Below are 55,855 nucleotides of genomic sequence, written 5' to 3'. Positions count from 1 at the left end.
CTGCATAGCCGTCGAGCGATTCGGTGGCGATGCCGATCTCGGCGATCTCGTCGATCACCATGCGCGCCACCTGGTCGGGCGAGCCCTGGTGCAGGCTCACGTTGACCTTGGGGTAGGCCTCGCGCAGGTTGGCCACGGGCACCGGCAGCACATAGCGCGCCTGGGTGTGGGTGGTGGCGATGGAGAGGGTGCCGCTGTCCTGCGCGCTGAACTGCTCGCCGATGCGCTTGAGGTTGCCCACCTCGCGCATGATGAGTTCGATGCTGGCGATGACATGCTGCCCCGGCTCGGTGACGCGCTTGAGGCGCTTGCCGTGGCGCGCGAAGATCTCGACGCCCAGTTCTTCCTCAAGTTCGATGATGGCCTTGGAAACACCTGGCTGGGAGGTGTGAAGCGCCTTGGCCGCCTCGGTGAGGTTCAGGTTACGGCGCACTGCCTCCTGAACAAACTTGAACTGATGCAGATTCATATCAAATTCCGTCTTATTGCGGAATTCATTATGCCTTCGCAATCTATCGAAATGCGCAACTGTTCGGATTTGTTCAGCTTTGGGTGGTGCTTTCAGCGTCGTCCCGAGTGGCGACCTGGGCAAGCAGTCCGATCAGCTCGGGCTCTTCGCCCACGATGCGCGCCAGCGTGAAGACGGTCTGGGGCCAGGCCTGACGCAGCGCCTCGACTTGGCGCGGCAGGTCCTCGCGGGCGTGCTTGCCCATGCCCAGGAACAGCGGAACCACCCGAATGGCAGTGGCGCCGGCGTTGATCAGTGCCGCTGTGGCCATCGACAGGTCGGGCGCGGCCAGTTCGAGATACGCGCAGGTGACGAGGGCATCGGGCACGCGCGCCGTCGTCTGCGCCGCCACCGCCTCGATCGGCTCGCGCCAGCGCGGGTCGCGCGACCCATGCGCCAGCAGCACGATGCCCTGGACCTGCCGCCGTGCGGCCGTGTCTGTCGCAGCGGCGGTCATCGTCGCAGCACCAGCCAGCTGAAGGCCGTGAGCGACATCACCGAATAGATCATCCCTGGCGCTGCCGCCGTGAGCCATGGAGACCAGTTGCTCAGGTTGCCCAGGTAGCCGAACACGTTGTTGAGCAGGAAGAAGCTGATGCCGATCATCACGCCGCCGAACACGTAGGTCGTGATGCCCGCCTGGCGGAAGTGCAGGTAGGCGAAGGGCAGGGCGAGCACCACCATCACGAGACACGAGAGCGGGTAGAACACCTTGCGCCAGAACTCGATCTCGTAGCGCTGCGCGGTCTGGCCGTTGGCGTCGAGGTGGCGGATGTAGTCGAACAGGTCGATCGTGCTCATGCGGTCGGGACGCAGCAACGCAACCGACACCATCTCGCCGGTCAGCGAGGTCGGCCAGTTCAGTTGAGGGATCTTGGTCGTGGTGATATGCGCCTGGTCGGCACCGCTGCGCGTGTCGTACTTCTGCTCGTCGACGTCGGTCAGCATCCAGTGACCGTCGCTGCCGATGGTGGCCGTGGCCGCCACGATCTGGGTCTTGATGTAGCCGTTGTCGTCGAACTCGAAGATGCGCGGGCTCTTCAGCGCGCCCTTGCGGTCGACGGCCAGCACGTTCACCGCGTAGGACGTGTCGCCGCGCTTTTCCTTGAGCCATGCGCCGGTGTTGCCCGCCAGCGAGTAGGTGCCCTGGTACCTGGCCTTGAGCAGCTGGCCAGTGCGTTCCGACGTCGGCGCCAGGTAGTCGCCGATGGCGAAGGTCAGCACCACGAAAGCGATGCCCAGCAGCAGCAGGGTACGCAGCGCGCGCCATGGGCCCAGGCCGCTGGTGCGCAGGATGGTGTATTCGGAGCTCTGCGCAAGCCGGGCCATCACGAAAATGGAGCCGATCAGCACCGTGATGGGCAGCAGTTCGTACAGATGGCTCGGAATCAGCAGCGCCACGTAGATCAGCGCCTGCATCGGACCGTAGTTGAGGCTGTCCGGCTTGCCGATGGACTGCAGTTCGTCGACGAAGTCGAAGAAGAAGAAGAGGCTCAGAAAGCCGAGCGTCACGAACGCAACGGCCTTCAGCACCTCGACGTAGATCAGGCGGCGTATCGTTTTCACGTCGTGGGTTCGATCTTGAGTGCGGGCGCGGCGGCGGCGCGGCTGCGCCGGGTGCGGCGGCCCCAGTTGTTCTGTCGCGCGCTCAGCCATGCAAGGTTGATCAGCAGCACGCCGCCGTGCAGCGCAAGCATGAAGCCGCCCATGCTGAAGCGGCCCGAGCTGATCCAGCTCTGGCCGATGTTCAGCATGTTGTAGTAGATGACGAAGGCGAACAGCGCCAGCAGCAGGTTGCCGCTGCGCCCCACGCGCGGGTTGGCGCTCGAGACATTGAGCGCGAGCAGCACGAAGTTGACGGCGGTCAGGAGCATGCCGATGCGCCAGGCGAGCTCGCCTCGGCTTGGCGCACTGGCATCGCCCAGCAGCGACATCGTGGTGCGCGCGCGCGGCGGCGTGGCGTTGTTGACCAGTCCGTTGTTGCCGCCGGCGCGGGTGCCGTAGGTCTTGAACTCGCTGATCTTCAGCCCGGTATTGGCCATCGGCTGCTCCAGCCTCTGGCCGTTGTTGAGCAGCAGGTAGCGCGATTCACCGATGTTCTCGATGCTGCCGCTGCGCGCCGAGGTGGTGATCTGCATGTTGCGCTCGATCGACCAGATGAAGACGTTGGTGGCCTTGGAGTTGTCGGGCGTGTCCTTGTCGATGAAGAACACCCGCACGCGGCCTGCGGATTCGCGGAATTCGCCCGGCGACACGCGCTCGATGTCGCTGCGCTGCTCGTACTGCTGGCGCATGCCGATGGTCTGGGAGTTGGCCCAGGGCCAGCCCACCAGCGCCATCACGGCGATCAGGATCAGCACCGGCCACGCGAAGCGGAACATGGGCTTGACGAAATCCATCAGGCCGCGGCCGCTGGAAAACCAGATCACCATCTCGCTGTCGCGGTACATGCGCGACAGGGTCCCGACGATGGCGATGAACAGGCTCAGGCTCAGGATGGTCGGCATGTAGCCGAGCACCGTGTAGGCCATCACCAGGAACACCTCCTGCGGATTCACACTGCCCTTGGAGGCCAGCCCCAGGGTGCGGATGAGCATCATGGTCATCACGATCGTGACGAGGACCACGAGGGTTGCTCCGAAGCTGCGGGACAGCTCCTTGCGTAAGGAAGAATGGAATAACATCGTTCGAGGAAAAAAAGGATTATGGACTTTCAACTCAAGACCCTCACCGTCGCCCAGGCCGCAGCCGAGAAATCCGATGTCCTGATCGTGCTCGTCGGCAGCGCACCTCTCACCGGAAAAGACCCGCTTTCCGTGCTCGCGGCGAGCGCCCGCAAGGCCGGCGACCTGCCCGACAAGGCCGGCAAGCTGCTGTCGCTCTATCGTCCCGAGGACACCGTTGCCGCGCGCGTCGTGCTCGCTGCCATCGGCGACGGCAAGCCCGCAGCAGTGCGCAGCGGCGTGGCGGCTGCCATCGGCGCCGCGAAGGCCCAGACGCCCAGGCGCGTGGTGATGGTCTTCGCACAACCCGCAGATGCCGCCGCCGTGGCCGCCGCGGTGAATGCCGCGGCCGATGCCAGCTACGTGTACACGACCACCAAGTCGAAAGCCGAGCCACGCAGCATCCGCAACCTGGTGCTCGGCGTGGCCGACGCGGCTGCCGTCTCCGGCGCGTTCGACACCGCCCGCGCCACCGTGCAGGGCATCGAGCTGGCCAAGGAGTGGGGCAACCGGCCCGCCAATCACGCCACGCCCACGCTGCTGGCCGAGGCCGCGAAGGGCCTGGGCAAGCTGCCCAACATCAAGTGCGAGGTGCTGGGGCCGAAGGAAGTCGAGAAACTGGGCATGGGCGCCTTCGCCGCCGTTGCCCAGGGCTCGGCGGAGCCGCTGCGCTTCATCGTGCTGCGCTACAACGGCGGGCCCAAGGAGCAGGCGCCGGTGGTGCTGGTCGGCAAGGGCATCACCTTCGACACCGGCGGCGTCTCGCTCAAGCCGGCCGCCGAGATGGACGAGATGAAGTTCGACATGTGCGGCGCGGCCAGCGTGCTCGGTACCTTCCGCGCGCTGGGCGACATCCAGCCGGCGATCAACGTCATCGGCCTGATTCCCTCGTGCGAGAACATGAACGACGGCCGCGCGGTGAAGCCGGGCGACGTGGTGACCAGCATGAGCGGCCAGACCATCGAGGTGCTCAACACCGACGCCGAGGGCCGCCTGATCCTGTGCGATGCGCTGACCTATGCAAAGCGCTTCGACCCCGCGGCCGTCATCGACATCGCCACGCTGACGGGTGCTTGCGTCGTGGCCCTGGGCGGCGTGCGCAGCGGGCTCTTTTCCAGCGACGAAACGCTGGCCGCCGCGCTGCAATCGGCGGGCGAGGCGTCGCAGGACCGCTGCTGGCGCCTGCCGCTGGACGACGACTATGCCGAAGGCCTGAAAAGCAACTTCGCCGATGTGGCCAACATCGCTGGCCGCGCCGGTGGTGCCATCACCGCGGCCAAGTTCCTGCAGCGTTTCACGAGCGACTTCGCGTGGGCGCACCTCGACATCGCCGGTACCGCGTGGAAGAGCGGGGCGGCGAAGGGGTCCACAGGGCGCCCGGTAGGGCTGCTGGTGTCCTACCTGATGACCCGCGCCGGCAGCGCCGAACCATCGGCCAAGGTCAAGGAGCCCAAGGGCGCCAAGGCACCGAAGGCGGCGAAGGATCCCAACACGTCGAAGGCGCGGACCGCGAAGTGACCGAGATCGGCTTTCACTACAACGCCCCGGACAAGCTGACCTACGCCTGCCGGCTGGTTCGCAAGGCCGTGAACGCGCGTGGGCTGCGCGTGGTGGTCGTGGGCGATGCGCAGACGCTCGACGTGGTGGACGCCGCGCTCTGGCAACTTTCGCCGGCGGACTTCGTCGCGCACTGCCGCGGTGACGCGCCGTCGCATGTGGTGGCGCGCTCGGCCGTCGTGCTGTCGGCGGAGGGCGCCGACGCGGCCTCGCTCCCGCACCGCGAGATGCTGGTGAACCTCGGCCTCGAGGTTCCTGCGGGATTCGAGCGCTACGAGCGCATGATCGACATCGTGAGCGACGAAGCCAACGACCGCCAGATCGGGCGCTCGCGCTGGCGGCACTATGCCGACCGCGGCTACTCCATCCAGCCCCACGACTTCGCAAAGAGTTCCTGACATGGCCAGCACGTTGCGCACGCCGCCGCGGTTCGTCCCCACGCTGACGACCGTGCTCGAGATCCCGGCGGAGCCGGTGCCCGCCGAGCCCGAGGCCGCGCCTGCGCTCCCGGACGACCCCGCAAGCACGATGGCGCTGCCGCCTGCGGTGCAACTGTCGCAGGCCGAGATCGTGAGCCTCGAGGAGCAGTTGCTGCACCGCGTTCTGCAGCGCGTCGACCTCTCGCTCGAAGAGCGCCTGAGCGACACCGTGTCAGCTGCAGTTCAGGATCAGCTCGACGCCATGGTGCCGCGTTTGCGCAATGAAATCGAAGCTGTCTTGCGCGCTTTGGTGATCGAAGCGATGGCCGCCGAACTGTCCGAGAACACAGGGTCTACGCCAGCTTCCGGCGCATAAATCCTCGGCTAAACTGCGCCGCAGGTCGGAAGGGCGTGAGGGTGCCGCTGGTCCGCGGCGCGAAACTTGCGAGGTCTGCGCGCCCGGATCACACGACCGGTTTTTATTGTTTTCATCCAAGTTCTGGAGGTTCCCATGCAATTGAAATGGACTGCGGTCGCACTGGCTGCAATCACGCTTGTGGCTTGCGGCAAGAAGGAAGAAGCTGCTGCTCCCGCTGCAGCGCCCGCGCCAACGGCTGCGGCCCCGGCTGCTGCCCCTGCACCCGCACCTGCCGGAGACACGCTGGTCGTCAAGATCGGCCATGTGGCACCCACCAGCGGCCCGATCGCCCACCTCGGCAAGGACAACGAGTTCGGCGCCAAGATGGCCATCGAAGACCTGAACGCCAAGGGCCTGAAGATCGGCGACAAGGTTGCCAAGTTCGAACTGGTTCCCGAAGACGATGCCGGCGATCCGAAGCAAGGCACCGCAGTGGCCCAGAAGCTCGTCGACGAAAAGGTCAACGGCGTGGTCGGCCACCTGAACTCGGGCACCACCATTCCCGCCTCGAAGCTGTACAGCGACGCCGGCATTCCCCAGATCTCGCCTTCGGCCACGAACCCGAAGTACACGCGCCAGGGTTTCAAGACCACCTTCCGCGTGGTGGCTGACGACACGCAGCTCGGCGGTACGCTGGGCAAGTACGCGGTCGAAACGCTTAAGGGCAAGAACATTGCCGTGATCGACGACCGTACCGCCTACGGCCAAGGTGTTGCCGAAGAGTTCGAGAAGTCGGCCAAGGCTGCCGGCGCCACCATCGTGGGCCACGAGTTCACCACCGACAAGTCGACCGACTTCAACGCCATCCTGACCAAGCTGAAGGCTTCCAAGCCCGACGTGCTGTTCTTCGGCGGCATGGACGCCGTCGGCGGCCCGATGCTCAAGCAGGTCAAGCAGCTCGGCATGAATGTCAAGTTCATGGGTGGCGACGGCCTGTGCACCGGCGAACTGCCGAAGCTGGCTGGCGACGCCATCGGCGAAGACATGGTGGTGTGCGCGGAAGCCGGCGGCGTGGACGGCGACTTCAAGCAACCGCTGGAAGACTTCAAGGCGAAGTTCAAGACCAAGAACGGCGTGGACGTGCAGATCTATGCACCGTATGTGTACGACGCGGTCAACGTGCTGGCCGAAGCCATGGTCAAGGCTGGTTCGTCCGACCCCGAAAAGTACCTGCCTGAAGTGGGCAAGGTGCAATACAAGGGCGTGACCGGCCCGATCGCCTTCGACGAAAAGGGCGACATCAAGAACGGCGCCCTGACGCTGTACACCTACAAGGGTGGTGCACGCACGCAGATCGCCGTGGTGCGCTGATTCGCTTCAGCAAAGAAAAAAGGGCCTTCGGGCCCTTTTTTCATTTCCGCGTCGGCTTGGCTTCAGAGCGGCGCAAGGCCTGATGGTCGGTCGGTGTTGCAGTACTCGATGAAGGCGTCGAGGTCACGCGACTTGTCGAACACCGCATCGGCGCCCAGTGCGGCACAGCGTGCACGGATGTCGACTGTCACGTAGTTGCTCAACACCACCACGCGCTGCCCCGGTTTGCGCGCCTTGCAGCCCGCCAGCACACCGAGGCCGGAGCCTTCCTTGAGAAACAGGTCGACGATCAGCAACTGCCAGCTGTCGGGGTGTGCGGTGAGCCATTCGAGTGCGTCAGTCTCGGTTTCTGCGAAGCCGACCACATGACCGTTGACGAGGTCCTCGAGTGCCGGGACCAGGTTATCCCTGATGGTCTTGTTGTCCTCGACGAGGAACGTGATGAGGGCCATGCCTTGGTTTCGCTGTGAGAACCAATAGCGTAGCGCGACTGATGACGACTCTGCGTAGGAGAAGGGATACGGACGAAGGAGCAGGGCGCGTTGCGTTGCTCGACTGGGCTCAGTTTTGTCCGTCGGCGCGAATCTGGGCCTTGAGCTTTTCGGCCAGCGCCTTGCTTTCGTCGCGCTCGGCCGTGGCCTCGAGACGCTTCTCGATCTCTTCGCTCAGGGCTGCGTTGACCTCCGCAAGCTTCTCCGCTGACCTTGCGAGCTTCTGTTCGAGCTGGCTGGTGTGCTCGATGGCCTGCGCCACTTCGCCAACCTGCACTTCCTCGGGCAATTCCTGCTCGAGCACGGTGTTCACGACAGCGAGGTTGTCCGAGGCGCGCTGCACATCGGCAGCTACCTGTTCGCTCTTCTTCAGCGTATGGTCCAGGGATGTCGTGCCACGCGGCGAGGTTGAAGCTTGTCCGGCCATCGGGGGTCCTTTTTGCGGGCTAGAAACTAAAACGTTTGGATCGTACCGCCAGAGCTGGTCGCCCGGTGGTGTCATCCAGTTGTTGCAAAGCAACGCACAGCACTGCATGGCAGATGACAACAAAAAAGCCCAAGCGCTTTTGGCGACTTGGGCTTCTTGCTGTCAGCATGTTCGCGATCGGTTACGAACAATCAATCTCTGGCGGAGCAGGCGGGATTCGAACCCGCGGAGGGCTATTAACCCTCACACGCTTTCCAGGCGTGCGACTTAAACCGCTCATCCACCGCTCCTGAGCCCACGAGTATAGCAGTGGCTTCAGCTCGGATTCGACGGTTTTCCTGCCTGGACCATGCGCATCGCCGAAGCGATGAGTGCGGCGGTTTCGCCCATGTTGCTCGGAACGATCAACGTGGTCTTTGAATCGGCCGCCACCTTGCCGTAAGCATCCACGGCGCGTTCGGCCACCTTGAGTTGCACGGCCTGCTCGCCGCCGGGCTGGCGGATGGCCGCAGCAACGCGCTCGATCGCGTCTGCCGTGGCCGTGGCCACTGCGGTGATGGCTGCAGCTTCGCCCTGCGCATTGTTGATCTGTGCCTGCTTCTCGCCTTCGGAGCGGGCAATGAAGGCCTCGCGCTCGCCGGTGGCGATGTTGATCTGCTCCTGCCGGCGGCCTTCCGAGGCCGCAATCAGCGCCCGCTTGCCGCGCTCGGCGGTGATCTGCGCCTGCATGGCCAGCAGGATTTCCTTCGGCGGCGTCAGGTCCTTGATTTCGTAGCGCAGCACCTTCACGCCCCAGTTGAGCGCCGCTTCGTCGATGGCCGCCACCACCTGCGCGTTGATCACGTCGCGCTCTTCGAAGGTCTTGTCGAGTTCGAGCTTGCCGATCACGCTGCGCAGCGAGGTCTGGGCGAGTTGCGTCACCGCCACGATGTAGTTCGACGAGCCGTAGCTCGCACGCATCGGGTCCGTCACCTGGAAGTAGAGGATGCCGTCGACCTGCAACTGCGTGTTGTCCCGCGTGATGCAGATCTGGCTCGGCACGTCGAGCGGGATTTCCTTCAGGCTGTGCTTGTAGGCCACCCGGTCGATGAACGGAATCAGGAAGTTCGGCCCCGGGGTCATGGTGCCGTGGTATTTGCCCAGGCGCTCGCGCACCCAGGCGTTCTGCTGCGGCACGAACTTCACCGACTGGCTGATGAAGATGATCGCGATGACCAGGATGATGAGGGGGACCGAAAATTCCATGGTGTGCTTCCTTCTCTAAGTTCTGTGTTCTTCGGACTGACTAAACCTTGTCGACCACCAGCCGGCTGCCGATCACCTCGACCACGCGATGCTCGCCGGTCGACGGCGTGCGGCCCGCGCGCTGGATCACGGTCCATTGCGCTCCCCTGTAGCGCACGGTGGCCGTGCCGTCGGGGTTCCAGGCGTCGACTTGCACCGACTCGCCGATGTCGAGGTTCACGTCGCGATTGGCCTCGATGGGTGGCGCTGGCGGGCGCTTGCGCTGGATCGAGTACCAGACCAGCACCGCCCCCACGCCGATGACGGCGGCCACGATGAGTTGCGTGACGGTGCCGAAGCCTAGGTGCGCGGAGATCGCAGCGGCCGCGAAGCCGGCGGCGAGCAGCAGCAGATAGACCGTGCCCGACAACAACTCGATGACGATGGCTCCCCCCGCAATTAGCCACCAAACAGTGGAATTTGCCATGACAACTCCTCTTTTCTTTGTTCGATGCGCGTCATTCTGATGCATGCACGCCAAGCGCTTGTCCTGCGTAGGGATACTGGCGTCAGCGCAGGGTCCTTGCCCGACCCGCTCGAATGTCTTGCGCGAAGCTGACCGAATCCGTCATCCGAATTCCGTACACTTCGCGCCTCGCTCATTGCCCCTGTCTTCCTGCCAGCCTGTTCGGAGCCTGCTCATGAAATTCCGTTTTCCCATCGTCATCATCGACGAGGACTTCCGCTCCGAGAACACTTCGGGCCTCGGCATCCGCGCGCTTGCGCAGGCCATCGAGACGGAGGGCTTCGAGGTGCTGGGCGTCACCAGCTACGGCGACCTGAGCCAGTTCGCCCAGCAGCAAAGCCGCGCCAGCGCCTTCATCCTGTCGATCGACGACGAGGAGTTCTCCATCGGCCCCGACCTCGATCCGGCGGTGCTGAACCTGCGCAACTTCATCGGCGAGGTGCGTCGCAAGAACGCAGACGTGCCGATCTACATCTACGGCGAGACCAAGACCTCGCGCCACATCCCGAACGACATCCTGCGCGAGCTGCACGGGTTCATCCACATGTTCGAGGACACCCCCGAATTCGTGGCGCGCCACATCATCCGCGAAGCCAAGAGCTACCTTGAAAGCGTGCAGCCGCCGTTCTTCAAGGCGCTGATCGACTACGCCGAAGACGGTTCGTACTCATGGCACTGCCCGGGTCACTCGGGAGGCGTGGCGTTCCTGAAGAGTCCGGTTGGCCAGATGTTCCACCAGTTCTTCGGGGAGAACATGCTGCGCGCCGACGTCTGCAACGCCGTCGAAGAGCTCGGACAGCTGCTCGACCACACCGGCCCCGTCGCCGCCAGCGAGCGCAACGCGGCGCGCATCTTCAACGCCGACCACTGCTTCTTCGTGACGAACGGCACCAGCACCAGCAACAAGATGGTGTGGCACCACACGGTTGCGCCCGGCGACGTGGTGGTGGTCGACCGCAACTGCCACAAGTCGATCCTGCACGCGATCATCATGACCGGCGCGATTCCGGTGTTCATGAAGCCCACGCGCAACCACTTTGGCATCATCGGCCCGATTCCCAAGAGCGAATTCGAGCAGAGCGCCATCAAGGCCAAGATCAAGGCCAACCCGCTGCTGGCCGATGTCGATGCCGACAAGGTCAAGCCGCGGGTGATGACGCTCACGCAGTCGACCTACGACGGCGTGATCTACAACACCGAGACCATCAAGAACATGCTCGACGGCTACGTCGACACGCTGCATTTCGACGAGGCATGGCTGCCGCACGCGGCCTTCCACCCGTTCTACGGTGCCTACCACGCGATGGGCAAGCGTCGCGTGCGTCCGAAGGAGTCGCTGGTGTTCGCCACGCAGTCCACGCACAAGCTGCTCGCAGGCATCAGCCAGGCCAGCCACGTGCTGGTGCAGGACTCGCAGAACCGCCAGCTCGACCGGGACCTCTTCAACGAGGCCTACCTGATGCACTCGTCGACCAGCCCGCAGTACGCGATCATCGCCAGTTGCGACGTGGCTGCCGCGATGATGGAGCCGCCCGGCGGCACTGCGCTGGTGGAGGAGAGCATCCTCGAAGCGCTCGACTTCCGCCGCGCCATGCGCAAGGTCGAGGAGGAGTTCGGCAAGGACGAGTGGTGGTTCAAGGTCTGGGGTCCGGAGAAGCTCGTCGACGAGGGCATTGGCCGAGCCGAAGACTGGATCATGCACGGCGAGAAGAACGGCCAGTCCAAGGCGGGCAAGGGCGGCAAGAAGTCGCCGCGCAACTGGCATGGCTTCGGCGAGCTGGCCGATGGCTTCAACATGCTCGACCCGATCAAGTCGACCATCGTCACGCCGGGCCTCGACCTCGAGGGCAACTTCGCCGAGACCGGCATCCCGGCCAGCGTGGTGACCAAGTTTCTCGCCGAGCATGGCGTCATCGTGGAGAAGACCGGCCTGTACAGCTTCTTCATCATGTTCACCATCGGCATCACCAAGGGCCGCTGGAACACGCTGCTGACGGCGCTGCAGCAGTTCAAGGACGACTACGCGCGCAACCAGCCGATGTGGCGCATCCTGCCCGAGTTTTGCCAGCAGCACCCCGGCTACGAACGCCTCGGCCTGCGCGACCTGTGCCAGCACATCCACCAGCTGTATGCGCGCTACGACGTGGCCCGCCTCACGACCGAGATGTACCTGAGCGATCTGACGCCGGCCATGAAGCCCAGCGACGCGTTCGCCCACATCGCGCACCGCAAGACCGAGCGCGTGGAGATCGACGAGCTCGAAGGCCGCATCACCACCAGCCTGATCACGCCGTACCCGCCGGGCATTCCGTTGCTGATCCCGGGCGAGGTCTTCAACAAGAAAATCGTCGACTACCTGAAGTTCTCCCGTGAGTTCAACACGCAGTGCCCGGGCTTCGAGACGGACATCCACGGCCTGGTGGCGCGCGTCGACGAGACGGGCAAGAAGCGCTACTACGCCGACTGCGTGAAGGAAACCACGTAGCCAGCGCAACGGCGCGAAGGCTCAGCCTTCGCGCACCCGCATGAAACGAGCGAAGCGCGGCAGTCCCTTGGCCGTGGTGCCGTTGTAGCGGTAGGTCACCCAGCTGCCGATGGCAGGCGGATGCTCGCGCTCGGCATCGGTGAAGCCGGTGCCGAGCTTGAAGCGCTTGCCCTCGGGCGTCTCGACCACCAGCGCGCCCATCCGGGCGCTGTGCTTGCCTTTGCCGGGCACGTGCTCGATCACGCGGGCCTCGGCGTCGTCGTAGGGCTTGACCTTCAACAGGTCGCTGTTGCGTTCGGCGCTGTACGACGAACTGCCGCGGTGAAGCATCAGGCCTTCGCCGCCCATCTTCACCGTCTTGTCGAGCAGGGTCTGCAGCTCCTCGTGTGTCGTCGCGCGCTGCTGCGGCACCGGCACCACCCAGGGTGCGTCGGTGATGGGCAGCAGCTTGCGCAGCGCGGCCAGCCGGGTGGTGAAGTCGCCGCGCTGGGCGGGCATGTCGAACACCATGAAGCGCATCTCGTGCCATGCGATGTCGTTGGGCGTCTGGCTGCGCACCGTCGAGCTTGCATGTTCGAACCGGCCGCGGCCCGCCCACAGTTCGCCGTCCAGCGGCTGCTTGGGCAGCGGGGCGGTGAACCAGGCTGGCGCCACCACACGCTCGCCGCCTCGCGTCCACAGCTGCCTGCCGTCCCAGTAGCCACGTACGCCGTCGTACTTCTCGCTGACCCAGTAGTCATGCAGGGACATGCCCTGCCGGTAGACGTCGGCGAGCATCAGCGACGGCGCGGGTTCCCGCGCAAGCACGGCAGGCGCCGCAATCACGCCGAAGGCGGCCAGCAGGAGGGAGCGTCGACTCAGCACGATGCTATGAAATGCGTAGCTGTGTAGCTGTGCGTGTCCGCACGGCGTCCGTTCGACGGCCGCGGCGGACGATTGCGGGAGCGGTTACTCGGCCATCCCGCCGACGACGTTGCTGAAGCCGCCGTCCACGTAGGTGATCTCTGCCGTCACGCCGCTGGCGAGGTCGCTCAGCAGGAAGGCAGCCACGTTGCCCACCTCCTCGATGGTCACGTTGCGCCGGATCGGCGAGGCGTCGGCCACCGCGGCCAGCATCTTGCCGAAGCCCTTGATGCCGCTGGCTGCCAGCGTCTTGATCGGGCCGGCACTGATGCCGTTCACGCGCATGCCCTTCGGGCCGAGCGACGATGCGGTGTAGCGCACTGAGGCTTCGAGCGATGCCTTGGCCAGGCCCATGGTGTTGTAGTTGGGCAGCGCGCGCTCGGCGCCCAGGTAGGTCAGCGTGAGCAGGGCCGCCTTGTCGTTGAGATAGGGCAGGGCCGCCTTGGCCATGGCCGGGAAGCTGTAGGCGCTGATGTCGTGGGCGATCTTGAAGCCTTCGCGCGAGAGGCCGTCGAGGAAGTCGCCCGCGATCGACTCGCGCGGCGCGAAGCCGATGCTGTGCACGAAGCCGTCGAACCTGGGCCAGGTCTGCGCCAGGTCGGCGAAGAGCTTGTCGATCTGCGCGTCGTCGCCCACGTCGCAGTCGAAAATCAGCTTGGAGCCGAAGTCTGCGGCATATTCGGTGATACGGTCCTTGAATCGCTCGCCGACGTAGCTGAAGGCGAGTTCCGCGCCCTGTTCGTGACATGCCTTGGCAATGCCATAAGCAATGGAGCGATTGCTCAACACGCCGGTGATCAACAGTTTTTTGCCGGAAAGAAAGCCCATGAAGTTGCCTCGTGAAAATCTTGGGCAGAATTCTCGCATGCGGCTTCTCCGGGTCTGGTGGTTGATGGTGTGTGCGGTTCCCGCGTGGGCCGCGCATGGATATGCACTCTGGGACGACCTGAAGTACGCCCCTGGATTCAAGGCCTTCGACTACGTGAACGCCGATGCGCCCAAGGGCGGCGAGCTGCGGCTGGTGAGCAACCTGCGGGTGTCCACCTTCGACAAGTACAACCCGTTCACCATCAAGGGCTCGGCGCCGGCCTACCTCGACAGCCTGCTGTTCGACACGCTGCTGACCGGGTCGATGGACGAGACCGGCTCGGGCTATGGCTTGCTGGCCGAGGACGTCGCCGTGGCGCCCGACCGCCGCAGCGTCACTTTCCGGCTGCGGCCCGAAGCCCGGTTCCACAACGGCACGCCGGTCGAGGCCGCCGACGTGAAGCACAGCTACGACACGCTCATCGGTCCCTTCACCTCGCCCGGCTACAAGACGCTGTTGCAGGAGGTCGAGGGCGCCGACGTGCTCGACGCCCGCACGATCCGCTTCCGCTTCAAGACCGTGAACCGCGAGCTGCCCCTGATCGTGGGCAGCCTCCCGGTCTTCAGCCGCGCCTGGGGCGTGGAGAACGGCAAGGCCAAGCCCTTCGACCAGGTGGTGATGGACATTCCCATCGGCAGCGGCGCCTACAAGATCGGCCCGGTGCGCTTCGGCAAGGACATCACCTACGTACGCGACCCGGCCTATTGGGGGCGCGACCTGCCGGTGAACCGCGGTTCGCACAACTTCGACCGCATCACCATCAAGATCTACAAGGACAACACGGCCCGGCTCGAGGCCCTGAAGGCCGGCGAGTTCGACATGATGAGCTTCTATTCGGCCGGCGACTGGGCACGCCGGGTGAATGGCAAGCGCTTCACCTCCGGCGAACTGGTGAAGCACGAGTTTCCGCACAGGAAGCCGGCGGGCTTCCAGAGCTTCGTGATCAACAGCCGCCGAGACAAGCTCAGCGATCCGCGCGTGCGCGAGGCGCTGGGCCTGGCGCTCGACTACGAGTGGATGAACCGGCAGATGTTCTACAACGGCTATCCGCGCGTGAAGGACCTGTTCGGCAACACCGATTGCGAGGCGCAGGGTTCCCCGTCGCCGGAGGAAAAAGCGCTGCTCGAACCCTGGCGCGGCAAGATTCCCGATGCGAGCTTCGGACCGATGTACACGCCGCCCACCACCGAAGGCGAGGGCCAGTCGCTGCGCAACAACCTGCGCCGCGCGAGAGACCTGCTGAAGCAGGCCGGCTGGGAATACCGCGACGGCGCGCTGCGAAACGCCAAGGGCGAGCCCATGACGCTGGAATACCTCGACAGCAAGGAAGGCGGGGTGCGCACCGTTTCGCCGTGGATACGCAATCTGGAGAAGCTCGGCATCGCGCTGAACTTCTCGACCGTCGATTTCGCGCTTTACCAGGAGCGGCTCGACCGGTTCGAGTTCGACATCACGACCATCAACTTCCCCGGCACGAACAACCCAGGCCAGCAACTGCTGGAGATCTTCGGGAGCAAGGCGGCCAAAACGGAAAGTTCGGGCAACTACATGGGCGTTTCGACGCCAGCGGTCGATGCGCTGCTCAAGGACATCGTCGATGCCGACACGAAGGCCGAACTGATGCCGGCCTGCCGCGCGCTCGATCGCGTGATCATGCACAGCCACTACCTGATTCCCCAGTGGACGCTGACCTCGCACCGCATCGTCTACGACGACTGGCGCCTGGCCTTCAAGTCGCCCATGCCGCCCTATTCCAACGGCGAGGACTGGGTCATGGGCACGTGGTGGGCCAAGCCGCCACGCCAGGATCAGAAGTAAAGGAACCCGGCCGTGTTCGCCTATGTCCTCAAGCGCCTGTTGTTGTTCATTCCGACCCTGCTCGGGGTGTTGCTGGTGACCTTCCTGGTGATCCAGTTCGTGCCCGGCGGCCCGGTGGAACAGTACCTGGCCGAAGCCAAGACGGCAGGGCGGGGCGGCGGTGGTGGCGGGTTCGAGTCGGGCGGCGGGAGCTACCGGGGCAACCAGGGCGTCGATCCCAAGCGGCTGGAGCAGATCAAGGCGCTCTACGGCTTCGACAAGCCGCCTCACGAACGACTGCTGCAGATGCTCGGCCAGTTCGCCCGATTCGACCTCGGCAAGAGCTTCTTCCAGAACAAGGACGTGTGGACGCTGATTCTCGAGAAGCTGCCGGTCTCGATCAGCCTCGGGTTGTGGACCTTCTTCATCAGCTACGGCGTGGCGGTGCCGCTGGGCGTGGCGAAAGCCGTGCGGGCGGGCACGCGTTTCGACCTGGTCAGCACGCTGATCGTGCTCGTCGGCTATGCCATTCCAGGGTTCGTGCTGGGTGTGGCGCTGCTCGTCGTGTTCGGCGGTCAGCTGCAGTGGTTCCCGCTGCGCGGCCTGACCTCGGCCAACTGGGACGATCTGGGCTGGGGTGCGCGCATCGTCGACTATCTCTGGCACATCACCCTGCCCGTGACGGCAATGGTGTTGGGAAGTTTCGCCGTGACGGCCATGCTCACCAAGAATGCCTTCCTCGAGGAGATCCGAAAGCAGTACGTGCTGACGGCACGCGCGAAGGGGCTGGGCGAGAAGCAGGTGCTCTGGAAGCATGTGTTCCGCAATGCGCTGATTCCGATCATCACGGGGTTGCCGTCGGCGTTCATCGGCGCGTTCTTTGCAGGTTCGCTGCTGATCGAGACGCTGTTTTCGCTCGACGGCCTGGGACTGCTGGGCTACGAGAGCGTGATCCGGCGCGACTACCCGGTGGTGCTGGGCACTCTGTATCTCTTCACGCTGATCGGTCTGGTCACCAAGCTGATTTCCGATCTCTGCTACGTATGGGTGGACCCACGTGTCAAATTCGACTGATATCGGGCTCGCCCTCATGCTGCGCGCACGGCGCGTGGCCAAGCCTGACCCCTGCGGGGTGCCATGCCTGAAGGTGGGTGCAGCCGCTTCGCAGCTGCCTCCTGCGACGTGGCGCATGCCGGGTTCGAGCACGGCGGTGCCCACGGAACCGACGCACCCATGGTGAGCGCGCCTGCCCACATCTCGCCCGGCCGCCGCGCCTGGCTTCGATTCAAGCGCAACCGGCTCGGTTTCTGGAGCCTGGTGATCTTCACCATCATGGTGGTGCTGAGCCTGTTCGCCGAGGTGCTGTCCACCGACAAGCCGTTGGTGCTGCGCTATGAGGGTCAGACCTATTTCCCGGTGCTGCGCGACTACTCCGAGAAGACCTTCGGCGGCGACTTCGAAACGCCGGCCGACTACCTCGATCCGTTCATCCGCGAGCGCATCACGCAGGGCAGCAACTGGGCGATCTATGCGCCCAATCCCTATGGTCCGAAGACGCTCAACTACTTCGCCAAGTCGCCCAGCCCGGCCGCGCCGACGGGCGACAACCTATTCGGCACCGACGACCGCGGCCGCGACCTGCTGGCGCAACTGATCTACGGCTTCCGCGTGAGTGTGCTGTTCGGCTTGGCGCTCACCGCCATCGGCACCGTGCTGGGCGTGGCGGCGGGCGCGGTACAGGGCTACTTCGCGGGCAAGACCGACCTCGCGTTCCAGCGCTTCATCGAGATCTGGGGTTCCATGCCCGAGCTCTACCTGCTGATCATCTTCAGCGCCATCTTCGCGCCCAGTGTCGCGCTGCTGCTCATCCTGCTGAGCCTGTTCGGCTGGATGGGCCTGGCCGACTACGTGCGTGCCGAATTCCTGCGCAACCGCCAGATGGACTACGTGCGCGCCGCGCGCGCGCTGGGCGTGAGCAACCTGCAGATCATGTGGCGCCACATCCTGCCCAACAGCATGGTGCCGGTCGTCACCTTCCTGCCGTTCCGCATGAGCGCAGCCATTCTGGCCCTGACTTCGCTCGACTTCCTGGGCCTGGGCGTTCCGCCGGGCACGCCGTCGCTCGGCGAACTGCTGAACCAGGGCAAGGCCAACATCGACGCCTGGTGGATCTCGATTTCCACCTTCGGCGTGCTTGTCGTCACGCTGATGCTGCTGACATTCATGGGCGACGCGCTGCGCGACGCGCTCGATCCGCGCAAGGCAGACAGATGACGGGCGGCACCACGATGAATTCACCCTTGATCGACGTGAAGGGCCTGCGCGTCGCGTTCGGCGGCAAGGAGGTCGTGCACGGCATCGACTTCCAGATCGCGCCCGGCGAGAAGCTGGCACTGGTCGGCGAGTCGGGGTCGGGCAAGACGGTCACGGCGCTGTCGCTGCTGCGGCTGGTGCAGAACGCCGACGTGACCGGCAGCGCGAGACTTTTCGGTGGCGAACGCACGCAGAACGTGCGCGACCTGCTATCGATTCCGGAGCGCCAGCTGCGCGGCATCCGCGGCAAGGAGATCGCGATGATCTTCCAGGAGCCGATGACCGCCCTGAACGCCCTCTACACCGTGGGCGACCAGATCGCCGAGGTGCTCGAACTGCACGAAGGGCTCTCGGCCCGCGCCGCGCAGGCGGCGGCCGTGCAACTACTGGCCGACACTGGAATTCCGGAGCCGGCGCGGCGCGCGCAGGCGTTTCCGCACCAGCTCTCGGGCGGCCAGCGCCAGCGCGCGATGATCGCCATGGCGCTGGCCTGCAAGCCGCGCCTGCTGCTGGCCGACGAGCCGACCACGGCGCTCGACGTCACGGTGCGGGCGCAGATCCTGGACCTGCTGGCCGACCTGCAGCGCAAGCACGGCATGGCCGTCCTGCTGATCACGCACGACCTGAACCTGGTGCGCCGTTTCGCCGACCGCGTGGCGGTCATGGAAAGCGGGCATATCGTCGAGCATGGCACGGTGGCGCCGGTGTTCGAGGCGCCGCAGCACCCTTACACGCGCAAGCTGATCGACAGCCACCCCGAACGCAATGTGGCGGCCGTGCCGGCAGGCGGCGCGGCGCCGGTTCTGGAGGCCAGGGCACTGCGGGTGAGTTATCCGGTGCCGAAACCGGGCATCGGCGGATGGTTCCGAAAAGGGGAGTTCGTCGCGGTGCAGGGCGCGGATTTCCGCATCGCGCCGGGAGAGACGCTGGGCGTGGTGGGCGAGTCGGGCTCGGGCAAGTCGACGCTCGCGCTGGCCGCATTGGGACTGCTGCCGCATCAGGGTGCACTGAAGGTAGACGGGAAGGCCTGGGCGGTCGACCGCGTGTCGGACCTGGGCCTGCGGCGCGTGATGCAGGTGGTGTTTCAGGATCCGTTCTCGTCGCTGTCGCCACGCATGACGGTCGAGCAGATCGTGGGCGAGGGCCTGCGCGTGCATGAGCCGCAGATGGATGCCGAGGCACGCCGCGGCCGTTCGGTCGCGGCACTGGCCGACGTCGGCCTCACTGAAGCGCAGTTCCCGTCGCTGCTCGACCGCTATCCGCACGAATTTTCCGGCGGTCAGCGCCAGCGGCTGGCGATCGCGCGAGCGCTGATCGTCGATCCGCAACTGCTGGTGCTCGACGAGCCGACCAGCGCGCTCGACGTGACGATCCAGAAGCAGGTGCTGGCGCTGCTGCAGCGCCTGCAGCGGGAGCGCGGCCTGAGCTACCTGCTGATCACGCACGACGTGGAGGTGATTCGCGCCATGGCGCACCAGGTCATCGTGATGAAGGACGGCGCCATCCTCGAGAACGGGGCGGTCGAGCGCGTGCTCGATGCGCCCGAGCATCCCTATACAAAAAAACTGGTGGCCGCTGCGCTGCTGGAATAAACGGAGTCTGCAAAGCAATGTCGGAAATCGGACGCGACCGGCGCGGGGCGTGGCGCGCGGCGCTGGCCTGCATGGTCACCCTGTCGGTGGCCATGGGCCTGGGACGCTTCGCCTTCACGCCCATGCTGCCCATCATGCTGCACGAAGGAAAGCTCGAACTGGCGGCTGGCGGCGTCCTGGCGTCGCTCAACTACCTGGGCTACTTCCTGGGGGCGGTGAGTTGCGCTGCCATCGGCTTCAAGGCCTCGAGCATGGTGCGCGGCGGACTGCTGGCCACGGCGGCCCTGCTGGTCGGCATGGGGGTGCTGCACAGCTTCGCGAGCTGGGGCGTGCTTCGGACCGCGGCCGGCGTGATGAGCGCCTGGGTCTTCGTGTTCGCCTCCGGGTGGGGGCTGCGGCGGCTGGCCGAGACGAATGCGCCGACGCTGGCGGGCGTGATCTACACGGGTCCCGGCATCGGCATCGCAATGACCGGGCTGCTCGGCGGTGCGCTCGGGCGGTGGGGCTCCGAGGCAGGATGGATCGGGCTGGGCATCCTGGCGCTGGTGCTGATCGCCGTCATCTGGCATGTGTTTGACGACGGCGAACGCGTGCCGCCGAGCGGTGGCGCCCCAGCGACGCCCGCGGTAGCGAGGCCGGCGGGCTCGGCTGCCGACCGCAGCGACGCCATGTGGCTGGTGGCGCTCTATGGCCTTGCAGGATTCGGGTACATCATCACCGCGACCTTTCTGCCGGTGATCGCGCGGCAGGCATTGCCTGGGTCGTCGTGGCCCGATCTGTTCTGGCCGCTCTTCGGCTTGGCCATCATTCCGGGCGCGCTGATCGGCGCGCGGGCGCCGACGCATTGGGACAACCGCTTGCTGCTGGCTGTGGCTTACGGGCTTCAGGCGCTGGGGGTGGTGTTCTCGGTCGCGTGGCCCACCATCGGCGGCTTCGCGCTCGGCAGCCTGCTCCTGGGCATGCCGTTCACTGCCATCACGCTTTTCGCGATGCGGGACGCGCGCCGGTTGCGGGGCAATGCAGCGGCAGGGTTGATCGGCTACGCGACGGCGTCGTATGGGGTGGGACAGATCATCGGCCCGCTGTTCGCCGCACCGCTGGCGCAGCGAACCGGGTCATTCCAGGTCCCATTGCTGGTCGCGGCGGCGGCATTGGCGCTCGGCGCGGTATTGTTCGCCTGGGTCTGGTCCAAATCTCGTCGCCCGAATGCCATTTGAGTGCCGAAGCCCCTTCATTTATTACCCGAATAGCATATAATTCGAGGCTCACGACCAAACGGGCGGGTACCAACCGCCCGTTTTTTTTGGTCTATTCATTCTCAGAATTCCAGCGAACTGGCATCCGTGGCGGGCGGGTGACTCGGTCCCCGTATTTAAAAGGCACCTTCGAACACGTGGCATTGCAGCAAATAGTTGAACAAACCGTGGCCGGTCTCGGCTATGACCTGGTCGAGATCGAGCGCTCGGCCGGGGGATTGCTGCGCGTGACGATTGATTTGCCCTGGACGGCCCCCACCTCCGAAGACGTGGCTGCCGGCATTCCGGAGCCTTTCGTCACAGTCGAGGACTGCGAGAAGGTCACGCGTCAGCTGCAGTTTGCGCTCGAGGTGGACGGTGTCGATTACAAACGGCTCGAGGTGTCCTCGCCGGGTATCGATCGTCCGTTGCGCAACGAGCAGGACTTCGAGCGTTTCGTGGGCGAGGTGATCGACATCACCCTCAAGGCGCCCATGGGTGCGGCGGCTGCGGGCCAGGTGTCTGCCAACCGCAAGAAATTTCGCGGAACGCTCGAGCGGGCCGCAGAGCAGGGCGGCGGCGCCCAGGGCTGGCAGATCGTCTGGAGTGACGCGCCCGAGCCCAAGCCCGGACAAAAAGTGAGCAAGAAGCGCGCGCCTGCACCGTTGCATGCGCTTGGCTTCGTTCTGGACGAGCTGCGCGACGCGCGGCTCGCGCCCATTGTGGATTTCAAGGGCCGCAAGGCCAAAACCCAACCGGGTTTTTCGGATATTGACGACGGAACGCAGGTTCCGGACTGACTAGAGGAGTGGTGGCATGAATCGCGAAATGTTGATGTTGGTGGATGCGATCTCGCGCGAGAAGAACGTCGAACGTGACGTGGTCTTCGGCGCGGTCGAATCCGCGCTGGCGCAAGCCACCAAGAAGCTCCACCAGGGCGACGTGGACATCCGCGTCTCGGTCGATCGCGACAGCGGCGACTACGAAACCTTCCGCCGCTGGCATGTCGTTCCGGATGAGGCCGGCCTGCAGTTGCCCGACCAGGAAATCCTGCTCTTCGAAGCCAAGGAAGAAATGTCGGACATCGAGGTCGGCGAGTACATCGAGGAGGCTGTCGACTCGGTGCCGATCGGCCGCATCGGCGCCATGGCCGCCAAGCAGGTGATCCTGCAGAAGATCCGTGACGCCGAGCGCGAGATGCTGCTCAACGACTTCATGTCGCGCGGCGACAAGATCTTCGTGGGCACCGTCAAGCGCCTGGACAAGGGCGACATCATCGTGGAGGCTGGCCGCGTCGAAGGCCGCCTGCGCCGCGGCGAGATGATCGCCAAGGAAAACCTGCGCAACGGCGACCGCGTGCGCGCCATGATCATGGAGGTCGACCTGACGCTGCGCGGCGCGCCGATCATCCTGTCGCGCTCGGCACCCGAGTTCATGATCGAACTGTTCCGCCAGGAAGTGCCCGAGATCGAGCAAGGCCTGCTCGAGATCAAGAGCTGCGCCCGCGACCCCGGTTCGCGTGCCAAGATCGCCGTGCTTTCGCACGACAAGCGCGTCGATCCCATCGGCACCTGTGTCGGCGTGCGCGGTACCCGCGTCAACGCCGTGACCAACGAGCTCGCTGGCGAGCGCGTGGACATCGTTCTGTGGAGCGAAGACCCGGCACAGTTCGTGATCGGTGCATTGGCCCCTGCCAATGTGTCGTCGATCGTGGTGGACGAAGAGAAGCATGCCATGGACGTGGTGGTCGACGAGGAAAACCTCGCCATCGCCATCGGCCGCGGCGGCCAGAACGTGCGCCTCGCTTCCGACCTGACGGGTTGGAAGATCAACATCATGGACGCGAACGAGTCGGCCCAGAAGCAGGCCAGCGAAACCGACGCCAGCCGCAAGCTGTTCATGGAAAAGCTCGACGTCGACGAGGAGATCGCCGACATCCTGATCTCCGAGGGCTTCAACAGCCTCGAAGAGGTCGCCTATGTGCCGATCTCCGAAATGCTCGAGATCGAGGCGTTCGACGAAGACACCATCAACGAGCTGCGTGCACGCGCCAAGGATGCGCTGCTGACCATGGAAATCGCCAAGGAAGAAGGCGTCGAGGGCCAGTCGCAGGTGTCGCAAGACCTGCACGACCTCGAGGGTCTCGACCCCGAGCTGATTCCGAAGCTGACCGAAGCGGGTGTGAATACCCGTGACGACCTTGCCGACCTCGCGGTCGATGAACTCACCGAGATCACCGGCCAGAGCGCCGATGACGCCAAAGCCCTCATCTTGAAAGCCCGCGAACACTGGTTCGCCGGCCAAGAGTGACGGTCATGGAGGCACGAAACCAATATGTCCAGTACCACTGTCGCCGAGTTCGCGAACGAGCTCAAGAAGACTCCCGAAACCTTGCTTGACCAGCTCAAGAGCGCAGGCGTGCCCAAGGCGGCCGTCACCGATGCGCTCACCGAAGCCGACAAGCAGCGCCTGCTCGGCCACCTCAAGGCCAGCCACGGCACTGTCGAGCCCGAGCGCAAGAAGATCACGTTGACCAAGAAGTCGACCAGCGAGATCAAGCAGGCCGACGCCACCGGCCGCGCCCGCACCATCCAGGTCGAGGTGCGCAAGAAGCGCACCTTCATCCAGCGCGATGACGGTCACCCCGCGACGCCCGAGACGAGTTCGCAGGGTGCCGAGGCGACCGCAGTTGCGCCGGCTGCTCCCCGTATCGACGAGGCCGAACTGGCTCGCCGTGAAGAAGAAGCACGCCGCCAGGCAGAGTTGATCCGCCGCCAGGAAGAGGAATTGGCCGAGAAGCGCCGCCTGCGCGAAGAAGCCGAAGCCCGTGAACGCGAGCAGGCCGAAAAGGCGGAAAAAGCCGAAAAGGCCGAGCAGGAAGCTGCGCGCGCCGCCGCCGAGAAGAAGGCCGCGGCCGAGGCGGCTGCCGCTGCAAACGCGAAGAACACGCCCGCAAAGCCGGCGGTTGCGCCTGCGCCCGCCGTGACGGCTGCCGCCGCTGCCGCCGAGCAGCAGGCCGCCGACAGCAAGCTGGCTGCGCAGAATGCCGCCAACCAGGCCAAGGAAGACGCCAAGGCCAAGGCCGCCGCGGAGTCGAAGGCTCGTGCCGACGAGGAAGCCGCGCGCGCCAAGGACCTCGACGAGCGCCGCCGCAAGGCCCTCGCCGAAGCCGAGGCTATCCGCGCGATGATGAACGCACCGGCCCGTGTGCTGGTGCCGCACAAGGCGCCCGAAAGGCCGCAACCCGAGAAGGCTGCGGTCAAGGGTACGTTGCACAAGCCGACGGCCCCCGCTGCACGCGCAGGCGCGCCTGCAGCACCCGGCGCTGCCGCAGCACCCGGCGCCGCTGGTGCCGGCAAGGAAGTCAAGTCCGCGAAGCTCTCCTCGAGCTGGGCCGGCGATCCTGCCAAGAAGAAGGAAATCAAGACCCGCGGCGACGCGAGCGGTGGCGTGGGCCGCGGCAATTGGCGCGGCGGACCGCGTGGCCGCCGTGGCAACGACCGCGGTGGTCATGACGAGCAGCACGTGCCGGCCGCACCGGTCGAGGCGCGCGTTCTCGAAGTGCACGTGCCTGAAACCATCACCGTGGCCGAGCTGGCACACAAGATGGCCGTCAAGGCGCAGGAGGTCATCAAGCAGCTGATGAAGCTTGGCCAGATGGCGACCATCAACCAGTCGCTGGACCAGGACACCGCCATGATCCTGGTGGAGGAAATGGGCCACACCGCGGTGGTTGCCGCGCTGGACGATCCGGAAGCCTTCACCGACGAAGACGTGTCGGCGCAAACGGCGGAAGCCCTTCCGCGCGCACCGGTGGTGACCGTCATGGGTCACGTCGACCACGGCAAGACCTCGCTGCTGGACTACATCCGCCGCGCCAAGGTGGCCGCGGGCGAAGCCGGCGGCATCACGCAGCACATCGGTGCGTATCACGTGGAAACCGAGCGAGGCATGGTGTCGTTCCTCGACACCCCGGGTCACGAGGCCTTCACGGCCATGCGTGCGCGCGGCGCGCAGGCCACCGACATCGTGATCCTGGTGGTGGCGGCGGACGACGGCGTCATGCCCCAGACCAAGGAAGCCATCAAGCACGCGAAGGCTGCGGGTGTGCCGATCGTGGTCGCGATCAACAAGATCGACAAGCCCGATGCCAACCTGGACCGCGTGAAGCAGGAACTGGTGGCCGAGGAGGTGGTGCCCGAAGAGTACGGCGGCGACGTTCCTTTCGTCGGCGTTTCGGCCAAGACCGGCCAGGGCATCGACGACCTGCTCGAGCAGGTGCTGCTGCAGGCTGAAGTTCTCGAACTCAAGGCGCCGGTGGATGCCGCCGCCAAGGGCCTCGTCATCGAAGCCCAGCTCGACAAGGGCCGCGGCCCGGTCGCCACCGTGCTGGTTCAGTCCGGCACGCTCAAGACCGGCGACGTGGTGCTGGCCGGCTCGACCTATGGCCGCGTGCGCGCCATGCTGGACGAGGACGGCAAGCCGACGAAGGCCGCCGGTCCGTCGATTCCAGTCGAGATCCAGGGTCTGACCGAAGTGCCGCAGGCAGGCGACGAATTCATGGTGATGAGCGACGAGCGCCGTGCGCGCGAAATTGCGACGTACCGCGCGGGCAAGTTCCGCAATACCAAGCTCGCCAAGCAACAGGCCGCGAACCTGCAGAACATGTTCACTGACCTGTCGGCGGGCGAGGTGCAGACGCTGCGCATCATCATCAAGGCCGACGTGCAGGGCTCGCAGGAAGCGCTGTCGCAATCGCTGCTCAAGCTGGCGACGGACGAGGTGAAGGTGCAGGTGGTGTATGCCGGCGTGGGTGGTATCAGCGAAAGCGACATCAACCTCGCCATCGCCTCGAAGGCCGTGGTGATCGGCTTCAATGTGCGTGCCGATGCCGGTGCGCGCAAGCTGGCCGAGAACAACGGCGTGCAGCTGAACTACTACAGCATCATTTACGACGCCGTGGACGAGATCAAGGTCGCGATGTCGGGCATGCTGGCACCGGAGCGCCGCGAGGAAGTCATCGGCTCGGCCGAGATCCGCACGGTGTTCGTGGCATCGAAGATCGGTACTGTCGCGGGTTCTTACATCACCTCGGGTTCCGTCAACCGCAGCGCGCATTTCCGCCTGCTGCGCGACAACGTGGTGATCTACACCGGCGAGATCGACTCGCTCAAGCGTCTGAAGGACGATGTGCGCGAAGTCCGCGAAGGTTTCGAGTGCGGTATCAAGCTCAAGAACTTCAACGACATCAAAGAGGGCGATCAGCTCGAATTCTTCGAAATCAAGGAGATCGCGCGTACGTTGTGACGCGCGCCGCGATATCGAGCACGTTGCCGCGTTGCAGCCGTCCTGGCGTACCTGAAGTACTGTCAGCGACGGCGCGCATTGCACCGAGCCCGATGTCGCGACGCCAGTGATTGATCAAATGCCCAAAAGAAAAGCTGCCGCTCCCAACCGTGCGTTCAAGGTTGCCGACCAGATCCAGCGCGATCTGACGGAGCTGATCGCGCGCGAGTTGAAAGATCCGCGCGTGGGCATGGTCACGATCCAGGCCGTGGAGGTCACGCCCGACTATGCGCACGCGAAGGTCTTCTTCAGCCTGCTCACGGGTGACGTGGACGAAACCACCGAAGCGCTCAACCAGGCCGCAGGCTTCCTGCGCAACGGCCTGTTCAAGCGTCTGCACATCCACACCGTGCCCACGCTGCATTTCCTGTTCGACCGTACCACCGAGCGTGCGGCCGACATGAACGCGCTCATCGCGCAGGCCGTCGCTTCGCGCTCGAAAGACGACTAACCATGAACGCGCCACGCACAAGGGTGCAGCGGCGCCCTGTGCATGGGGTGTTGTTGCTCGACAAGCCGCTGGGACTCTCCAGCAACCAGGCCTTGCAGAAGGCCAAGTGGTTGCTGCGTGCGGAAAAGGCGGGCCACACCGGCACGCTCGATCCGCTTGCGACGGGCGTGCTGCCGTTGTGCTTTGGCGCGGCCACCAAGTTCAGCCAGCTGCACCTGGACGCTGACAAGACCTACGAAGCCACGGCCCGCCTCGGCATCAAGACCGCGACCGGCGATGCCGAGGGCGAAGTGATCGCCGAACGGCCGGTCCATGTCGTGCCCGAAGACCTGGCGCGCGTCGCAGCCCGGTTCACCGGCCCGATCCGCCAGGTGCCGCCGATGCACAGCGCGCTGAAGAAAGATGGCAAGGCCTTGTACGAGTACGCGAGGGAGGGCATCGAGATCGAGCGTGCGCCGCGCGATGTCGTGATCCACCGGCTCGAAGTGGCGCCGATGATCGAAGCGGCCGAGGCCGATGCTGCGCACGCGTTGTCGGCCATCAGACTGGTCGCAAAGGTCAGCAAGGGCACCTACATCCGCACGCTCGGCGAAGACATCGGTGAGGCGCTCGGATGCGGCGCCCACCTGACTTCGCTGCGGCGCATTGCCACCGGTGGCTTCCTCGAGGCGCAGTGCGTCACGCTGGAAGCACTCGAGGCCATGGACGAAGACGAGCGCCTGGCGCGGCTGCTGCCTGCCGAGGTGCTGGTGGACGGCCACAGCCGCGTCACGCTCGGCGCGGAAGATGCGGCACGTTTTCTCTCGGGCCTGCGGCGTCGCGGCACTTGGGCCGACGCGGGCGAGGTGGCCGTCTTCGGCGCCGAGCCAGCCGCTTTTCTGGGCACGGCCCACATCACGGCCGGCGAACTGATCCCGGGGCGCTTGCTGAACCCCATCGAAATCCAGCAAATTCTTTTGAACGCACAACAGACCGAAGTGACACCATGAGTACCAAGCAAATCCGCAATATCGCCATCATTGCCCACGTGGACCATGGCAAGACCACGATGGTTGACCAGCTGCTGCGCCAGTCCGGCACCTTCGCCGACCACGAGAAGGTCGTCGACACGGTGATGGACAACAACGCCATCGAAAAGGAACGTGGCATCACGATCCTGGCGAAGAACTGCGCCGTGACCTGGGAAGGCACGCACATCAACATTGTCGACACGCCGGGCCACGCGGACTTCGGCGGTGAGGTGGAGCGCGCGCTGTCGATGGTCGACGGCGTGGTGCTGCTGATCGACGCGCAGGAAGGCCCGATGCCGCAAACGCGCTTCGTGACCAAGAAGGCGCTTGCGCTCGGCCTGAAGCCGATCCTCGTGGTGAACAAGGTCGACAAGCCGGGCGCCAACCCCGACAAGGTGGTCAACGCCGCCTTCGACCTGTTCGACAAGCTCGGCGCGACCGACGAACAGCTCGACTTCCCGGTGGTGTATGCCTCGGGCATCAACGGCTGGTCGTCGCTCGAAGAAGGCGCGCCCGGCGAGCAGTGGGGCCCCGACATGTCGGCCCTGTTCAACACCATCCTGAAGCACGTGCCCTCGCAGAAGGGTGACCCCGCCGCGCCGCTGCAGCTGCAGATCTCGGCCCTCGACTTCTCGACCTTCGTTGGCCGCATCGGCGTGGGCCGCATCAGCCAGGGCACGCTCAAGCCCATGACCGACGTGCTGGTCATGGAAGGCCCGGACGGCAAGACCGTGAAGGGGCGAGTCAACCAGGTGCTGACCTTCCAGGGTCTGGACCGCGTGCAGTCGACCGAAGCCGGCCCCGGCGAGATCGTGCTGATCAACGGCATCGCCGACATCGGCATCGGCGTGACCATCACCGATCCGGCCAACCCGTCGCCGCTGCCGATGCTGAAGGTCGACGAGCCCACGCTGACGATGAACTTCTGCGTCAACACCAGCCCGCTGGCCGGCCGCGAAGGCAAGTTCGTCACCAGCCGCCAGATCTGGGACCGCCTGCAGAAGGAACTGCAGCACAACGTGGCGCTGCGCGTGAACGAGACCGACGAAGAAGGCATCTTCGAAGTCATGGGCCGCGGCGAACTGCACCTGACCATCCTGCTGGAAAACATGCGTCGCGAAGGCTATGAGATGGCCGTGTCGAAGCCGCGCGTGGTGTTCCGCACCGTGAACGGCGAGAAGCACGAGCCCATCGAAATGGTCACGGCCGACATCGAGGAAGGCCACCAGGGCGGCGTGATGCAGGCGCTGGGCGAACGCAAGGGCGAGCTGGTCAACATGGAATCGGACGGCCGCGGCCGCGTTCGCCTCGAATACCGCATCCCGGCCCGTGGCCTGATCGGTTTCACGAACGAATTCCTGAACCTGACGCGTGGCTCGGGCCTCATCAGCAACATCTTCGACAGCTACGAGCCGCACAAGGGCGACATCGGCGGCCGCAAGAACGGCGTGCTGATCTCGATGGACGACGGTGAAATCTTCACCTACGCCCTGGGCAAGCTGGACGACCGCGGCCGCATGTTCGTGAAGGCGAACGATCCGGTGTACGAAGGCATGATCGTCGGCATCCACAGCCGCGACAACGACCTGGTGGTGAACGCCACGCGCACCAAGCAGCTGACCAACTTCCGCGTCAGCGGCAAGGAAGACGCGATCAAGATCACGCCGCCGATCGACCTCACGCTCGAATACGGCGTGGAGTTCATCGAGGACGACGAACTGGTCGAGATCACGCCGAAGAGCGTTCGCCTGCGCAAGCGCTTCCTGAAGGAAAACGAACGCAAGCGCGCCAGCCGCGACATGCAGGCCTGACGGGACACGCTCCCGCGCAAGCGGGGGCGAGAGCTGGAGATCACCTCCGGCGCGGCTTCTTCACGAAGCTGGCGCTGCAGGTGATTTTTTTATCGGTTGTTGCGGGCGTCCGAGGCGTGGAAGTGGCCGTCGCGCAAGTGGCCGTGTCACTGGGGCATGGCCGCATCGGTGACGCCCATGCGCCTGAGGCGGGCCTCCAGCAGCGTGCGCGTGAAGGTCTTGGCAAAGTCGCCATCCACTCGCCAGTTGCCGCCTTCCTGGACAAAGCCGAACTCGCCTGTCAGCGCGAGCGAGGTGGCGCCGTCGTCACCGCCCCCCATGGCGCCCAGCAGGAGGTCGTTGTATTCGATGACCAGCGGGCAGGCCTGGCCCGCACCGTCCTCGAGCGCGCGGCAGGGGCCCGTGACCTCGATCTCGGCGATTTCCCGCGAGCGGGCGGGGTCGGTGTCGACCATGCTGGATCGGTTGCGTGGGCGCATGCGCGGATAGGCCGGCACCGACCGTGCGTTCAGCCACCTGGCTCCTGCGCGAAAGGCCGCCTCCATGGCTTCGCGACCGATCGGCTCGGCGTTGTAGCGCGGCTTGCCGCTCGCGTCGAGATGGCCGAAGCGGGCGCGCACGATGGTCGGATCGGCGCCGCGCACGATCATCTCGTCGCCCTTCGGCGTCACGGGGCCGATGGTGTAGGCCATCTCGTCCTTGTCGTCGCCCTGCGTGATGACCGCGGTGCATCCGCGCAAGCGGTCGGTCTTGCGATACCCGACCTCATGCAGCGTGCCGATCGTGGGCGTGCGGATGCTGGCGCGCTTCTCGGGGTCGAGCGTGTGCATGCGCGTGTCCATGGCCACGCGGAACATGAGGCGGTCGAGCGTCTTGCGCGTGGAAGCGGCGTCGCAGGCGGGCACGCCGGCCGGCGTGAAGGCGTACCAGCCGATGCCACCCCCGACCACCAGCAGGGTCAGCAGCAGCTTCAGCGCGCCGCTGCGACGCGTGCGCTGTGCGTTCGACTTCCATGTGTTCATGAGCTTCGCGTCGGCGTCGATCAGCGCCTGCGCCTCGTTCATGATGCGGGCGCGCTCCGCGGCCATGGCGAACGCCGGCTCGGCGGCGACCTGGGCCCGCGTGGCCTCGAAGCTGGCCTTGTCGAGCAGCTCGTCGGTCACCAGCCAGGCCAGCGCGACGGGCAGCGACGCTTGCACAGAACCGGTGACCGGTGTTTCCGGGAGTGCCTCGTCGCGCGTGGCGGTGTCGATCAGGCCGTCCTTGTGGAGCGCCTCGATGGCTTCGTGCGTGATGCCCTGTTCGGCCAGCTCCACCAGATCGTCAGCGTCGATCGCGATGTCTGCCGCATCGTCGGCGCGCGGATCGGCGGGCGTGGCTGACTCGACCGCGTCCAGTGCCGCGTCCTGCTGCGCCTGCGTGACTAGGCCGCGCACGCGCATCCAGGCGAGCGCATGCGCGGGGCCTGGAAGCGGGGGCAGTGAGCGGACTTCGGGATGTGCCAGCACGGCGTCGTGCTGCGCATCGGTGATCAGGCCCAGGGTCAGCAATGCGAGAAACGCGTCCGGGTTGGCGTTGGATGTCATGCGGTGATTCTGCCGTTGGCTTCGCCGCGCCTCGTTTCCGGCAGGGCGGAAAGGGAAACGCCGGCAGGCGCCGGCGTCTCTCAAGCAACGACGCCGGCGAGTGCCGGCGTCGGGTGCGCTTCAGTGCGCGAAGGATCAGGGACGGGCGAGCTTCCAGGCGCCGTTGGCCATGCCGTCACCGGTCTTGTCGCCGGGCTTGACGTCCTTGGCCCAGTAATAAAGCGGCCAGCCCTTGTAGGCCCATTGGCGCTTGCCATCTTCGCGAATGATGATGGTGTAGCCCCCGATGGGCTTGGCGGTGTCGGCCACGCCGAGCGCGGGCCAGTTGGCGGCGCATTGGGCGTTGCAGGCGGAGGTGCCGGCACCTGCGGTGTCGCGGGTGAAGGTGTACAGCGTCATGCCGTTCGGGCCTACCAGCACGCCGTCGGCGGTGCGGGTGGGCGTGTCGGGCGCGCTGGCGGTCTTGTTGGACATGCTGCCGCAGCCGGCAAGCAGTGCCGCCGCGAGGATCGAGGCGCTGAGCAATTTCATGCAGTTTCTCCTTCAGTTGAAAAATCGCGAAGACAGGTCCGGTGACGGGGCCGGACCTTAGGAATGCGCGAGCCGGCAGTTTATGCGTTCATCAAGACAGATCGCGGTAGGCCAGCGTCGCAAGTTTGAGCAGAACTTCTCGCGGCAGCTTGCCGGCGAGGGCATAGCCGAAGCCCTGGTCGACCCAGTAGAAACTGGGCACGGGTCCTTCGGATGCGAAGCGGAATGCGGTTTCCCGGGCCTCAGTGGCGCCAGCGGCGTTGGCGTCGAGCGTGCCGACGTACAGCGTGACGCGCTCTCCCGCCGGGTCCTCGAACATGAACTGGGCGCGCGCGCCGCTTTCGCCCGGCAGAAGACGGCCACCGACCAGGACGTAGCCTTGCGAGGAAAGGTCGGGCACTTTCAGCGGCCGGTCGAGGCGCTTGGAGAGCCACTGCACCAGGTGCTGCTGCTCGGCGGCGGCCACTTCGACCGGGTGTCGCTTCTCGGGCGCGTAGACGGCGTGCGCGACCGAGGCATCGTGCACGAACTCGCGCACCGCAGGCACCCTGGCCATCTGCGCACCTGCGCTTGCGGCGGTGGGCTCCCGGGCCCACTGCATGCTGCCCAGCCAGCCGGCGGCGAACGCGACCAGCAGACCCGCCGCCATGCCGCCCCAGCGCAGCCACGACACGCGCTGCGCCTGCCGCGGCAGGTCGCGTTCCAGCGCATTCATCAGCGGCGCGGGCACCGGCTCGTCGAGCAGTTCACCATGCAGCCGGCGCAAAGCATCGCGCTGCGTGTGCCATGCGGCGATCTTCGCGGCCACCTCGGGATCGCGCGCGATCGCGTCCTCGACCGCGCCATGGCGATCGGCGGGCAACTGGCCGTCGATCCAGGCGTGCAGTTCGTCGTCGGTGGGTGGGGGGGCGGGGCGGTTCATGGTTCGGCGGCGGGTTTCATTTGAGGCGGCGAAGGCCGGGCCGGACGGGCGAGGCTGCGCCGTCCAGCAGTTCCTGCAGCCGGACGCGGGCGCGCGACAGTCGCGACATCACCGTGCCGGCCGGAATGCCGAGCACTTTCGCCACCTCGGCATACGACAGATCCTCGAGCGTCACCAGGAGCAGCACGGCGCGCTGCTCCTCGGGCAGTTGCATCAGGCAGCGCTGCAGATCGAGCTGCGTGCCCTGGTCGCGGCCTGGGTCGATGCCGCCCTGCAACTCCTGCGGCACGTCGTCCAGCGCCACCACCGCATGGGGCGGCGGCCGGCGGCGCACCTGGCTCGCGAAGATGTTGTGCATCACGGTGAAGAGCCAGGCACGCAGGTCGCTGCCTGCCACCCACAGGCGCCACTTGCTGCAGGCGCGCTCGAGCGTGTCCTGCACCAGGTCGTCGGCGGCCCACGCATTGCCCGTGAGCGCGCGCGCATAGCGGCGCAGGCTCGGGATGTGTTCGACCAGCAGGCGGGCGTCCATGGGGTGCGTGGGTGCAGGCAGCGCCGGGCGTGCGGGATCAGGGCTTGGCGGTCTTCCAGACGCCGTTGACACCGTCGCCGGTCTTGTCGCCCGGCTTGCTGTCCTTGGCCCAGTAATACAGCGGCCAGCCCTTGGCAGCCCACTGCTTCTTGCCGTCGTCGCGGGTGACGATGGTGAAGTCGCCGGCCGGCTTGTCGCTGTCCGCTGCCATGAACGGCGGCCAGTTGGTGGCGCATGCGCCGTTGCAGGCCGACTTGCCGCTGCCGGCGGTGTCCTTGTCGAAGGTGTAGAGCGTCATGCCGGTCGCACCGACCAGCGCGCCGTCGGCGGGCTTGGGCTGGGCGATGGCCGGCAGCGCGAGCACGGCGCTCAGCAGGATGGCGGAAGAGGCAAGCAGACTGGAACGCGAGCGGAATGGCGACATGGAAATACTCCTGGTTGGATGGCACCGGATCGCCCGGTGACAACCGCACTAACGCCAGAGGCCCGCCGTTTATTCCATCGACCAGCCATCGCCCGCGAAAAATTGCTAGCGGCTGCGGCTCTTCATGGCGCGCTCGACTTCGCGCTTGCCCTCGCGGTCCTTGATGGTGTCGCGCTTGTCGTGTTCTGCCTTGCCCTTGGCCAGGGCAATCTCGCATTTGACCTTGCCGGCCTTCCAGTGAAGGTTGAGCGGCACCAGCGTGTAGCCCTTCTGCTCGACCTTGGCCGTCAACCGGCGGATCTCGTCCTTCTTGAGCAGCAGCTTCTTGGTGCGAACCGAGTCGGGAGAGACGTGCGTGGAGGCGCTCTTGAGCGGGTTGATCTGGCAGCCCAGCACGAACATCTCGCCGTTGCGGATCACCACGTAGCCGTCGGTGAGCTGCACCTTGCCTTCGCGCAGGGACTTGACTTCCCAACCCTCGAGGACCATGCCCGCCTCCAGGCGTTCCTCGAAGAAGTAGTTGTACGCAGCCTTCTTGTTGTCGGCGATGCGGGAGGAGGTGTCTTGTTTCTTTGTGGCCATGACTCAGGGATGTGGGGGCTGCATGGCTTCAATACAATCCGTCGCGCACGCGGTGCCGATTCTATGAAAACAGTCAACAAGTCCGTCCTCATCTGGTACAGCGCCGAAGAAATGTATGCACTGGTCACCGATGTGGCCAAGTATCCGCAGTTTCTTCCCTGGTGCGACAAGTCGCGCGTCATCGAGCAGGACGACGCCGGCATGACCGCCGAAGTCGGTCTGGCTTTCGCCGGCCTGCATCAGAGCTTCACCACCCGCAACACCCACGTTCCCGGCCGCGAAGTTCATCTCAAGCTGGTCGACGGGCCGTTCTCCAACCTCGACGGCAAGTGGAAGTTCACGCCCGTGGGCGAGGAGGGCGAGCGCGCCTGCCGCGTCGAACTGCACCTGAGCTACGGCTTCAGCAACTTCGCCCTGCAGGCGCTCGTGGGACCGGTGTTCGACACCATCGCGTCCAGCCTCGTCGAAGCCTTCGTCAAGCGCGCCGAGCAGGTCTACGGCAGCCCCTGATGATCGAGGTCACGCTGAGCTGCTCGCCCGCGGCCCGCGAGGTGTTCGAGCAGGTTCTGCGGCTCGCGCCCGACGTGTCCCTGGTCGATGCGGTGAAGGCCAGTGGGCTGACAGAGCGGTTCCCCGAGCTCGATTGGCGCCACGCGCTGACGCCTGGCATCTGGGGCAGGGCGGTGGAATGGGACCAGCCTTTGAAGGATGGCGACCGCATCGAGTTGTGCCGCCCGCTCACGGTCGATCCGAAGGTGGCGCGCCGGGAGCGGTTCCAGCGGCAGGGTGCGCGGGGAACTGGCCTGTTTGCCAATCGCCGCAAGGGCGGCAAGGCGGGGTACTGACGCCGGCTTGCGTGGCTGCGGCTACTTGCAGTCGCTGTTGATGACGGTCTGAAGACGCTTCTGTTCCGCGGCACGGGCGGCGTCGTCCATGATTTCGCGCTCGCCTTGCGCATTGACCCTGGCAATGCGGACGCCGCTGTCGACGGTGGCCTTGCCCTGCCTGGCGAGGGCGCAGTTGTCCGCCTTCGCCTTGGCGATCTTGGCGGCTTCTGCAGCCTGCTTGGCCTTTTCGTCAGCCTCTGCCTTCTTCGTCCTTTCCTCGAGTTCCTTGTCGACACCCGTGGGCTTCGGGCCGTCGGCGGCCTTCGGTGCGGCGGCGGCCTCGGTCTCGACAGGGATCGCGTCGACGTTCGGGTTCGCGGTCGAGCGCGCCTTGGGGGGCGGACCGACACGGCGCAGGATGTTCTTCTCGGGCACATCGGGTGGCGGTGCCTGGTCGCTGAAGACCTTCTTGCCGTTCTTGTCGAGCCATTGCCATTGGGCGCTGGCCGAAAGCGGCAGCGCAACGACACATCCCAATACCAGCCAGTGCACGAGTTTCATTCCCCGAAGTTTAGCCCGGCCTTACTTTTAGCAACATCCGTATTGGGTGGTTTTGCAACGATTCGAGAAAGCCCACGCCTGCAAACGGCCCGGGGCCCTCGTTACAATCCGTCTTTTGGAGCTTCACCCATGCGCCTTCTCGGCAAAGCGCTCACCTTCGACGACGTGTTGTTGGTGCCAGCGTTCTCCCAGGTCCTGCCCAAGGACACTTCCCTCGCCACCAAACTCTCCCGCAACATCACGCTGAACCTGCCGCTCGTCTCGGCGGCCATGGACACCGTGACCGAAGCCCGCCTCGCGATCGCCATCGCCCAGGAAGGCGGCATCGGGATCGTGCACAAGAACCTCACTGCGCAGCAGCAGGCTGCAGAAGTGGCCCGGGTGAAGCGCTACGAGTCGGGCGTGCTGCGCGACCCCGTGGTGATCACGCCCACGCACTCGGTGCGCCAGGTGATGGCCTTGTCGGACCAGCTCGGCATCTCGGGCTTTCCGGTGGTCGACGCCGGCAAGGTCGTCGGCATCGTCACCGGCCGCGACCTGCGGTTCGAGAACCGCTACGACGTGCCCGTCAGCGAAATCATGACGCAGCGCGACCGCCTCATCACCGTGCCCGACGGCACCACGTTGGCCGAAGCGAAGGCGCTGCTGAACAAGCACAAGCTCGAGCGTCTGCTGGTCATCAACGGCGATTGGGAGCTCAAGGGCCTCATCACCGTCAAGGACATCACCAAGCAGACCAGCTTCCCCAACGCCGCACGCGATGCCAACGGTCGCCTGCGCGTGGGCGCGGCGGTCGGCGTGGGTGACGGCACCGAAGAACGTGTCGAAGCGCTGGTCAAGGCCGGCGTCGACGCCATCGTGGTCGACACCGCGCACGGCCACAGCAAGGGCGTGATCGAGCGCGTGCGCTGGGTCAAGCAGAACTATCCGCAGGTCGACGTGATCGGCGGCAACATCGCCACCGGCGACGCCGCCCGTGCGCTGGCCGACGCCGGCGCGGACGCCGTCAAGGTCGGCATCGGCCCGGGCTCGATCTGCACCACGCGCATCGTGGCCGGCGTGGGCGTGCCGCAGATCATGGCGGTCGACAGCGTCGCCACCGCGCTGCAGGGCACCGGCATTCCGCTGATTTCCGACGGCGGCGTGCGCTACTCGGGCGACATCGCCAAGGCCATCGCAGCCGGTGCCAGCACCGTGATGATGGGCAGCATGTTCGCCGGCACCGAAGAAGCGCCCGGCGAGATCGTGCTTTACCAGGGCCGCAGCTACAAGAGCTATCGCGGCATGGGCTCCATCGGCGCGATGCAGCAGGGCAGTGCCGACCGGTACTTCCAGGAGTCGACCACCGGCAACCCCAACACCGACAAGCTCGTGCCCGAAGGCATCGAAGGCCGCGTGCCCTACAAGGGCTCGATCGTGTCCATCGTCTACCAGATGGCAGGCGGCGTGCGCGCCAGCATGGGCTACTGCGGCTGCGCGACCATCGAGGACATGAAGAACAAGGCCGAGTTCGTCGAGATCACCACGGCCGGCATCCGTGAGAGCCACGTCCACGACGTGCAGATCACGAAGGAAGCACCGAACTACAGGGCAGAGTAAGCCCAATCTGGCCAGAACTTGAAGTTCGGGCCAGATCAAGATTAGAATTTGGGCCAGATCACATTTTTCTGGCCCAAATGCAATCCATCGGCATCGCTGAAGCCAAGAACAACTTCTCGGCCCTGATCGACTCGGTCGAAAAGGGCGAGGAGGTTCGCATCACCCGCCACGGCAAGGAAGTCGTGCGCATGCTGCCGGTGCGCCGCAAGCCGGTCATCACCGACGAGCAGATCCAGCGCGAGCTCGGCCAGATCGACTCGCTGCACGCCACCATCCGGCCCGGCCTGTCGCTGCGGGCCCTGCGCGACGAAGGGCGCCAGCCATGACCGCCTTCGTGATGGACGCCTCCGTCACTGCCGCCTGGCTGCTGCCCGACATGGCCAGCGAGCACACGCGCAAGCTCTACGCCGCCATTCGCCGCGACGAGGTCGAACCGCAGGCGCCCAACGCGTGGCAGTGGGAATGCACCAACATCCTCGCCAACGGCGTGCGCAGCGGCCGCATTCCGCCAGCGGCGGTCGAAGGGCTATGGAGCGTGCTCGACGCCATCCGCCATCGCGTGGAGCTCCACGACCTCGCCCCGGCGCAGCACAAGGCCGTGCTGGCCGTGGCCATCGATGCCGGCGTCTCGCAGTACGACGCGGGCTACCTCTGGCTCGCGAAATCGCTCAATCTTCCGCTCGCCACCTTCGACGAGCAACTCATCCAGGCTGCGCCGCAAGCGGGCGTCAGGCTGCTCGACATTTCAACGCTCTGAGTCCTCGCCATGCAACACGACAAGATCCTCATCCTCGACTTCGGCTCGCAAGTCACCCAGCTCATCGCACGCCGCGTGCGCGAAGCCCATGTGCTCAGCGAAGTGCACCCCTGCGACGTCACCGACGAATGGGTTCGCGAGTACGCCGCCGACGGCCACCTGAAAGGCGTGATCCTTTCGGGCAGCCATGCCAGCGTGTACGAGGAAAGCACCGACAAGTGTCCGCAGGCCGTGTTCGACCTCGGCATTCCCGTGCTCGGCATCTGCTACGGCATGCAGACCATGGCGCACCAGCTCGGCGGCAAGGTCGAGGGCGGCCACAAGCGCGAGTTCGGCTTCGCGGCTGTGCGCGCCCATGGCCACACCGCACTGCTGAAGGACATCGCCGACTTCACCACGCCCGAGGGCCACGGCATGCTCAACGTGTGGATGAGCCACGGCGACAAGGTCACCGAGCTGCCGCCCGGCTTCAAGCTCATGGCCAGCACCGAGAGCTGCCCGATCGCCGGCATGGCCGACGAGGCGCGCCGCTACTACGGCGTGCAGTTCCACCCCGAGGTCACGCACACCGTGCAGGGCAAGGCGCTGCTCGAACGCTTCGTGCTCGGCATCTGCAGCGCGAAGCCGGACTGGGTCATGCGCGACCACATCGCCGAAGCCGTGCAGAAGATCCGCGAGCAGGTGGGCGACGAGGAAGTCATCCTCGGCCTGTCGGGCGGTGTCGATTCGAGCGTGGCCGCGGCGCTGATCCACCGTGCCATCGGCGACCAGCTGACCTGCGTGTTCGTCGACCACGGCCTGCTGCGCCTGAACGAAGGCGACATGGTCATGGAGATGTTCGAAGGCAAGCTGCACGCGAAGGTCATTCGCGTCGACGCCAGCGACCTGTTCCTCGGCAAGCTCGCCGGCGTGAGCGACCCCGAAGCCAAGCGCAAGATCATCGGCGGCGAGTTCGTCACGGTGTTCAAGCAGGAAGCCGCCAAGCTCAAAGCAGGCGACGGCGGCCACAAGGGCGCCACCTTCCTGGCGCAAGGCACGATCTACCCCGATGTCATCGAATCGGGCGGCGCCAAGAGCAAGAAGGCCGTCACCATCAAGAGCCACCACAACGTCGGCGGCCTGCCCGAGCAGCTGGGCCTCAAGCTGCTCGAGCCGCTGCGCGACCTGTTCAAGGATGAGGTGCGCGAACTCGGCGTGGCGCTCGGCCTGCCGCCCGAGATGGTGTATCGCCATCCTTTCCCCGGCCCGGGCCTGGGCGTGCGCATCCTGGGCGAAGTGAAGAAGGAATACGCCGACCTGCTGCGCCGCGCCGACGCGATCTTCATCGAGGAACTGCGCAACTTCACCGACGAAGCCACGGGCAAGACCTGGTACGACCTCACGAGCCAGGCCTTCACCGTGTTCCTGCCGGTGAAGAGCGTGGGCGTGATGGGCGATGGCCGCACCTATGACTACGTGGTTGCACTGCGCGCCGTGCAGACCAGCGACTTCATGACCGCCGACTGGGCCGAGCTGCCGTACGCGCTGCTCAAGAAGGTGTCGGGCCGCATCATCAACGAGGTGCGTGGCATCAACCGCGTGACCTACGACGTGTCGAGCAAGCCGCCGGCGACCATCGAGTGGGAGTGAAGCCGCATCCTTCGGCTGCGATCGCTGCCTGTTGATCCAAGCCGAAGGCGCAGGCGGCGGACGCTGCCCCCCAGCGTCCGCGCGATTGCTTCGATGCCTTTGCGTGCCGAAGAACGAAAGGGCGGATGAGGTGCCGTCCGCGAACCCGGCCAACCCTCAGGGAGACGATTGCTTCCGGCACAGCACCGTGAACATCTCGTCCACCGACAGCGCACCGCTGCGGTCGCCCATCCAGTCGGGCCTTGGCAGGCCGGCCACCGCAATGAACTGCCCGCTGGGCATCGCGCTCTGGAACACCTGTGCGAGCCGCTGCTGCGTGCCCTCCAGGCGCGTGCGCTGCGGGCCGGGCGGCAGGCGGCGCAGGGTGTAGCGCATCAGGCTTTCCGCGAGCTCCAGGGTGTCCGCGAAAAAGGGAATGCCTGAGATCTCCAGGCTTTCCAGCGCATCCGCCATGGCGTTGATCGGCGCTTTCACGCCGAACGGGTCCGGCGTGCGGTAGTCGATGCCCATGCGCAGCGATTCCGCCCACAGCACGGCGGCGTCGGGCACCTCGGGAAACCACTTCACGAGGTTGCGCGTCCAGTCCTTCACATCGCCGATCAGGCCCGCGCGCTGCAGCAGAAGCATGCCGGCCACGGCGGCGGTCTGGCCGTTGGCCTTCGGGTCCTGTGCGGCCTGCATCAGGCGCGCAGGGTCGGCGCGCGTGAACGCGTGGCCGAGGCTGCCGAGTTCGGCTTCCTGCGCGAGTTCCCATACGTAGCGGTAGTGCGGGTTGCCGGCCGACGGGCCCAGGCGGGCCTCGATCTTCTGCAGCTTGGGCCGGTCGTTCGCCAGGACGCCGCCGAAGGCGAGGCTCAGCCGGATGGGCACGCTGCCGTTGCGGTCGGTCGGCAGCGCCACGGCCAGCCGCTCGCGCTGCACGAGGTCCTTGCCCTCGAACACCAGCAGCACCCCGCCCATGCGGGGCGCGAGTGTCAGGTCCACCTGCACGAGGGTGCTCGCGTCGTTGCGCTGCACGTCGTGCACGATGCCGCCCGCTTCGACGGGCCGGCGATCGCTCAGCCCGTACATCGCCATGCCGTCGCGCCAGGGATACGACGCATGTTCGTGGCCGAAGCGGCGGTGGATCTCGTCGAAGTCCTTGCGCATGACGTCGAGCGGGATCGGCTCCCGCACCGACAGCCCGGGATCGAAGCGCGCGGCCGCCGCCTCGAGCAGGACCGCCGCATCCGGCGCGCGCACTTTCGGCGGCCGCGCCGCGGTCGCAGGAACGGGCCGCCTTCCTTCGAGCGGGCTGGGCGCCGGCGTCTGCGCGGGCGGCGGCACGATCTCGGTGATGACCATGGTGTCGTCGCCATCGATGCGCTGGCGCGCGGTCTGGTCCAGCGCGGTGCCGGGCTGGGCCTCCTGCAGCAGTGCGTTGATGCGCGGCTTCACGTAGTCGACGAGTTCGCGGAACGCCAGGCGCGCGTCGCTGCCGCCGACGACGCCGTTGCGCAGCGCCTCGAGCACGGCCTCGCCGAAGAAGGTGCGTGTCTTCTTCGGCGACTGGTAGGCCACGGCGTTCGGCGACGTGGATGACAGCGAGGCCGCCGTGCGCGGCGCCTTGCCACCCGGCGCCGCGGCCGGAAAGCTGGTGTTCGCGGTCGCGCCCTTCGAGGCCAGCGGCGGAAACTCGTTGCGGCATGCGTCGATCAGCGCGAGGTGCTCGGCCACGGGGTTGCGGTCCATCCAGGTCAGCAGTTCGGTCACGCCGAAGCAGTTCTCGAGCTTGGGCTTGCCGAAGGCGGGGTCGAGGTAGTCCGACGGCAGCAGCAGGGGAAACCAGTTCGTCTGCACGCCGTGCCCGCTGTAGAAGAAGAACGTTCGGCTCCTGCCGGTGGCCGTGTCGGTGGTCGGCACGTTGCCGGTCCACATGTCGATCGCGTTGCGCAGGTTGCCGTTGGTAGGCGGCGCGTAGTGGGTGAGGCCGCGGCCGTCCAGCACGGTCTTCTCCGCGGCGGTGGGCGAGAGCAGCAACTGGCACCACACGACGGGCAGGCCCTGGCACCGGAAGCCGTCGCGCAGCCACTCGAAGATTTCCGCGGCCGTGCCCGCGGAGGACGCCAGCTGGCCCATGTCGAAGGTGTCGGGTGCCTCGGTTTCGCTGCCCTTGAAATAGGCGTAGCGGCTGATGCCGACGACCATGGCATAGACGCCCGGCATCTCGGGCGTCCACTGGGCGTCTCGCCAGAGGCCGGGTGTTGCTGCGACGATCTGCAGGGCCATGGTCGATCCTCCTATCCGAGTCGTGGGGGCAGCGGCGGCGGTCCGGCCAGCGCGCGGGGTGCGGGCCGGCCCGAAAGCGCGGCCCAGTCGCCGGGCGCATGCAGCGTGAGCGCAATGTCGGCATGGGCCGGCCCGCATGCGAGCGTCATCGACAGGTCGGGAGCCGCAAGTTCGATGGGGTGCGGCGTTCCGTTCGCGCCGGCCAGCGCCGTGAGCTGGAAGGCGTCGGGCAGCACGATGCCGGCTGCGCGCCCCGACGCCGTCTCGCTCAGGCGCAGGTCGCCGGCGGCATCGTCGTCATCCAGCCAGGCGCCGAGCCACAGCGCTTCATCGGGCGCACAAGGCGCGTGCAGCGCATTGCCGACGCGGTGCAGCGGCACCGCGCCCCAACTGCGCAGCGAGCCGGACGCGCGCCAGTGCGAACGGCCGATGCGATGCAGCCGCAATCGCAGGCCTTCGAGAACCACCATGTCGCCCTGCAATCGCCAGGCCGTCATCGGCGCAGGCTTCAGGCGTACAGCTTGCGGATGGTGGCCGTGTCGCCGTCCGACAGCTTCCACGACGGCATGAAGCTCTTGCCGTTGGTGGTCCAGTTCGGCGGCACGGTGTAGATCATCACGGACACGCTGTCGAAGTCGGTGGTGATCACCTTGCCGGTGTCGAACCTGGCGAAGACATTGCTGTCGATGGTGGCCTTGTCCCACCAGTTCGGGTCGCCGCCCAGGTCGGCGTAGACCGCGGGCTTGTCCCATTCGATCTTCGCGCCGGGGTGGTTGTGCTCGTGCAGCAGGCCCATGGCATGGCCGAACTCGTGGATCACCACGCTCGAAAAATCCTTCTCCGGCGTTTCAAGCGTGGCCCAGCCCAGGTTCATCGTGGGCTGGGAAGGGTGGATGGTGCGGCTGTCGGTGCCCACGTACGACCACGAGCCTTTGGTCGCATCGAAGGCGATGCGGATGTCCGCCGCCTCGCCCGGCTGGGCCTGCCGCATCGCGAGCTGCACGCCGCTCACTAGCCAGGACCTCGCCGTTTTCAGCGTGCGCTCGTGCAGTTCGGGTGTGCCCTGCAGGAAGCGCACCTTGATTTCGGTTCCCTTCTTCCACAGCTTGTCCTTCGCGGCCACGCCGAGGGTCAGCAGTTGCATGGGATCACCGGCAGGCCGCGTGCCGCCTTCCACGTCCAGGGTGGTGCAGATCCAGTTCCTTCGTTCGTCGTCGCTCATCGTGTTCTCCTTGTCCTGCCGGCGGCCGTTCGGGGGTCTTCGACGCAGGCCGCAACGCGTCTGGCCCTCAGACGGACACCTGCCAGTCGCTGGCGTCGTCGAAGCGCCCGGGTTCGGGCTGCACCGAGATGTGCATGTGGTGGTCGTGTGGATTGGCGCCGGCGTAGGGCCGCCATTGCCAGGGCTGCACGGTGGCGCTGAAGATGCGGCGGTTCCAGATCACGTACTTCACGCGCGGATCGCGCGCCGCGCGCAGCGATTCGGCCAGCCGCTCGGCGTCGCAGCCGCCGGCCGGGTCGTGGGTGACGTCGATCGCGGTGACGACTCCTTTGCCGTCGGCCACCACCCACGGGTTGTGATCGGAACTGCGGCTGGCGTGCGCGGCGTCGCCGATGCTGCCGTCGCTGGCCTTGCTGCGCAGCGGCGCCAGCGCATTGACGTTGTCGCGCAGCCTCTGCAGGCTGGCCGCCAGGCGCCATGGGCGCACTGCGGCTTCCAGCGGCGCCGCGCCTGCGCCGCGCGGCGAGGCGGCGGGCATGGGCGCCGGCGGGTCTTCCGCATCTTCGGCATCGCAGTCCGCATGCCCTGGATGAGCTGATTCTTCGGCCGGCGCCTCCCGCATTCGTTGAAGCGTGAGGAGGGCATCGGCCGTCGGCAGCGCGTGGCGCTTGTGCGCTGCAGCGGCTACCGGGCTGGCGGTGGCGGGCCGGGATTCCAGGCTGCGCGGCGCGGCGGCGGGTAAGGGCGAGGGCGCCGGCGTGCCCATGGCGTACCCGGCCTCGCCGAGTTCGCTCGCGAAGATCTGCAGCACGCGCCGCTTGTCCGCCGGCACGAGGTCTTGCGACACCGCGATCACGCGGCGCAGCTGGTCGAAGCGCTGGCGCACCTCCGTGTCGGGCCTCAGCTCGGTGACGGCGCTTCGCACGGCTTCCCAACCCGCGCGCAGCTCCGGGATGGCCGCGTAGTCGTCGCGCTGGTCGAGCGCTTCCACGCCGATCACCATGTAGGGAAAGCCGGCGACGGCGTTGCCCTGCGCATCGACGAGTCCGTTGTCGTGCGGGTCCAGCTTCAGCCCCTGGGGCAACTGGCCCTTGGGCACGCGCGCCACCACCCAGTGCCCGGGCGACAGCCGTGTGTCGGTGCGCGCCAGCCCGATCTCCAGCTGCGCGCGGCCGGCTTCGGAGAACAGCATCTCGGCGCCGCGCCGTATCGGCTCCGCCCACGGCACGGCTTTGGCCAGGAAGCCGACGCCCGCCGCATCGGTGAGGCTGGCCAGCAGTTCGAGGTAGGGCTTGGCGAGGTCGGTGGCGGCGATGGAGAAGAGCCCGACGTCGGCGTCCAGTTCGCCGCGGTAGGGCACGGGGCCCAGCAGCGGCTGGTTCACCACGATCAGCCGATCGAGATGCGCAGGGTCGAGTTCGGAGAAGGTCTTGTCCGGCGCCACGACGCAGACCACTTCGCGCCGCCCCTGCACCGGGTCGTTCAGCTCGAAGCGGGCGTGCACGCTCGCATGGAACTTGGCGGTCCAGCGGCGCACGTCGGTGATGCGCGCCGAGCGAAGCCACACGCGCAGGTACTGCGTGCCCGGCTGGATCGCGGGCGCGTCGGCCGGCGGGCCCTCCAGCCGCTGGTGCGTGTACTCGACGCTGGGATCGCGGCGCAGGCGCTCGAAGAGGCTGGCGAAGAAATTTCCGACATCGGGCATGACGCACTCCTCGTTGGGTTGAAAGTCGAAAGCGGCAGAAGACGGGGGCGCGCCGGCTCACGCGGCACGCGCCGCCTCGGCGCGCACGATGCGGCGCTGCACTTCGCGCCGGTACAGGTCGGCCAGCCGCGCCAGCACGTCGCTGTGCGGCGGCATCGTGCGCAGCAGCGCCAGCAGCAACTGGCGGGTGCGGTCCGAGCCGCTTTGCCACAGCCACGACATCCATTCGTCCCGCGTCGGCAGCGGCTTGTTTCCCTCGGTCGCGACACCGAAGGCGCGCGCGCTGTCGCTCGCCAGCTCCGGCGCCTGCGCAGCCCAGAGCTGCAGCGTGGCCGCCAGCTCGGAGGCTTCCTCGAGCGACGGCAGTTCGACGCCCAGCACGTCGATGCCGGCGCGCAGCAGCCGCGGGTTGAGCGCCGCCAGTTCGGCCAGCAGTTCACGCAGCAGCACGGGGCGGCGCCGCAGGTCGCGCAGGGTCTCGGTGTCGAGCAGCGAGTTCAGCTCCTGCACCCGCGGCACGAGTTCCTCTTCGGGCAGGCCCTGGCGGCGCTCCAGCCGCAGCAGGGTGACGCCGGCGCGCAGCAGCAGGATCTGGTCGCCGAGCTGGCGCGCCAGCTCGAGCGCCTCGTCCGCGCGCGCGTGCGCGTGGGAGGGGTCGTCGTTGGCCTCCTGCGCCACGGCAAGTAGCAGGGCGGCATCGCAGGCCGCAGGCATGTCGCCCGACTCGGCGCACTCGTTGTGCGCACGCAGGGCCATCGCCGCGGCCCGCCCGAATTCGCCGAGCAGGTGCAGCGCCTGCGCTTCCAGGCCGAGCAGCGGACTGGCATGCAGCCGTTGCCTGCGCTCGTTCAGGATCCGCATCGCGCGCTCGGGGCTGGCGTTGCGCAGGTACTCGGTGGCGCGGCGCTCGGCCTGGCGTTCCCAGTCCTCCTGTGCGGCGTCGCGCAGCGTCTCGGCGTCCAGCGTCACGCCCAGCAGGTCGGCCAGCAGCACGCGCATGGCCGGGCCTTCCATTTCCTCCAGCGCGTTCTGCAGGTAGGGCTGCACCTCGGGCATCCAGCGCGCGCGGATGGTGGCCTCCGACTGCTCCAGGCGCAGGCGGTGGTAGATCTCTTCCGCGCGGTGGCTCGGCGTGGAGAGGCTCTGGTGGTAGCGCACCGCGCGCCGGGCGATGCGCTCCACGGTGCGCGAGCCGGCCTTGGCCTCCAGGTCGCGCAGCATCATCCGGCGCAGGTCGCTGCGGTGCAGCAGGCTGGGCTCGCCGCCTTCGTCGTCGCCGGCATCCACGATGTCCACCTGCTGGCGCAGCGCCTTGAACAGCCGCTCCGCATGCTGGGGGTCGCGCATGGCCACGCCGCAGGGCTTGGCCAGCACGTGCCGGATCACGCCCGCCGTGATCCGCCGCACGGCCAGCCCCGGAAACACCAGCAGGCCGAGTTCCTGTTGCAGTCTGGCGCGTTCGGCGGCATCCACCTGCTGCTGCGCGTCGAGCTGCCCGTGCACGCGGATGTGCTCGAGCACGCGGTGGAACAGCACCACCAGGATGCGCTCCCGCCGCACCTTGAGCATCAGCAGCTTCGGGTCCGCCTCCGCGATCAGCCGGGCCGCGAGGCGCAGCACCAGCGGCGACCGGCCCACCAGCGCGATCACGCGCGTGAGCGTCGCTTCGTCCGCCCGGTTCGCAGCGCCGATCTGCGCCAGCCGTTGCCGCAGGTAGGCCACGGCAGAGAGCGCGTCGAACTCCTCCAGCGGCACCGTGTCCCAGCGGAAGCCCGGCGGCGCGACGCGGCCGCACACCACGAGGCGCAGGCGCGGCAGATGCCGCTGCAGCGTGTTCATCAGTTCCCACAGCGGCCCCACGGTGCTGTCGCCCATGCGCTGCGGTTCCTCGAAGGTGTCGAGCACCCACAGCAGCGGCGTCGGGTCGTCGTGGCCGCCGAGCACCATGTCTACCTGGCGGGCGAAGTCCATGACCACGGTTTCCTGCAGGCTGTACGACTTGGTGAACTCCGCCGCATCCCGCACACGCATGCGCTGCGCCAGGCTCTCGGACATCCGCGCCATCGCGGCGTCGTGCAGGGGAAACTGCGCGCGCAGCTGCTGCAGCGCCGCCAGCAGCAGGCTCAGCGGCAGCGTGGGCTCGACCTGCGCGCGGTCGAAGTCCACCAGCACGAAGGGAATCGGCGTGCCGCCCGCCGGACCCACATGGTCGAGGATGAAGCGCGCCATGAGCGAAGACTTGCCGACGCCGCCCGGACCCAGCACGAAGAGCGGAGGGTCGGCCATCAGCGAACGCCGCGTGCGCCGCACGAAGCGCCGCGCCGACACGCCCACCGACGTCAGCAGGCCGTCCGCCTTCAGGATGCCCACGTAGTCGGCCAGCCGCTCCAGCTCGTGCGTGCGCCCGACGAACTGGTCGCCGATGAGGCGCTGCATCGGCTCGAGCAGCTGCGCCATCGCGAGGCGCCGGCGCAGCGTTTCGGCCGGCGGCAGCCATGGCAGCAGGCCCTGGTACCAGTCGTGCGCCTCGACCAGCGCCGCCAGTTCGCCGATGGCGAGCGTTGCAGGCAGCGGCTCGCCGTACAGGAGCAGGTCGGCCATGCGCTGCAGCGTGCCGGGCGCCGCGACGCTCAGGCGCCGGCGCAGCGTTCGCAACGATTCGGGCTCGCCGATGACGGCCAGCGCGCGGCGGCGCGCGGCCTGCGTCAGCCGCCACGAGACAGGCGACACGGGATCGCCGGCGCTGCTGCCGTACGGGTCCTCGGTATGGCCGATCAGGCGCTCGAGGTTGGCGTCGTCGACGGCCACGTCGAACACCGCGAGCAGCCGCCGCGGGTCAAATTCGACCAGCGTGGCGGCGCAGGCCAGCGGTTGCGCGAGGTCGCGCTCGCCCTCGCGCTGCGCGGCGTCGCGCTGCTCCAGCTCGGCCACCTGGCGCTGCAGCGACTCGAGCGTGATCGGCGTGCGCGGCGGTTCGTCGGGCAACGACTCGAAGGGCGCGGGCATCATCATGCTCAGGCCCTCGCGATCAGCGCCGGCAGTTCGCGCAGGCGCTGGCCGGCCAGGTCCATGTCGTCGTGGCCCAGCGGAAAGCTCAGGCCCTTGAGCACGTAGTCGAGCATCACGGCAGCGCCGGGCGGTGCCAGCTCGCGCTGCATGAGGCGCGCCAGCTCGGTCACGTGCGTGCGGAAGTCGGTCTCGGTCAGCGGCGGCAGGGTGATGTCGATCACGTCGTTGGCCACGTGCGCCGGCGGCGGCGTCGGCAGGGCCAGCAGGATCAGCCCCACGTTGACGAGGTCGCCGCGCGAGCCGGAAATGATGAGCCGGTCCACCAGTTCCAGTGCGCCGCTGCCCACGCGCGGATGGTTCAGGCTGTCCATCACCAGCAGCCACGATTCGTTGCGGGTGCGCAGCAGGGCGGTCTGCTCCTCGAGCCAGAGCGTGAGTTTCTCGGCCTTGCGCGCGTCCTGCGCCATCGTGTCCCATCGCGCGTCTTCGGTGGAAAGATGCAGGCGGTTGGCGATCGCGCGCATCAGGTCGGTGGCGGTGACGCGTTCGCCGTCCTCCGCAATGACCTCCTGCAGGCGGATCGGCGCCATCTGCACCGCGCCGGGGTTCTGCTCGACCAGATGGCGCACGAACAGCGCCGTGTGCGTCTTGCCGGTCGCCGGGTCGCCCCGCACGATGAGCACGCGGCGGCCGAGGCGCTGCACCAGTCCCTGCACGTGCGGGCGCTGGTCGACGCGGTCCACGAAAGGCGCGTCGTTGAACAGGATGAGCGCGGATTTGGGATCGGTCGGCGCGTAGGGCGCGGCCTGGGCTTCGGCCTTCTCCCAGGCGAGCAGGGCGGTCTTGCACGCATCGATCAGCGGCGCGCCGTAGTCCGGGGACTGGATGACGGCATTGAGCAGCTCGCCGAGCCACAGGTCCAGCGCCGCCCGCTCGAGGATGGCGATCGCCATCGCGGGCCACAGCGCCTCGGCCGTCAGGGTGTGCGCGGGATGGCCGCACAGCAGGCACAGCGCGCGCATGCCTTCGGGGTCGAGCCGCTGCCCCCACGGCAACAGCAGTCTCTGGAATTCCTCGTTCGGAAACGCGACGCGGGCGGCCATGTCAGTCAGTCCAGCGCGTTCAGGGACAGGAGATCGGCTGCGATGAGCCCGATGGGCACGGCCTGGTTGTAGGCCGGCCGTTCGGGCTGCGCCGCGTCCGTGGCGTGGTGCAGCGCCACCAGCTGCAGCGCATGGTTGAAGCAGGGCGAGCCCGAGGTGCCGGCTTCGGTCGGCGCGTCATGCCAGATGCGGCGCGCCGGCGCGCCCGGCAACACGCGGCCCACCGCCAGCTTCATCGGCGCGCCGCCGGGGTGCTGCAGCACGAAGATGTCGTCGCCCGGCTGCAGCGCAGGTGCGTCGGCGCCCAGCACCAGATGTCCGCGCGGCTTGCCGATACCGCTCATGTCGTCGGACTGCCCGGGCGGGTAGCGTCCCACCGGCGCGCCCAGGCGCAGCAGGGCGTAGTCCAGCTGCTCGGGCGTGGGCGGCGCCGCGCCGGCCTGCACGTCGCCCGGTGCGTGGTCGCGCTCGGCCACCAGCCATTTCGTGCCGGCCGGCTTCTCGACCGTGCCGGCGCGCGTCGCGACGGAACCGGCCAGCGCCCGGTAGTCGAAGCGGCAGGCAAATCGCACCGGGTCGGTGGCCAGTGCTTCGCGCACATGCTGGTTCGTGAGCACGAGGTCGTCGCCCACCAGGAAGCCCGTGCCCAGCGCTTCCGGCTGCGCGCCGGGCGCGGCGGTTTCCTCGATGCGGCAGACCCGCCCGGCGATCGCGGCAAGGTCGGCCAGGAACTGGTCGATGTCGCCGTAGACGGCGCGCCCGCGCACCAGCCCTTCGAGCACCGCGCCGGCCGGCTGCCCGTTGCGCAGGCTGCCGCTGACCGCCAGCATCGCGCCCTGGCCAGGCGTGGCGACCAGATCGCGGAGCACGCCTGCCAGCGCCACGTTGTGCGGGCGCCAGGCGGTCACGGCCAGCAGCAGTTCGTCGGTGAAGGCCTGCATCTCGGCCTTCTTCACGACATTCGCGACCAGCGGCTCCCACAGCATGGGCAGCGCCACCAGGTTCGCGAGCTTCCGGCCGCATTCCAGCAGCAGCAGGCTCTCGAACTCGGCCTGATCGAAGCTGTCCCCGATCGCCTTGACCAGTGCCTTGAACTGCTCCTTGCTCAGATCGAGTGACTTGGCCATGGGTGCCCTTCATGAAGCGAAGTGGCAGCGCGTGCGACGCGCTGGCTCGGGCCGACATGATGCGGCGCGTCGTGGGTGCGCGATATCCCTCGAAAGTGGGATGCCGCGGCGCTGTCCTATAACTTTCGTGATCTGCGGTCCGGCAGGTGCGCGGCCGGAGGGCGCCCGCCCGCCTGCGCTACTTACACGCGCCGCAGTCGGGGGCAATGCGCTGTCGCTACGATGGCGGCTCTCTTTCTGTTCGTCGCCCTGTCGAACGATGGTGCAGCGGTTCCGACGTCATTGCCTGTGCGCGATGCGCGTGAGCCGCATGCCAGCCACCTTGCAGGTTGCCGATGGTCTTCGTCATGCATGAATGCCGTCGCGCTTGCGAGCCAGCCCGCCAATGAACTTGTCCGCCGCCTACCGCGGCGCGCGGATGACTTTTCCTGTTTCAAAGGATGTGTTGTGCAACTGGATTCTTCTTCGTTTTCCTCCATCGCCGCCGACCGGCGCCGCGCGCTCGATCTGCTGCTGGAGCGGCATTCGCCCTGGCCGCTGGAAGAGCCCGCGCCGTCCGCGCAGGAGCTCGACCTGGTGTTTGAGGCCGCGCTGCGGGCTCCCGACCACGGGCAACTGCAACCCTGGCGATTCGTCGTGATCCGCGGCGACGCGCGCGTGGCGCTCGGCAACGTGTTCGCGCAGGCCGCGCGCCTGCGCGATCCGCTGGACGACGGCGAGCGCTTCCGCGGCAAGGCGATGGCGGCGCCGGTGCTCATCGCGATCTGCGCGCGCGTCACCGCGCCGCACAAGGTGCCCGAGTCGGAGCAGGTGCTCGCGGTGGGCGCCGCCGCGATGAACATGCTCAACGCGCTGCACCTGCTGGGCTACGGCGGTTTCTGGGCCACGGGCGCCAACAGCCATGACCGCCATGTGCAGCAGGCGCTGGGCCTGTTGCCGGCGGACAGGTTGCTCGGCTTTCTCTACGTCGGAACGCCGAAGGAAGCGACGCGCGCACCCGACCGGCATGCACCGCCGTCGTTCGTGCGCGAGTGGACCGGCGAGCAGGTCGCGCGCGACATCGCCGACGCGGACGCCGCGCGATGAACGCATGCGACGTGCTGCAGGCGCCGATGCCGGACGCTCCCGCAGCCCGCATCTCGTCCGCATCTCGCCTGCATTGAGCGGCGTGCCCGAGACCACCTTGCTCGCGCGGTGGAACCGTGCGAGCTTTGCCGCGGGTCCGCAGGCCGTGCCCGACGACCGGTCGCGGTGCGGCTGGTCGAGGCCGGCATGCGTAGCGGGCAGGCCCTGACCTGCGCGCAGCCCTGCCCGGAGCACATGAAGGCATTCGCGCTGCTGTCGCGCATCGGCTGGCTGCGCGGGCGCATCGCGCCTGGGCTGGTGCAGGCGGTTGGGGGCGCACAGGGCGCCCCAAACCGCAGGCGAAACGATGCTGACGCCCCGTGAAGCGCCTGTCGATGGGCGATGATCGGGGGCAATGCCAGAACAGCTTTTTCTTCCCGGAATCGATCCCCCGCCGCGGCCTCTGCCGCGGCCCCGCAGCAAGGTCCAGCGCAAGCAGCCGCTGCCTCATTCGCTCTTTCTCGCGCTGGTTCCTTCCGCGCACGACGCAGCAGCCATCGCCGCGCTGGGCGATCGCATGAACTCGCAGCACGCGTTGAAGGGCACGCTGGTCGATGCCCCGCGGCTGCATGTCACGCTGTTCGACCTCGGCGGACATGTTCAGCTCCCGGCCGACCGCGTCGCGCAGGCGTCGCACGCCGCCGCCTCGGTGGCCGCGCCGGCCTTCGACGTCGTCTTCGAGAAGGCCATGAGCTACCCGAAAGGCGCGCTGGTGCTCTGCGCCGACGACGCACGGAACATCGCGTCGCTCAAGGCGTTCAGGCAGCGCCTCGGCGAGGCGCTGGCCGACGCCGGGCTGAAGCCCTCGCGCTCGTTCACGCCGCACATGACCGTGGCCTACGCGCGGCGCAAGCTCGAGAAGCACGCGCTCGAGGCGCCGGTGCAATGGCGCGCGGGCTCGCTGGTGCTCATCGACAGCCATGTCGGCGAGCATGTGCACGACGTGCTGGCCCGCTGGGACGCCTGACATGCACGAGCCGCTGCTGGCCTGCCTCGACGTGGACTATCGCGCCGACATGGCCGTGGCCGCGGGCATCTGGTTCCGCGGCTGGGCCGTGGCGCAGCACGAGGCGCAGGCGGTCGCCGGCTTCAGCGGCGTGGCCGGCTACGAGCCGGGCGAGTTCTATCGCCGCGAACTGCCCTGCCTGCTCGGTGTGCTGCGCGAAGGCCCGCCGGCGGACATCGTGATCGTCGATGGCTACGTGTCGCTTGGCGAGGGGCACCCGGGCCTGGGCGCCCACCTGCACGAGGCGCTCGATCGCAAGGTGCCGGTGGTCGGCGTCGCGAAGACCGCATACCGCAGCGCGACCGAAGCCATCGAGGTGCGTCGCGGCCAGAGCGGCGCGCCGTTGTTCGTGACTGCCATCGGCATCGACACCGCGCTGGCGGCGCAGCAAGTGCGACGCATGCACGGACCGTACCGCGTGCCGGCATTGCTGCGCGCCGTCGACCAGCTCGCGCGCCACGCGGTGCCGGGGCAGATCCGGCCCGTCGGTTCGCCTGGCTGAAAAGGTCCGGCGCTCAGCCGCCGTCGGCGAAGTTGTCGAACAGCAGCCCGCGCAGCCACTGGTTGCCCGGGTCGCGATGCACCTTCGCGTGCCAGAACAGGTTGATGGCGATCTGCGGCAGCGCCACCGGGTGCGGCCGCCACACCAGCCCGAAGGGCTCGGCGATGCTCTGCGCCAGCCGCTCGGGCACGGTCGCGATCATGCCGCTCGACCGCAGGATGTGGCCGATGGCCACGAAGTGCGGCACCTTGAGCCGGATGCGCCGCTGGATGCCCTGCGCGGCCATCACGTCGTCGGCCTTGCCGTGTCCGGTGCCGGCGGCCTGCACCTGCACGTGGTCGGCGGCGCCGAAGTCCTTCAGCGACACGCTGCGCTTGCGCGCCAGCGGATGCTCCTTCGAGAAGATGCACACGTAGCGCTGCAGGAACAGCCGCCGCTGGAACACGCCCGCCTTCAGCTGCGGCAGCAGGCCGATGGCGATGTCGACATGGCCGGCCTCCAGCTCCTCGCGCAGGTTGGTGGCGGTGTTGTTGCGCAGCGTGCTGATGGTCACGCCGGGTGCGGCTGCCGACAGCGCCTCCATGAGCCGCGGCGTGAAGTAGATCTCGCCGATGTCGGTCATGGCGAGCGTGAAGCCGCGCGTGCTGGTGGCGGGGTCGAACACGACCTGCTGGTTGAGCGCGGTGTGCAGCGCACCCATGGCGTACGCCACCGGCTCGGCCAGTTGCAGCGCGAAGGGCGTGGGCTCCATGCCGCGCGCGGTGCGCAGGAAGAGTTCGTCGCCCAGCAGCTTGCGCAGCCGCGCCAGCGCATTGCTGATGGCCGGCTGCGACAGCCCCAGCGAATCGGCCACGGCCGACACGCGCTTCTCGGCCAGCATGCGGTCGAACACCAGCAGCAGGTTGAGGTCGATGTCCTTGAGTTGCATGGCGCACCTTTATTCAGCGCAGTGATGAGAAGGATTCACCAAATTCTATTGGTCAATCGGCAGCGGCCGCGCATCATCCAGCCCAAGAGACAAGCCGGGCACCCCACCGGCGCAAGAGAGCCCACGATGGACCTGCACATACATCCCATTGCCCGCACCCTCGAGGTCCGCCCCGGCGCGAACCTGCTCGAAGTGCTGCGCGAGCACCACGTGCCGGTGTCGTACAGCTGCATGTCGGGCCGCTGCGGCACCTGCCGCTGCAAGGTGGTGTCGGGCCAGGTGCTCGACGCCGGGCAGGACGCCATCCGCCCCGACGGCCAGGGCGAGCGCTACGTGCTCGCATGCCAGAGCACGCTCACCGAGAGCTGCGCCATCGAGATCCCGGAGCCGGACGAAGTGGTGGTGCATCCGGCGCGCATCCTGAAGGCGACCGTGACGGGCATCGACGAGCTGACCCACGACATCCGGCGCCTGCGCCTGAAGCTCAACAAGCCGCTGGAGTTCTCTCCGGGCCAGTACGCACAGCTGCAATTCGCGCCCGACCTGGCGCGGCCGTACTCGATGGCCGGGCTGAGCCGCGACGCCGAGCTCGAGTTCCATGTGCGCCGCGTGCCCGGCGGGCGCGTCACCGCGCACATCTTCGAGCAGCTCAAGGTCGGCGATGCGGTGCGGGTGAGCGGGCCGCTGGGCACCGCCTACCTGCGCACCAGACACCGCGGGCCGATGCTGTGCGCGGCGGGCGGGACGGGGCTCGCGCCGATCCTCTCGATCGTGCGCGGCGCCATCGCGGCCGGGCTCGCACAGCCCATCCATCTCTACCTGGGTGTGCGCTCGGACGCCGACGTCTACGGCCTGGCCGAACTGCGCGAGCTGCAGGCGCTGCACCCGGGCCTGAAGGTGCACGTGGTGGTCGTCACCGGCCCCGCGCGAGACGGCCAGCGGCTGGGGCTGATCACCGATGCGATCCGCGCCGACTGGCCGGGCGGCCTCGACGGCTGGCGTGCCTACCTCTGCGGCTCGCCGCCGATGGTCGAGGCCGTCACCCAGCTGGTGCGGGGCAGGGGGCTGCCGCCCGAACAGACCCATGCCGATGCCTTCTACCTGCAAGGCACCTGAACAGAAGATCCGACGACAGAAGAAAAGGAGACCCGCGATGACCACGCAAGACGTGTTCCCCATCGAGCTGAAATGGGAAAGCGACAAGAGCAGCCGCATTCCCTTCATGGCCTACACCGACGAGGCGCTGCACAAGAAGGAACTGCAGCGCTTCTTCTACGAGAAGCACTGGGGCTACGTCGGCCTCGAAGCGGAGATCCCGAACCCGGGCGACTTCAAGCGCACCGCCATCGGCGAGCGCTCGGTCGTCATGTCGCGCGACGAGGACGGCGCAATCCACGTGTTCGAGAACGTCTGCGCGCACCGCGGCATGCAGTTCTGCCGCGAGCGCCAGGGCAACCGCAAGGAGTTCGTCTGCCCCTACCACCAGTGGAACTACACGCTCAAGGGCGACCTGCAGGGCGTGCCGTTCCGGCGCGGCGTGAAGCAGGACGGCAAGGTCAACGGCGGCATGCCGGCCGATTTCAAGACCGAGGAGCACAGCCTCACCAAGCTGAAGGTGGCCTCGCGCGGCGGCGTGGTGTTCGCGTCGTTCGACCATGAGGTCGAGTCGCTCGAAGACTTCCTCGGGCCGGACATCCTGCATTACTTCGACCGTCTGTTCGACGGGCGCAAGCTCACCATCCTCGGCTACAACCGCCAGCGCATTCCGGGCAACTGGAAGCTGATGCAGGAGAACATCAAGGACCCGTACCACCCGGGCCTGCTGCACACCTGGTTCGTCACCTTCGGGCTCTGGCGCGCCGACAACAAGTCGGAGCTCAAGATGGACGCGCGCGGGCGCCACGCCGCGATGATCTCCACGCGCGGCACCGGCGGCAAGGCGGCACAGGTCACGCAGGTGTCGAGCTTCAAGGAAAGCATGCAGCTGAAGGACCCGCGCTTCCTCGACATCGTCCAGGAAGACTGGTGGAAGGGCCCCACGGCCGTGCTGATGACGCTGTTCCCGAGCCTGATCCTGCAGCAGCAGGTCAACAGCGTCTCGACACGCCACATCCAGCCCGTGGGCCACGACGCCTTCGATTTCGTGTGGACGCACTTCGGCTTCGAGGACGACACCGAGGAGATGACGCAGCGCCGCCTGCGCCAGGCCAACCTGTTCGGGCCGGCGGGCTTCGTCTCGGCCGACGACGGCGAGGTCATCGAGTTCTCGCAGGAGGGCTTCGAGCAGAAGCCGTTCCACCGCACGCTCGCCGAACTGGGCGGGCGCGAGGTCGAGAACACCGACCACATGGTGACCGAGACGCTGATCCGCGGCATGTACCGCTACTGGCGCGAGGTGATGGAGGCATGAGCATGAAGAACCTCGACGCCGACGCCTACCTCGAACTGTCGCGTTTGTACGCGGCCTACGCGCACGCGGTCGATTCCGGCCAGTG

At 67.0% G+C, this 55,855-nt stretch carries 53 protein-coding genes and 1 tRNA gene (2 of these 54 only partly in view); 28 read left to right on the top strand and 26 right to left on the bottom strand.

Features of this window, described 5'->3' with window-relative positions; translation table 11 throughout:
- The 4 genes from AACL56_RS16230 to lptF form a co-directional block, all read right to left on the bottom strand.
- A protein-coding gene (locus AACL56_RS16230) for a CysB family HTH-type transcriptional regulator (protein WP_339090839.1) crosses the window boundary here: on the bottom strand, window positions 1–469 show its 5' end (the start). It extends 473 nt beyond the left edge of the window; the window shows 469 of its 942 coding nt (coding positions 1–469); its start codon is at window positions 467–469; the stop codon falls past the left edge of the window.
- Between the two features lie 73 nt (window positions 470–542).
- Window positions 543–965, bottom strand: coding sequence for a sirohydrochlorin chelatase (locus tag AACL56_RS16225; protein ID WP_339090838.1), 423 nt, complete (start codon window positions 963–965; stop codon window positions 543–545).
- Window positions 962–2,074: an LPS export ABC transporter permease LptG gene (gene lptG / locus AACL56_RS16220; protein WP_339090837.1), complete on the bottom strand. Its 1,113-nt coding sequence runs from the start codon at window positions 2,072–2,074 to the stop codon at window positions 962–964. The genes AACL56_RS16225 and lptG overlap by 4 nt, the downstream gene beginning before the upstream one ends.
- Window positions 2,071–3,192, bottom strand: coding sequence for an LPS export ABC transporter permease LptF (gene lptF, locus AACL56_RS16215; protein ID WP_339090836.1), 1,122 nt, complete (start codon window positions 3,190–3,192; stop codon window positions 2,071–2,073). Before lptF ends, lptG begins: the two co-directional genes overlap by 4 nt.
- 21 nt (window positions 3,193–3,213) lie before the next feature.
- Here lptF and AACL56_RS16210 point away from each other — a divergent pair, with 21 nt between their 5' ends.
- The 4 genes from AACL56_RS16210 (at window position 3,214) to AACL56_RS16195 (ending at window position 6,936) form a co-directional block, all read left to right on the top strand.
- Window positions 3,214–4,749, top strand: a complete 1,536-nt coding sequence (locus AACL56_RS16210; protein ID WP_339090835.1) for a leucyl aminopeptidase — start codon at window positions 3,214–3,216, stop codon at window positions 4,747–4,749.
- Entirely contained in the window at window positions 4,746–5,186 is a 441-nt protein-coding gene (locus AACL56_RS16205) for a DNA polymerase III subunit chi (protein ID WP_339090834.1), read from the top strand. The genes AACL56_RS16210 and AACL56_RS16205 overlap by 4 nt, the downstream gene beginning before the upstream one ends.
- 1 nt (window position 5,187) lies before the next feature.
- Complete coding sequence (locus AACL56_RS16200) at window positions 5,188–5,583, top strand: hypothetical protein (RefSeq protein WP_339090833.1); 396 nt, start codon at window positions 5,188–5,190, stop codon at window positions 5,581–5,583.
- A 135-nt stretch (window positions 5,584–5,718) separates the two neighbouring features.
- A complete protein-coding gene (locus tag AACL56_RS16195; protein WP_339090832.1) occupies window positions 5,719–6,936 on the top strand; it encodes a branched-chain amino acid ABC transporter substrate-binding protein in 1,218 nt (405 codons plus the stop codon).
- Window positions 6,937–6,998: 62 nt separating this feature from the next.
- Here AACL56_RS16195 and AACL56_RS16190 read toward each other — a convergent pair whose 3' ends face one another.
- The 5 genes from AACL56_RS16190 to AACL56_RS16170 form a co-directional block, all read right to left on the bottom strand.
- On the bottom strand, window positions 6,999–7,388 hold the full coding sequence (locus AACL56_RS16190) for a response regulator (protein WP_339090831.1): 390 nt from the start codon (window positions 7,386–7,388) through the stop codon (window positions 6,999–7,001).
- Between the two features lie 109 nt (window positions 7,389–7,497).
- Complete coding sequence (locus AACL56_RS16185) at window positions 7,498–7,854, bottom strand: hypothetical protein (protein ID WP_339090830.1); 357 nt, start codon at window positions 7,852–7,854, stop codon at window positions 7,498–7,500.
- A 199-nt stretch (window positions 7,855–8,053) separates the two neighbouring features.
- Window positions 8,054–8,144 (bottom strand) — tRNA-Ser (locus AACL56_RS16180).
- Window positions 8,145–8,169: 25 nt separating this feature from the next.
- Window positions 8,170–9,099 carry an SPFH domain-containing protein gene (locus tag AACL56_RS16175; protein WP_339090829.1) on the bottom strand — a complete coding sequence of 310 codons (930 nt, stop codon included), beginning with the start codon at window positions 9,097–9,099 and terminating at the stop codon, window positions 8,170–8,172.
- A gap of 40 nt (window positions 9,100–9,139) precedes the next feature.
- On the bottom strand, window positions 9,140–9,565 hold the full coding sequence (locus AACL56_RS16170) for an NfeD family protein (protein WP_339090828.1): 426 nt from the start codon (window positions 9,563–9,565) through the stop codon (window positions 9,140–9,142).
- 214 nt (window positions 9,566–9,779) lie between these two features.
- Between AACL56_RS16170 and AACL56_RS16165 the strand changes: the two genes are divergently transcribed.
- A complete protein-coding gene (locus AACL56_RS16165) occupies window positions 9,780–12,089 on the top strand; it encodes an arginine/lysine/ornithine decarboxylase (RefSeq protein WP_339090826.1) in 2,310 nt (769 codons plus the stop codon).
- A 21-nt stretch (window positions 12,090–12,110) separates the two neighbouring features.
- Here AACL56_RS16165 and AACL56_RS16160 read toward each other — a convergent pair whose 3' ends face one another.
- Both AACL56_RS16160 and fabI read right to left on the bottom strand, forming a co-directional pair.
- Window positions 12,111–12,953: a DNA ligase gene (locus tag AACL56_RS16160; RefSeq protein WP_339090825.1), complete on the bottom strand. Its 843-nt coding sequence runs from the start codon at window positions 12,951–12,953 to the stop codon at window positions 12,111–12,113.
- A gap of 84 nt (window positions 12,954–13,037) precedes the next feature.
- Window positions 13,038–13,820: an enoyl-ACP reductase FabI gene (gene fabI / locus AACL56_RS16155; protein WP_339090824.1), complete on the bottom strand. Its 783-nt coding sequence runs from the start codon at window positions 13,818–13,820 to the stop codon at window positions 13,038–13,040.
- Window positions 13,821–13,857: 37 nt separating this feature from the next.
- Here fabI and AACL56_RS16150 point away from each other — a divergent pair, with 37 nt between their 5' ends.
- The 11 genes from AACL56_RS16150 (at window position 13,858) to typA (ending at window position 29,415) form a co-directional block, all read left to right on the top strand.
- Complete coding sequence (locus tag AACL56_RS16150; protein ID WP_339090823.1) at window positions 13,858–15,678, top strand: extracellular solute-binding protein; 1,821 nt, start codon at window positions 13,858–13,860, stop codon at window positions 15,676–15,678.
- 12 nt (window positions 15,679–15,690) lie between these two features.
- Complete coding sequence (locus AACL56_RS16145) at window positions 15,691–16,731, top strand: microcin C ABC transporter permease YejB (protein WP_339090822.1); 1,041 nt, start codon at window positions 15,691–15,693, stop codon at window positions 16,729–16,731.
- 159 nt (window positions 16,732–16,890) lie between these two features.
- A complete protein-coding gene (locus tag AACL56_RS16140) occupies window positions 16,891–17,931 on the top strand; it encodes an ABC transporter permease (RefSeq protein WP_339090821.1) in 1,041 nt (346 codons plus the stop codon).
- A gap of 14 nt (window positions 17,932–17,945) precedes the next feature.
- A complete protein-coding gene (locus AACL56_RS16135; RefSeq protein WP_339090820.1) occupies window positions 17,946–19,562 on the top strand; it encodes a dipeptide ABC transporter ATP-binding protein in 1,617 nt (538 codons plus the stop codon).
- 17 nt (window positions 19,563–19,579) lie between these two features.
- Window positions 19,580–20,779, top strand: coding sequence for a YbfB/YjiJ family MFS transporter (locus tag AACL56_RS16130; RefSeq protein WP_339090819.1), 1,200 nt, complete (start codon window positions 19,580–19,582; stop codon window positions 20,777–20,779).
- A 176-nt stretch (window positions 20,780–20,955) separates the two neighbouring features.
- Window positions 20,956–21,597, top strand: a complete 642-nt coding sequence (rimP, locus tag AACL56_RS16125) for a ribosome maturation factor RimP (RefSeq protein ID WP_339090818.1) — start codon at window positions 20,956–20,958, stop codon at window positions 21,595–21,597.
- A 16-nt stretch (window positions 21,598–21,613) separates the two neighbouring features.
- Window positions 21,614–23,107, top strand: coding sequence for a transcription termination factor NusA (nusA, locus tag AACL56_RS16120; RefSeq protein ID WP_339090817.1), 1,494 nt, complete (start codon window positions 21,614–21,616; stop codon window positions 23,105–23,107).
- A gap of 24 nt (window positions 23,108–23,131) precedes the next feature.
- Window positions 23,132–26,104 carry a translation initiation factor IF-2 gene (infB, locus tag AACL56_RS16115; protein ID WP_339090816.1) on the top strand — a complete coding sequence of 991 codons (2,973 nt, stop codon included), beginning with the start codon at window positions 23,132–23,134 and terminating at the stop codon, window positions 26,102–26,104.
- Between the two features lie 118 nt (window positions 26,105–26,222).
- Window positions 26,223–26,594, top strand: coding sequence for a 30S ribosome-binding factor RbfA (gene rbfA / locus AACL56_RS16110; RefSeq protein ID WP_007832256.1), 372 nt, complete (start codon window positions 26,223–26,225; stop codon window positions 26,592–26,594).
- 2 nt (window positions 26,595–26,596) lie between these two features.
- Window positions 26,597–27,583 (top strand): tRNA pseudouridine(55) synthase TruB, encoded by a 987-nt coding sequence (gene truB / locus AACL56_RS16105; protein WP_339090815.1) that lies wholly within the window; start codon window positions 26,597–26,599, stop codon window positions 27,581–27,583.
- Entirely contained in the window at window positions 27,580–29,415 is a 1,836-nt protein-coding gene (gene typA, locus AACL56_RS16100) for a translational GTPase TypA (protein WP_339090814.1), read from the top strand. The genes truB and typA overlap by 4 nt, the downstream gene beginning before the upstream one ends.
- 146 nt (window positions 29,416–29,561) lie before the next feature.
- On the opposite strand, the gene AACL56_RS16095 is transcribed toward typA, so the two are convergent.
- From AACL56_RS16095 to smpB, 6 genes are all read right to left on the bottom strand, one after another.
- Window positions 29,562–31,001 carry a hypothetical protein gene (locus AACL56_RS16095; protein ID WP_339090813.1) on the bottom strand — a complete coding sequence of 480 codons (1,440 nt, stop codon included), beginning with the start codon at window positions 30,999–31,001 and terminating at the stop codon, window positions 29,562–29,564.
- A gap of 135 nt (window positions 31,002–31,136) precedes the next feature.
- On the bottom strand, window positions 31,137–31,532 hold the full coding sequence (locus AACL56_RS16090; protein WP_339090812.1) for a COG4315 family predicted lipoprotein: 396 nt from the start codon (window positions 31,530–31,532) through the stop codon (window positions 31,137–31,139).
- A gap of 91 nt (window positions 31,533–31,623) precedes the next feature.
- Window positions 31,624–32,454: an anti-sigma factor family protein gene (locus AACL56_RS16085; protein WP_339090811.1), complete on the bottom strand. Its 831-nt coding sequence runs from the start codon at window positions 32,452–32,454 to the stop codon at window positions 31,624–31,626.
- 16 nt (window positions 32,455–32,470) lie between these two features.
- Window positions 32,471–32,986, bottom strand: coding sequence for an RNA polymerase sigma factor (locus AACL56_RS16080; RefSeq protein WP_339090810.1), 516 nt, complete (start codon window positions 32,984–32,986; stop codon window positions 32,471–32,473).
- A 37-nt stretch (window positions 32,987–33,023) separates the two neighbouring features.
- Complete coding sequence (locus tag AACL56_RS16075; RefSeq protein WP_339090809.1) at window positions 33,024–33,410, bottom strand: COG4315 family predicted lipoprotein; 387 nt, start codon at window positions 33,408–33,410, stop codon at window positions 33,024–33,026.
- Between the two features lie 105 nt (window positions 33,411–33,515).
- A complete protein-coding gene (gene smpB / locus AACL56_RS16070) occupies window positions 33,516–33,992 on the bottom strand; it encodes an SsrA-binding protein SmpB (RefSeq protein ID WP_339090808.1) in 477 nt (158 codons plus the stop codon).
- 63 nt (window positions 33,993–34,055) lie between these two features.
- On the opposite strand from smpB, the gene AACL56_RS16065 reads away from it, so the two are divergent.
- Together AACL56_RS16065 and AACL56_RS16060 are read left to right on the top strand one after the other, a co-directional pair.
- Window positions 34,056–34,502, top strand: a complete 447-nt coding sequence (locus AACL56_RS16065; RefSeq protein ID WP_339090807.1) for a type II toxin-antitoxin system RatA family toxin — start codon at window positions 34,056–34,058, stop codon at window positions 34,500–34,502.
- Window positions 34,502–34,837: an RnfH family protein gene (locus AACL56_RS16060; RefSeq protein ID WP_339090806.1), complete on the top strand. Its 336-nt coding sequence runs from the start codon at window positions 34,502–34,504 to the stop codon at window positions 34,835–34,837. The genes AACL56_RS16065 and AACL56_RS16060 overlap by 1 nt, the downstream gene beginning before the upstream one ends.
- 21 nt (window positions 34,838–34,858) lie before the next feature.
- On the opposite strand, the gene AACL56_RS16055 is transcribed toward AACL56_RS16060, so the two are convergent.
- On the bottom strand, window positions 34,859–35,380 hold the full coding sequence (locus AACL56_RS16055; RefSeq protein ID WP_339090805.1) for a DUF4124 domain-containing protein: 522 nt from the start codon (window positions 35,378–35,380) through the stop codon (window positions 34,859–34,861).
- A gap of 129 nt (window positions 35,381–35,509) precedes the next feature.
- Between AACL56_RS16055 and guaB the strand changes: the two genes are divergently transcribed.
- The 4 genes from guaB to guaA all read left to right on the top strand — a co-directional run bounded on the left by guaB (window position 35,510) and on the right by guaA (window position 39,365).
- Window positions 35,510–36,979 carry an IMP dehydrogenase gene (gene guaB, locus AACL56_RS16050; protein WP_339090803.1) on the top strand — a complete coding sequence of 490 codons (1,470 nt, stop codon included), beginning with the start codon at window positions 35,510–35,512 and terminating at the stop codon, window positions 36,977–36,979.
- A gap of 77 nt (window positions 36,980–37,056) precedes the next feature.
- Entirely contained in the window at window positions 37,057–37,305 is a 249-nt protein-coding gene (locus tag AACL56_RS16045) for a type II toxin-antitoxin system Phd/YefM family antitoxin (protein WP_339090802.1), read from the top strand.
- Entirely contained in the window at window positions 37,302–37,736 is a 435-nt protein-coding gene (locus AACL56_RS16040; RefSeq protein WP_339090801.1) for a type II toxin-antitoxin system VapC family toxin, read from the top strand. Before AACL56_RS16045 ends, AACL56_RS16040 begins: the two co-directional genes overlap by 4 nt.
- A 9-nt stretch (window positions 37,737–37,745) precedes the next feature.
- Window positions 37,746–39,365, top strand: coding sequence for a glutamine-hydrolyzing GMP synthase (gene guaA / locus AACL56_RS16035; protein ID WP_339090800.1), 1,620 nt, complete (start codon window positions 37,746–37,748; stop codon window positions 39,363–39,365).
- A 156-nt stretch (window positions 39,366–39,521) separates the two neighbouring features.
- Here the strand turns inward: guaA and AACL56_RS16030 are convergent, their stop codons facing one another.
- The 7 genes from AACL56_RS16030 to AACL56_RS16000 all read right to left on the bottom strand — a co-directional run bounded on the left by AACL56_RS16030 (window position 39,522) and on the right by AACL56_RS16000 (window position 49,799).
- Window positions 39,522–41,633 carry a caspase family protein gene (locus AACL56_RS16030; protein ID WP_339090799.1) on the bottom strand — a complete coding sequence of 704 codons (2,112 nt, stop codon included), beginning with the start codon at window positions 41,631–41,633 and terminating at the stop codon, window positions 39,522–39,524.
- Between the two features lie 11 nt (window positions 41,634–41,644).
- Entirely contained in the window at window positions 41,645–42,130 is a 486-nt protein-coding gene (locus AACL56_RS16025; RefSeq protein ID WP_339090798.1) for a hypothetical protein, read from the bottom strand.
- A gap of 11 nt (window positions 42,131–42,141) precedes the next feature.
- Window positions 42,142–42,855 (bottom strand): M12 family metallopeptidase, encoded by a 714-nt coding sequence (locus AACL56_RS16020; protein WP_339090797.1) that lies wholly within the window; start codon window positions 42,853–42,855, stop codon window positions 42,142–42,144.
- Between the two features lie 67 nt (window positions 42,856–42,922).
- Window positions 42,923–44,560, bottom strand: a complete 1,638-nt coding sequence (locus AACL56_RS16015) for a hypothetical protein (RefSeq protein WP_339090796.1) — start codon at window positions 44,558–44,560, stop codon at window positions 42,923–42,925.
- 57 nt (window positions 44,561–44,617) lie between these two features.
- A complete protein-coding gene (locus tag AACL56_RS16010) occupies window positions 44,618–47,572 on the bottom strand; it encodes a GTPase domain-containing protein (RefSeq protein ID WP_339090795.1) in 2,955 nt (984 codons plus the stop codon).
- Between the two features lie 2 nt (window positions 47,573–47,574).
- The gene (locus AACL56_RS16005; RefSeq protein WP_339090794.1) at window positions 47,575–48,672 is read right to left on the bottom strand and encodes a hypothetical protein; all 1,098 of its coding nucleotides are present in this window, start codon (window positions 48,670–48,672) and stop codon (window positions 47,575–47,577) included.
- Window positions 48,673–48,677: 5 nt separating this feature from the next.
- On the bottom strand, window positions 48,678–49,799 hold the full coding sequence (locus tag AACL56_RS16000) for a trypsin-like serine peptidase (protein ID WP_339090793.1): 1,122 nt from the start codon (window positions 49,797–49,799) through the stop codon (window positions 48,678–48,680).
- 447 nt (window positions 49,800–50,246) lie between these two features.
- Between AACL56_RS16000 and AACL56_RS15995 the strand changes: the two genes are divergently transcribed.
- The 3 genes from AACL56_RS15995 to AACL56_RS15985 all read left to right on the top strand — a co-directional run bounded on the left by AACL56_RS15995 (window position 50,247) and on the right by AACL56_RS15985 (window position 52,432).
- Entirely contained in the window at window positions 50,247–50,885 is a 639-nt protein-coding gene (locus tag AACL56_RS15995) for a nitroreductase family protein (RefSeq protein ID WP_339090792.1), read from the top strand.
- A gap of 394 nt (window positions 50,886–51,279) precedes the next feature.
- Entirely contained in the window at window positions 51,280–51,891 is a 612-nt protein-coding gene (locus AACL56_RS15990) for a 2'-5' RNA ligase family protein (RefSeq protein ID WP_339090791.1), read from the top strand.
- Between the two features lies 1 nt (window position 51,892).
- Window positions 51,893–52,432: an endonuclease V gene (locus AACL56_RS15985; RefSeq protein WP_339090790.1), complete on the top strand. Its 540-nt coding sequence runs from the start codon at window positions 51,893–51,895 to the stop codon at window positions 52,430–52,432.
- Window positions 52,433–52,445: 13 nt separating this feature from the next.
- Here AACL56_RS15985 and AACL56_RS15980 read toward each other — a convergent pair whose 3' ends face one another.
- A complete protein-coding gene (locus tag AACL56_RS15980) occupies window positions 52,446–53,360 on the bottom strand; it encodes a LysR family transcriptional regulator (RefSeq protein ID WP_339090789.1) in 915 nt (304 codons plus the stop codon).
- 126 nt (window positions 53,361–53,486) lie between these two features.
- Between AACL56_RS15980 and AACL56_RS15975 the strand changes: the two genes are divergently transcribed.
- The 3 genes in view from AACL56_RS15975 to AACL56_RS15965 are tightly spaced (at most 37 nt apart) and all read left to right on the top strand, a layout consistent with a single transcriptional unit that may run on beyond the window.
- A complete protein-coding gene (locus AACL56_RS15975) occupies window positions 53,487–54,476 on the top strand; it encodes a 2Fe-2S iron-sulfur cluster-binding protein (protein WP_339090788.1) in 990 nt (329 codons plus the stop codon).
- Window positions 54,477–54,513: 37 nt separating this feature from the next.
- Window positions 54,514–55,770: an aromatic ring-hydroxylating dioxygenase subunit alpha gene (locus AACL56_RS15970; protein ID WP_339090787.1), complete on the top strand. Its 1,257-nt coding sequence runs from the start codon at window positions 54,514–54,516 to the stop codon at window positions 55,768–55,770.
- A gap of 2 nt (window positions 55,771–55,772) precedes the next feature.
- Window positions 55,773–55,855 carry the beginning of an aromatic-ring-hydroxylating dioxygenase subunit beta gene (locus AACL56_RS15965; protein WP_339090786.1) on the top strand. The gene runs 400 nt beyond the window's last position, so only the first 83 of its 483 coding nucleotides appear in the window; the start codon lies at window positions 55,773–55,775; its stop codon lies off the right edge, out of view.

This window comes from Variovorax paradoxus (genome assembly GCF_902712855.1).
GTDB lineage: Bacteria > Pseudomonadota > Gammaproteobacteria > Burkholderiales > Burkholderiaceae_C > Variovorax > Variovorax paradoxus_Q.
The sequence above is the reverse complement of the archived record's forward strand: the minus strand, read 5'-3'. Positions and strand labels throughout refer to the sequence as shown.

What these genes read in the sequence shown, in the direction of transcription:
- AACL56_RS16225 (WP_339090838.1), bottom strand. Translation starts at nt 965, where the DNA reads ATGACCGCCGCTGCGACAGACACGGCCGCACGGCGGCAGGTCCAGGGC.
- lptF (WP_339090836.1), bottom strand. Translation starts at nt 3,192, where the DNA reads ATGTTATTCCATTCTTCCTTACGCAAGGAGCTGTCCCGCAGCTTCGGA.
- AACL56_RS16210 (WP_339090835.1), top strand. Translation starts at nt 3,214, where the DNA reads ATGGACTTTCAACTCAAGACCCTCACCGTCGCCCAGGCCGCAGCCGAG.
- AACL56_RS16200 (WP_339090833.1), top strand. Translation starts at nt 5,188, where the DNA reads ATGGCCAGCACGTTGCGCACGCCGCCGCGGTTCGTCCCCACGCTGACG.
- AACL56_RS16195 (WP_339090832.1), top strand. Translation starts at nt 5,719, where the DNA reads ATGCAATTGAAATGGACTGCGGTCGCACTGGCTGCAATCACGCTTGTG.
- AACL56_RS16190 (WP_339090831.1), bottom strand. Translation starts at nt 7,388, where the DNA reads ATGGCCCTCATCACGTTCCTCGTCGAGGACAACAAGACCATCAGGGAT.
- AACL56_RS16185 (WP_339090830.1), bottom strand. Translation starts at nt 7,854, where the DNA reads ATGGCCGGACAAGCTTCAACCTCGCCGCGTGGCACGACATCCCTGGAC.
- AACL56_RS16175 (WP_339090829.1), bottom strand. Translation starts at nt 9,099, where the DNA reads ATGGAATTTTCGGTCCCCCTCATCATCCTGGTCATCGCGATCATCTTC.
- AACL56_RS16170 (WP_339090828.1), bottom strand. Translation starts at nt 9,565, where the DNA reads ATGGCAAATTCCACTGTTTGGTGGCTAATTGCGGGGGGAGCCATCGTC.
- AACL56_RS16165 (WP_339090826.1), top strand. Translation starts at nt 9,780, where the DNA reads ATGAAATTCCGTTTTCCCATCGTCATCATCGACGAGGACTTCCGCTCC.
- fabI (WP_339090824.1), bottom strand. Translation starts at nt 13,820, where the DNA reads ATGGGCTTTCTTTCCGGCAAAAAACTGTTGATCACCGGCGTGTTGAGC.
- AACL56_RS16150 (WP_339090823.1), top strand. Translation starts at nt 13,858, where the DNA reads ATGCGGCTTCTCCGGGTCTGGTGGTTGATGGTGTGTGCGGTTCCCGCG.
- AACL56_RS16140 (WP_339090821.1), top strand. Translation starts at nt 16,891, where the DNA reads ATGGTGAGCGCGCCTGCCCACATCTCGCCCGGCCGCCGCGCCTGGCTT.
- AACL56_RS16135 (WP_339090820.1), top strand. Translation starts at nt 17,946, where the DNA reads ATGAATTCACCCTTGATCGACGTGAAGGGCCTGCGCGTCGCGTTCGGC.
- AACL56_RS16130 (WP_339090819.1), top strand. Translation starts at nt 19,580, where the DNA reads ATGTCGGAAATCGGACGCGACCGGCGCGGGGCGTGGCGCGCGGCGCTG.
- nusA (WP_339090817.1), top strand. Translation starts at nt 21,614, where the DNA reads ATGAATCGCGAAATGTTGATGTTGGTGGATGCGATCTCGCGCGAGAAG.
- infB (WP_339090816.1), top strand. Translation starts at nt 23,132, where the DNA reads ATGTCCAGTACCACTGTCGCCGAGTTCGCGAACGAGCTCAAGAAGACT.
- rbfA (WP_007832256.1), top strand. Translation starts at nt 26,223, where the DNA reads ATGCCCAAAAGAAAAGCTGCCGCTCCCAACCGTGCGTTCAAGGTTGCC.
- truB (WP_339090815.1), top strand. Translation starts at nt 26,597, where the DNA reads ATGAACGCGCCACGCACAAGGGTGCAGCGGCGCCCTGTGCATGGGGTG.
- typA (WP_339090814.1), top strand. Translation starts at nt 27,580, where the DNA reads ATGAGTACCAAGCAAATCCGCAATATCGCCATCATTGCCCACGTGGAC.
- AACL56_RS16095 (WP_339090813.1), bottom strand. Translation starts at nt 31,001, where the DNA reads ATGACATCCAACGCCAACCCGGACGCGTTTCTCGCATTGCTGACCCTG.
- AACL56_RS16090 (WP_339090812.1), bottom strand. Translation starts at nt 31,532, where the DNA reads ATGAAATTGCTCAGCGCCTCGATCCTCGCGGCGGCACTGCTTGCCGGC.
- AACL56_RS16085 (WP_339090811.1), bottom strand. Translation starts at nt 32,454, where the DNA reads ATGAACCGCCCCGCCCCCCCACCCACCGACGACGAACTGCACGCCTGG.
- AACL56_RS16080 (WP_339090810.1), bottom strand. Translation starts at nt 32,986, where the DNA reads ATGGACGCCCGCCTGCTGGTCGAACACATCCCGAGCCTGCGCCGCTAT.
- AACL56_RS16075 (WP_339090809.1), bottom strand. Translation starts at nt 33,410, where the DNA reads ATGTCGCCATTCCGCTCGCGTTCCAGTCTGCTTGCCTCTTCCGCCATC.
- smpB (WP_339090808.1), bottom strand. Translation starts at nt 33,992, where the DNA reads ATGGCCACAAAGAAACAAGACACCTCCTCCCGCATCGCCGACAACAAG.
- AACL56_RS16065 (WP_339090807.1), top strand. Translation starts at nt 34,056, where the DNA reads ATGAAAACAGTCAACAAGTCCGTCCTCATCTGGTACAGCGCCGAAGAA.
- AACL56_RS16060 (WP_339090806.1), top strand. Translation starts at nt 34,502, where the DNA reads ATGATCGAGGTCACGCTGAGCTGCTCGCCCGCGGCCCGCGAGGTGTTC.
- AACL56_RS16055 (WP_339090805.1), bottom strand. Translation starts at nt 35,380, where the DNA reads ATGAAACTCGTGCACTGGCTGGTATTGGGATGTGTCGTTGCGCTGCCG.
- guaB (WP_339090803.1), top strand. Translation starts at nt 35,510, where the DNA reads ATGCGCCTTCTCGGCAAAGCGCTCACCTTCGACGACGTGTTGTTGGTG.
- AACL56_RS16045 (WP_339090802.1), top strand. Translation starts at nt 37,057, where the DNA reads ATGCAATCCATCGGCATCGCTGAAGCCAAGAACAACTTCTCGGCCCTG.
- AACL56_RS16040 (WP_339090801.1), top strand. Translation starts at nt 37,302, where the DNA reads ATGACCGCCTTCGTGATGGACGCCTCCGTCACTGCCGCCTGGCTGCTG.
- guaA (WP_339090800.1), top strand. Translation starts at nt 37,746, where the DNA reads ATGCAACACGACAAGATCCTCATCCTCGACTTCGGCTCGCAAGTCACC.
- AACL56_RS16030 (WP_339090799.1), bottom strand. Translation starts at nt 41,633, where the DNA reads ATGGCCCTGCAGATCGTCGCAGCAACACCCGGCCTCTGGCGAGACGCC.
- AACL56_RS16025 (WP_339090798.1), bottom strand. Translation starts at nt 42,130, where the DNA reads ATGACGGCCTGGCGATTGCAGGGCGACATGGTGGTTCTCGAAGGCCTG.
- AACL56_RS16020 (WP_339090797.1), bottom strand. Translation starts at nt 42,855, where the DNA reads ATGAGCGACGACGAACGAAGGAACTGGATCTGCACCACCCTGGACGTG.
- AACL56_RS16015 (WP_339090796.1), bottom strand. Translation starts at nt 44,560, where the DNA reads ATGCCCGATGTCGGAAATTTCTTCGCCAGCCTCTTCGAGCGCCTGCGC.
- AACL56_RS16010 (WP_339090795.1), bottom strand. Translation starts at nt 47,572, where the DNA reads ATGATGATGCCCGCGCCCTTCGAGTCGTTGCCCGACGAACCGCCGCGC.
- AACL56_RS16005 (WP_339090794.1), bottom strand. Translation starts at nt 48,672, where the DNA reads ATGGCCGCCCGCGTCGCGTTTCCGAACGAGGAATTCCAGAGACTGCTG.
- AACL56_RS16000 (WP_339090793.1), bottom strand. Translation starts at nt 49,799, where the DNA reads ATGGCCAAGTCACTCGATCTGAGCAAGGAGCAGTTCAAGGCACTGGTC.
- AACL56_RS15990 (WP_339090791.1), top strand. Translation starts at nt 51,280, where the DNA reads ATGCCAGAACAGCTTTTTCTTCCCGGAATCGATCCCCCGCCGCGGCCT.
- AACL56_RS15985 (WP_339090790.1), top strand. Translation starts at nt 51,893, where the DNA reads ATGCACGAGCCGCTGCTGGCCTGCCTCGACGTGGACTATCGCGCCGAC.
- AACL56_RS15980 (WP_339090789.1), bottom strand. Translation starts at nt 53,360, where the DNA reads ATGCAACTCAAGGACATCGACCTCAACCTGCTGCTGGTGTTCGACCGC.
- AACL56_RS15975 (WP_339090788.1), top strand. Translation starts at nt 53,487, where the DNA reads ATGGACCTGCACATACATCCCATTGCCCGCACCCTCGAGGTCCGCCCC.
- AACL56_RS15970 (WP_339090787.1), top strand. Translation starts at nt 54,514, where the DNA reads ATGACCACGCAAGACGTGTTCCCCATCGAGCTGAAATGGGAAAGCGAC.